This window comes from Burkholderia sp. MSMB1459WGS, from assembly GCF_001534535.1.
Lineage (GTDB): Bacteria > Pseudomonadota > Gammaproteobacteria > Burkholderiales > Burkholderiaceae > Burkholderia.
This window is the reverse complement of record NZ_LPMU01000060.1, coordinates 1-56264: the sequence shown is the minus strand read 5'-3', so window position 1 is coordinate 56264 and position 56264 is coordinate 1. Positions and strand designations below refer to the sequence as shown.

General features: G+C 66.1%; 54 protein-coding genes (1 of these 54 running past the window's edge). 38 read left to right on the top strand and 16 right to left on the bottom strand.

Annotated elements, in window-relative coordinates; genetic code table 11:
- The 6 genes in view from gspL to gspG are tightly spaced (at most 39 nt apart) and all read right to left on the bottom strand, a layout consistent with a single transcriptional unit that may run on beyond the window.
- On the bottom strand, positions 1-1356 hold the 5' portion of the coding sequence (gene gspL, locus WT97_RS22605) for a type II secretion system protein GspL (RefSeq protein WP_059503114.1). Its footprint begins 15 nt before the window's first position; 1356 of the gene's 1371 nt are visible here — the first part of the coding sequence; the start codon lies at positions 1354-1356; its stop codon lies off the left edge, out of view.
- 26 nt (positions 1357-1382) lie between these two features.
- Positions 1383-2492, bottom strand: coding sequence for a type II secretion system minor pseudopilin GspK (gspK, locus tag WT97_RS22600; protein WP_059503380.1), 1110 nt, complete (start codon positions 2490-2492; stop codon positions 1383-1385).
- A 2-nt stretch (positions 2493-2494) separates the two neighbouring features.
- Complete coding sequence (locus WT97_RS22595) at positions 2495-3193, bottom strand: type II secretion system protein J (RefSeq protein WP_095211794.1); 699 nt, start codon at positions 3191-3193, stop codon at positions 2495-2497.
- Positions 3171-3578, bottom strand: a complete 408-nt coding sequence (gspI, locus tag WT97_RS22590) for a type II secretion system minor pseudopilin GspI (protein ID WP_082751473.1) — start codon at positions 3576-3578, stop codon at positions 3171-3173. Before gspI ends, WT97_RS22595 begins: the two co-directional genes overlap by 23 nt.
- Positions 3575-4144 (bottom strand): GspH/FimT family pseudopilin, encoded by a 570-nt coding sequence (locus WT97_RS22585; protein ID WP_034209672.1) that lies wholly within the window; start codon positions 4142-4144, stop codon positions 3575-3577. Before WT97_RS22585 ends, gspI begins: the two co-directional genes overlap by 4 nt.
- A 39-nt stretch (positions 4145-4183) precedes the next feature.
- Positions 4184-4636, bottom strand: coding sequence for a type II secretion system major pseudopilin GspG (gene gspG, locus WT97_RS22580; RefSeq protein ID WP_027783126.1), 453 nt, complete (start codon positions 4634-4636; stop codon positions 4184-4186).
- 176 nt (positions 4637-4812) lie between these two features.
- On the opposite strand from gspG, the gene WT97_RS22575 reads away from it, so the two are divergent.
- Positions 4813-5223 carry a type II secretion system protein N gene (locus WT97_RS22575; protein ID WP_059503123.1) on the top strand — a complete coding sequence of 137 codons (411 nt, stop codon included), beginning with the start codon at positions 4813-4815 and terminating at the stop codon, positions 5221-5223.
- 31 nt (positions 5224-5254) lie between these two features.
- On the opposite strand, the gene gspF is transcribed toward WT97_RS22575, so the two are convergent.
- From gspF to gspD, 3 genes are read right to left on the bottom strand one after another with little or no spacing between them, the layout of a single operon-like run.
- The gene (gene gspF / locus WT97_RS22570) at positions 5255-6472 is read right to left on the bottom strand and encodes a type II secretion system inner membrane protein GspF (protein WP_034209670.1); all 1218 of its coding nucleotides are present in this window, start codon (positions 6470-6472) and stop codon (positions 5255-5257) included.
- A 4-nt stretch (positions 6473-6476) separates the two neighbouring features.
- Complete coding sequence (gene gspE / locus WT97_RS22565) at positions 6477-7967, bottom strand: type II secretion system ATPase GspE (protein ID WP_306453340.1); 1491 nt, start codon at positions 7965-7967, stop codon at positions 6477-6479.
- A gap of 5 nt (positions 7968-7972) precedes the next feature.
- On the bottom strand, positions 7973-10315 hold the full coding sequence (gene gspD / locus WT97_RS22560) for a type II secretion system secretin GspD (RefSeq protein ID WP_060258270.1): 2343 nt from the start codon (positions 10313-10315) through the stop codon (positions 7973-7975).
- Between the two features lie 380 nt (positions 10316-10695).
- On the opposite strand from gspD, the gene WT97_RS22555 reads away from it, so the two are divergent.
- Both WT97_RS22555 and WT97_RS22550 read left to right on the top strand, forming a co-directional pair.
- A complete protein-coding gene (locus WT97_RS22555) occupies positions 10696-11181 on the top strand; it encodes a lytic transglycosylase domain-containing protein (protein ID WP_059503127.1) in 486 nt (161 codons plus the stop codon).
- 158 nt (positions 11182-11339) lie between these two features.
- Positions 11340-12650, top strand: coding sequence for a GTP-binding protein (locus tag WT97_RS22550; RefSeq protein ID WP_059503385.1), 1311 nt, complete (start codon positions 11340-11342; stop codon positions 12648-12650).
- Between the two features lie 131 nt (positions 12651-12781).
- Here WT97_RS22550 and WT97_RS22545 read toward each other — a convergent pair whose 3' ends face one another.
- Complete coding sequence (locus WT97_RS22545; protein WP_006401505.1) at positions 12782-13060, bottom strand: HU family DNA-binding protein; 279 nt, start codon at positions 13058-13060, stop codon at positions 12782-12784.
- A 388-nt stretch (positions 13061-13448) separates the two neighbouring features.
- Here WT97_RS22545 and mnmC point away from each other — a divergent pair, with 388 nt between their 5' ends.
- The 7 genes from mnmC (at position 13449) to WT97_RS22510 (ending at position 22311) form a co-directional block, all read left to right on the top strand.
- Positions 13449-15380 (top strand): bifunctional tRNA (5-methylaminomethyl-2-thiouridine)(34)-methyltransferase MnmD/FAD-dependent 5-carboxymethylaminomethyl-2-thiouridine(34) oxidoreductase MnmC, encoded by a 1932-nt coding sequence (mnmC, locus tag WT97_RS22540; RefSeq protein WP_060354465.1) that lies wholly within the window; start codon positions 13449-13451, stop codon positions 15378-15380.
- Between the two features lie 668 nt (positions 15381-16048).
- On the top strand, positions 16049-17263 hold the full coding sequence (locus WT97_RS22535) for a cation:proton antiporter (protein ID WP_034209665.1): 1215 nt from the start codon (positions 16049-16051) through the stop codon (positions 17261-17263).
- A 14-nt stretch (positions 17264-17277) separates the two neighbouring features.
- Entirely contained in the window at positions 17278-18393 is a 1116-nt protein-coding gene (locus WT97_RS22530) for a YbdK family carboxylate-amine ligase (RefSeq protein ID WP_006490006.1), read from the top strand.
- Between the two features lie 507 nt (positions 18394-18900).
- Positions 18901-19539 carry a MarR family winged helix-turn-helix transcriptional regulator gene (locus tag WT97_RS22525; protein ID WP_059503130.1) on the top strand — a complete coding sequence of 213 codons (639 nt, stop codon included), beginning with the start codon at positions 18901-18903 and terminating at the stop codon, positions 19537-19539.
- 28 nt (positions 19540-19567) lie between these two features.
- Positions 19568-20278: a glutamine amidotransferase gene (locus WT97_RS22520; RefSeq protein WP_060354480.1), complete on the top strand. Its 711-nt coding sequence runs from the start codon at positions 19568-19570 to the stop codon at positions 20276-20278.
- A gap of 212 nt (positions 20279-20490) precedes the next feature.
- A complete protein-coding gene (locus tag WT97_RS22515) occupies positions 20491-21603 on the top strand; it encodes an NADH:flavin oxidoreductase/NADH oxidase (RefSeq protein WP_060032214.1) in 1113 nt (370 codons plus the stop codon).
- Positions 21604-21780: 177 nt separating this feature from the next.
- On the top strand, positions 21781-22311 hold the full coding sequence (locus WT97_RS22510; protein ID WP_060032217.1) for an SET domain-containing protein: 531 nt from the start codon (positions 21781-21783) through the stop codon (positions 22309-22311).
- 137 nt (positions 22312-22448) lie between these two features.
- Here WT97_RS22510 and WT97_RS22505 read toward each other — a convergent pair whose 3' ends face one another.
- Positions 22449-23933 carry a sensor histidine kinase gene (locus WT97_RS22505; protein WP_059503136.1) on the bottom strand — a complete coding sequence of 495 codons (1485 nt, stop codon included), beginning with the start codon at positions 23931-23933 and terminating at the stop codon, positions 22449-22451.
- Positions 23934-24054: 121 nt separating this feature from the next.
- Positions 24055-24747 carry a response regulator transcription factor gene (locus tag WT97_RS22500; protein WP_006401494.1) on the bottom strand — a complete coding sequence of 231 codons (693 nt, stop codon included), beginning with the start codon at positions 24745-24747 and terminating at the stop codon, positions 24055-24057.
- A gap of 122 nt (positions 24748-24869) precedes the next feature.
- Between WT97_RS22500 and WT97_RS22495 the strand changes: the two genes are divergently transcribed.
- Positions 24870-25100: a DUF3717 domain-containing protein gene (locus WT97_RS22495; protein WP_006401493.1), complete on the top strand. Its 231-nt coding sequence runs from the start codon at positions 24870-24872 to the stop codon at positions 25098-25100.
- 93 nt (positions 25101-25193) lie between these two features.
- Here the strand turns inward: WT97_RS22495 and WT97_RS22490 are convergent, their stop codons facing one another.
- Positions 25194-25571 (bottom strand): 4a-hydroxytetrahydrobiopterin dehydratase, encoded by a 378-nt coding sequence (locus WT97_RS22490; protein WP_257128550.1) that lies wholly within the window; start codon positions 25569-25571, stop codon positions 25194-25196.
- Positions 25572-25643: 72 nt separating this feature from the next.
- Positions 25644-26537 (bottom strand): phenylalanine 4-monooxygenase, encoded by an 894-nt coding sequence (phhA, locus tag WT97_RS22485; protein ID WP_059503388.1) that lies wholly within the window; start codon positions 26535-26537, stop codon positions 25644-25646.
- Positions 26538-26675: 138 nt separating this feature from the next.
- Between phhA and WT97_RS22480 the strand changes: the two genes are divergently transcribed.
- Complete coding sequence (locus WT97_RS22480; RefSeq protein ID WP_006408082.1) at positions 26676-27161, top strand: Lrp/AsnC family transcriptional regulator; 486 nt, start codon at positions 26676-26678, stop codon at positions 27159-27161.
- A 64-nt stretch (positions 27162-27225) separates the two neighbouring features.
- On the opposite strand, the gene WT97_RS22475 is transcribed toward WT97_RS22480, so the two are convergent.
- Positions 27226-27759 (bottom strand): class IV adenylate cyclase, encoded by a 534-nt coding sequence (locus WT97_RS22475; protein WP_059503138.1) that lies wholly within the window; start codon positions 27757-27759, stop codon positions 27226-27228.
- 194 nt (positions 27760-27953) lie between these two features.
- The gene (locus WT97_RS22470) at positions 27954-28853 is read right to left on the bottom strand and encodes a LysR family transcriptional regulator (RefSeq protein WP_059503140.1); all 900 of its coding nucleotides are present in this window, start codon (positions 28851-28853) and stop codon (positions 27954-27956) included.
- A gap of 124 nt (positions 28854-28977) precedes the next feature.
- Between WT97_RS22470 and WT97_RS22465 the strand changes: the two genes are divergently transcribed.
- The 26 genes from WT97_RS22465 to WT97_RS22350 all read left to right on the top strand — a co-directional run bounded on the left by WT97_RS22465 (position 28978) and on the right by WT97_RS22350 (position 56145).
- A complete protein-coding gene (locus WT97_RS22465; RefSeq protein ID WP_060354464.1) occupies positions 28978-30663 on the top strand; it encodes a GMC family oxidoreductase in 1686 nt (561 codons plus the stop codon).
- A 437-nt stretch (positions 30664-31100) separates the two neighbouring features.
- Complete coding sequence (locus tag WT97_RS22460; protein WP_027783147.1) at positions 31101-31880, top strand: ABC transporter ATP-binding protein; 780 nt, start codon at positions 31101-31103, stop codon at positions 31878-31880.
- Entirely contained in the window at positions 31877-32632 is a 756-nt protein-coding gene (locus WT97_RS22455; protein WP_059503144.1) for an ABC transporter ATP-binding protein, read from the top strand. The genes WT97_RS22460 and WT97_RS22455 overlap by 4 nt, the downstream gene beginning before the upstream one ends.
- A gap of 77 nt (positions 32633-32709) precedes the next feature.
- Positions 32710-33909 (top strand): ABC transporter substrate-binding protein, encoded by a 1200-nt coding sequence (locus tag WT97_RS22450; RefSeq protein ID WP_059790461.1) that lies wholly within the window; start codon positions 32710-32712, stop codon positions 33907-33909.
- 128 nt (positions 33910-34037) lie between these two features.
- A complete protein-coding gene (locus WT97_RS22445; RefSeq protein ID WP_059503148.1) occupies positions 34038-34922 on the top strand; it encodes a branched-chain amino acid ABC transporter permease in 885 nt (294 codons plus the stop codon).
- Entirely contained in the window at positions 34922-35899 is a 978-nt protein-coding gene (locus WT97_RS22440; RefSeq protein WP_059503390.1) for a branched-chain amino acid ABC transporter permease, read from the top strand. Before WT97_RS22445 ends, WT97_RS22440 begins: the two co-directional genes overlap by 1 nt.
- Before the next feature lie 775 nt (positions 35900-36674).
- A complete protein-coding gene (locus WT97_RS34280; RefSeq protein WP_156440311.1) occupies positions 36675-36815 on the top strand; it encodes a hypothetical protein in 141 nt (46 codons plus the stop codon).
- Positions 36816-36972: 157 nt separating this feature from the next.
- Entirely contained in the window at positions 36973-38130 is a 1158-nt protein-coding gene (locus WT97_RS22435; protein WP_034209654.1) for an ABC transporter substrate-binding protein, read from the top strand.
- Between the two features lie 202 nt (positions 38131-38332).
- Positions 38333-39388 carry a branched-chain amino acid ABC transporter permease gene (locus WT97_RS22430; protein WP_059790463.1) on the top strand — a complete coding sequence of 352 codons (1056 nt, stop codon included), beginning with the start codon at positions 38333-38335 and terminating at the stop codon, positions 39386-39388.
- A gap of 4 nt (positions 39389-39392) precedes the next feature.
- A complete protein-coding gene (locus WT97_RS22425; protein ID WP_060354463.1) occupies positions 39393-41177 on the top strand; it encodes an ATP-binding cassette domain-containing protein in 1785 nt (594 codons plus the stop codon).
- The gene (locus WT97_RS22420; RefSeq protein WP_059503158.1) at positions 41177-41932 is read left to right on the top strand and encodes an ABC transporter ATP-binding protein; all 756 of its coding nucleotides are present in this window, start codon (positions 41177-41179) and stop codon (positions 41930-41932) included. Before WT97_RS22425 ends, WT97_RS22420 begins: the two co-directional genes overlap by 1 nt.
- Before the next feature lie 535 nt (positions 41933-42467).
- Positions 42468-44438 carry a tRNA uridine-5-carboxymethylaminomethyl(34) synthesis enzyme MnmG gene (gene mnmG / locus WT97_RS22415; protein ID WP_060354462.1) on the top strand — a complete coding sequence of 657 codons (1971 nt, stop codon included), beginning with the start codon at positions 42468-42470 and terminating at the stop codon, positions 44436-44438.
- A complete protein-coding gene (gene rsmG, locus WT97_RS22410; RefSeq protein ID WP_060354461.1) occupies positions 44435-45121 on the top strand; it encodes a 16S rRNA (guanine(527)-N(7))-methyltransferase RsmG in 687 nt (228 codons plus the stop codon). The genes mnmG and rsmG overlap by 4 nt, the downstream gene beginning before the upstream one ends.
- Before the next feature lie 51 nt (positions 45122-45172).
- Entirely contained in the window at positions 45173-45952 is a 780-nt protein-coding gene (locus WT97_RS22405; RefSeq protein ID WP_011546804.1) for a ParA family protein, read from the top strand.
- Between the two features lie 31 nt (positions 45953-45983).
- Complete coding sequence (locus tag WT97_RS22400) at positions 45984-46877, top strand: ParB/RepB/Spo0J family partition protein (RefSeq protein ID WP_006482728.1); 894 nt, start codon at positions 45984-45986, stop codon at positions 46875-46877.
- Positions 46878-46887: 10 nt separating this feature from the next.
- The gene (locus WT97_RS22395; RefSeq protein WP_059503162.1) at positions 46888-48018 is read left to right on the top strand and encodes an SLC13 family permease; all 1131 of its coding nucleotides are present in this window, start codon (positions 46888-46890) and stop codon (positions 48016-48018) included.
- A gap of 130 nt (positions 48019-48148) precedes the next feature.
- On the top strand, positions 48149-48469 hold the full coding sequence (locus WT97_RS33345; protein WP_257128549.1) for a hypothetical protein: 321 nt from the start codon (positions 48149-48151) through the stop codon (positions 48467-48469).
- 114 nt (positions 48470-48583) lie between these two features.
- Positions 48584-49108 carry an ATP synthase subunit I gene (locus WT97_RS22390; protein WP_050015828.1) on the top strand — a complete coding sequence of 175 codons (525 nt, stop codon included), beginning with the start codon at positions 48584-48586 and terminating at the stop codon, positions 49106-49108.
- Between the two features lie 109 nt (positions 49109-49217).
- A complete protein-coding gene (gene atpB / locus WT97_RS22385; protein ID WP_034209647.1) occupies positions 49218-50069 on the top strand; it encodes a F0F1 ATP synthase subunit A in 852 nt (283 codons plus the stop codon).
- A gap of 75 nt (positions 50070-50144) precedes the next feature.
- Positions 50145-50414: a F0F1 ATP synthase subunit C gene (atpE, locus tag WT97_RS22380; RefSeq protein ID WP_006482730.1), complete on the top strand. Its 270-nt coding sequence runs from the start codon at positions 50145-50147 to the stop codon at positions 50412-50414.
- 129 nt (positions 50415-50543) lie between these two features.
- A complete protein-coding gene (locus WT97_RS22375; protein WP_006477283.1) occupies positions 50544-51014 on the top strand; it encodes a F0F1 ATP synthase subunit B in 471 nt (156 codons plus the stop codon).
- 2 nt (positions 51015-51016) lie between these two features.
- Entirely contained in the window at positions 51017-51556 is a 540-nt protein-coding gene (locus WT97_RS22370) for a F0F1 ATP synthase subunit delta (protein WP_034188172.1), read from the top strand.
- A gap of 44 nt (positions 51557-51600) precedes the next feature.
- Positions 51601-53142, top strand: coding sequence for a F0F1 ATP synthase subunit alpha (atpA, locus tag WT97_RS22365; RefSeq protein WP_059503166.1), 1542 nt, complete (start codon positions 51601-51603; stop codon positions 53140-53142).
- Positions 53143-53261: 119 nt separating this feature from the next.
- Complete coding sequence (gene atpG / locus WT97_RS22360; RefSeq protein WP_034209645.1) at positions 53262-54137, top strand: F0F1 ATP synthase subunit gamma; 876 nt, start codon at positions 53262-53264, stop codon at positions 54135-54137.
- Positions 54138-54203: 66 nt separating this feature from the next.
- On the top strand, positions 54204-55598 hold the full coding sequence (gene atpD, locus WT97_RS22355) for a F0F1 ATP synthase subunit beta (protein ID WP_011882816.1): 1395 nt from the start codon (positions 54204-54206) through the stop codon (positions 55596-55598).
- Positions 55599-55719: 121 nt separating this feature from the next.
- Positions 55720-56145: a F0F1 ATP synthase subunit epsilon gene (locus tag WT97_RS22350; protein ID WP_006477288.1), complete on the top strand. Its 426-nt coding sequence runs from the start codon at positions 55720-55722 to the stop codon at positions 56143-56145.
- Positions 56146-56264 lie beyond the last annotated feature (119 nt).

Sequence of the window (56264 nt, the reverse complement as noted above, 5' to 3'; positions counted from 1 at the left end):
GATCGTCCATTTGCCCGTGTTGCTGTCGACTTCGCCGGACAGTCCGTTACGCGCGAGGCGCTGCGTGAAATCGGGATCGACCTTGACCTCCGGCTTGAAGCCGACGTCGAGCCGACGGTCGTGATAGTCGAGCGACGCGATGCCGTTCAGCGGCAGCGCGCCCATCGAGCGCGACAAGCCGCTCGACAGCGCGAGGAAATCGTTCGGCGACAGCTCGCCGGCCGCGAGGCGCAGCTGGTCGAGCTGACGCTGCATCTGCGCGGGCGGATCGAGCACGGTGGTCGTCTTCGGGAACGCGGACAGCAGCGTCTCGGTGATCTGCGCGGACAGCGCATCGCGCTCGCGCGACAGCTTCCACCAGTGCAGGTTCATCCCGATCACCGCGACGCCGAGCGTCGCCGCGGCGAGCGCGATCGGCACGCGCAAGCGCTTGAGCGTCGCGCGGTCGAAGCGCCACGGCTGCGATTCGAATTCGAACTGGCACAGATCGAATGGCTCGGTCAGCGCCCGGCGCGCGAACGTGTCGAACGACAGCGGCGCGGCGCCCGGCAGCAGCGGGCCGTCGGTGCGGCCGACCGATGCGAGCCGAGGCTCCGCGCCCGGTTCGCCGAGTTCGTACAGTTCGATGTCGCCGCCGCCGGCGAGCGCGGCCAGCGTGCCGGCCGCACGCGACGCGGGCGCCGCGAAGCCTTCGCCGAGCGCGCCGCGCGCGACGGCCAGCTCGAGGCGCGGCGCACCGGCCGCCGCCGGCAGCGCGCCGGCTTCGACGAGCGCCGGTTCGACCGCCGTCGCGAGCCCGAGCACCGCGGCGACCGTCGTCGGGCGGGCAGGCGGCTCGGCCGCGGCGAGCGGAGCGGTGTCGATGGCCTCGTCGTCGGCCGCCGGCGCGACGGATGCCGCTTCGGCCGGCGCGCGCGGCGCCGGCAGGCAGCGGGTCGCGGGCACCGCGCTCAGGTGCCTGTGGCCGGCCGCCGTGAACGCATCGCAGATCGTGCGGAACCACGCGCGATCGACGACGGCCAGCACGCGGCGCCCGTCCGGCAGCGCGGCCGGGTCGAGCGCGATGTGGCAGCCGAGCGGATCCTGGATCAGCTGATCCTCGACGATGTTGGGCAGCGCCTGGCGCAGCTTCGGCCCCTTCAGCGGCGGCACGGTCGCGGCCAGCAGCAGCACGTCGCGCGCGGCGACGATCAGCACCGTCGCGTTCGCCCGCGGCAGCAGCGCCAGCGCGGCGCGGCCGGCGCGCTGCACCTGGCCGGCCTTGTCGACGAGCATGAACGGCAGCTCGGGCCACTGCCATTCCTGCAACGGCACGGCAGGCTCGCGCGGCGGCAAAGAAACAATCAACGTGCTCACAAGAGCTCCTCTCCCGATTGGCGTCGTTATAGCTGGTCGCGGATGCGCACGACCCGCGTCGAGTGCGTGGTCGGATCACGATACACGAGCGAGGTGCGGTCGACCTCCGCGCGTTCGTGCTGGATCCGGCCGTGCACGATGAAATAGCTCGAATTGACGTCGACGAGGCTCGAGTCGATCGTCACGTTCGGCGGCGCGCCGGCGCCGCGCAGCGCGAGCTGCACGTCGCCGACGTTCCGGAAAAACACCGTCTCGCGGCGCGACACGAGCGCCTGCGCGGACGACACGCTCATGCCCGGCATCAGCGCCGCGATCACTTCGGCCGGCGCGGTGTTCATGTTCACGGGCGTCGTGGTCGGCAGCACGGTGACGAACGGGCGCAGCCGCGCGACCATCTCGGGCGTCACGCCGTCGACGTCGAGCAGGCTGTCCACGCGCGTCATCATCAGCGGCGCGGGCCCGCGGTCCCCGCCGGCCATCCCGGGATCGTCGGTGAAGCCGCTGCCCTGCATGTCGCCGCTCGTCACCGGTGCGGTCGCGGCATTCGCGGCGGTCGCGCCGCCGCCGGGCAGGTTCGGCATCTGGAACCGCGTGGCCGAATGCAGCAGGCCCGCGCGCACCTGGAGCGCGATGCGCTTCGCGAACGCGCTGTCGTAGCCGAGCGTCGTCAGCAGGCGCTGGAACGCCTGCATCTGCGTGACGTTCAACTGCAGCACGCCGGGCGCCGGCGACGACACGAGGTTGCGCAGGTTGAACTTCGCCTGCGCGTCCTCGATCGAGCCGGAGATATAGGTGTCTTCGCCGCCGCCATCGTTGGGCGAGCCGATCCGGCCGAGGAAATCCGACAGTTTCGTCTTCGCGATCGGCACGCCCCAGATCCCGCCGAGATACGTGATGCCGGGCGCCGTATCGCCTTCGGAGCGCAGGATCATCCGGGTCCAGTCGAGCGCGCCGCGCGCGACCCACTGCGCCTGCGCGATCGTGCGCTGGTTCTCGATGCGGCGGATCTGCACCTGCTGGCGCCACAGCATCCCCGACACGAGGATCGCCGACAGCGCGACCACGAGCAGCGCGGTGATGATCGCGGCGCCGCGCTGGCGGCGGGCGGGCATTCGGCGGGCAGGGCGCGCACGCATCGTCATTCCCCGACGAGGAAGATGCGCGTGACCGGCACGCGCAGCGACGTCGCGCCGATGCTGACCTGCAGCCCGGTCACCGCACGCGCGGGCGGTGCGTTGCCGATCTGCGGCACCTTGAGCGCGTCGTTGTTCTGCGCGAGCGCTTCGTCGGCCGTCTGCAGGTTGGTGGTCCAGCCCACGCGCGGCACGTACAGCTTCGCGTCGATCGCGCCGACGCCGCCCATCAGCGCGACCCAGCTCCAGCCTTCGACGCTGCTGTCCTTCAGCAGGGTGCGCAACCGGTTCGTGTCGTCGATCGGCGGCGATGCATAGCGCACGACCCGGCCGCCGGCGATCCGGTAGCGGACCACCTGCAGCCGCGGCGCGACGCCCGGCACGTCGAGTTCGCGCACGATCTGCAGCGTATTGCCGGCGACGCCGATCGCCGGCTGGCCAGCCTCGTCGTCGGTGGCGGCGAGCCGTGCGTCGATGCGCATCTGGTCGAACATCTGCGCGAACACGCGCTCGTCTTCCATCGCGGACGCGACCTTGTCGCGGCCGCGCATGATCTGGTCGAGCCCGCGCCACGCGAGGATCGCGACCACCGCGAGAATCGCGATCGCGATCATCAGCTCGATCAGCGTGAAGCCGCGGGCGGGCCGGGCCGGGGGAGCGGACAGGCGGCGCATCGGCGCGTCAGAGCGGACGGCTGGTTTCATTCGCGACCACCGTCACCATCTGCGCGAGCACGCCGGCGCGACCGGGCATGCTCACCGAAATCCGCACGCGCCGGAACACCGGGTTCGGCGTGGTGCTCACGCGCTGCGTGCAGACGAGCTGCACGTTGCCTTGCGAGCAGTCGAAACTCTGTTCGCCGACCTCCGGCCACGCATGCGTGAGCCGCAACTGCGCGAGCGCGTTGTCGGCGCTCCAGCCGGCGAGCAGCCGGCGATGCAGGTCGGACGCGTTGGTCGCCATCGTGCCGACCGCGCGGATCGACGCGGCGAGCGCGACCGCGATGATCGCGAGCGCGATCAGCACCTCGATCATCGTGAAGCCGCGGGATGAAGCAACGGGGGAGGGCAGGCGACGACGCATCGTCATTGCACCTCGTAGCGGCCGTTGCCGGTGCCGACGATCGTCGCGCTGCCGGCGGCCGAATGCAGCGTCACGCGCACCGGCGTGTCGATGCTCTCGGTGCCGAACACGACGCGATTCGCGTGCGTGTCCGAGCCCGGGTAATCGATGTCGGCGCCGGTGACACCGCCGTCCCAGTCGCGCGGGCGCAGCAGGTCGTCGCGCAGCGTGCGCCAGCCGTCGGGCGAGCTCACGTCGAAACGGAAACCGTGCGCGGTCGGCTGCCACGCGATCGGCCGCGCGCGCACCTGCGCTTCGTCGCCGGCCGTCTCGAACAGCAGCGCGATGCGCTGCGCTTCCTCGCGCAGGTCGGTGCGCGGATTGCGCGTCAGCGACAGCGACGCGAGCGACACGAGCAGCCCCGCGATCACGAGCACGACCAGCATTTCGAGCAGCGTGAAGCCGCGCGCGCGACGCCGCGCCGCGCGGCGCTTCGTCAAGCCGCCATCGGCGCCTGCCGGTACGGACGGCACCGCACCGCGACGCACACGGCGATCGCGGCCGCAGCGGGAGGTCGTGCGAATGGCGAGCATGAAGAGCGGGAATGAAACGTCGGGTCGATCAGCGCCGGCTTATTGCCACGAGCCGATGTCGGAGTCGTTGCTCTCTCCGCCTTCCTTGCCGTCGGCGCCGTAGCTGAACACGTCGATCTCGCCGTGCACGCCCGGGTTCAGGTACTTGTACCCATTGCCCCACGGATCGTTCGGCAGGCGCTCGAGATAGCCGCCGTCCTTCCAGTTGTTCGGGATCGGATCGGTGGTCGGCTTCTGGATCAGCGCGTTCAGGCCCTGCTCCTGGGTCGGATAGCGACCGTTGTCCAGACGGTACAGCTTGAGCGCCTGCATGATCGTGCCGATGTCCTGCTTCGCGGCGATGCGGCGCGCCTCGTCCGGACGGCTCATGATCTTCGGCACGATCAGCGCCGCCAGGATCCCGAGGATCGCGACCACCACCATGATCTCGATCAGCGTGAAACCGCGCTGACGACGCACGGCCGCGTTGCGGCGAGTGATCCACGTTTGCATGACTGACTACCTCTTTCCAAAAAAATGTCGTCGATTGAGTGACGCACCCGGCGCACCGGACGGTCGCCTGACAGCAACCTTCCGGACCGGCGGACGCGGAGCACGCATTGTAAGGCGCGCATCGCCGAGGGCTTTCACCCAACGCAAATTTCATATACATCCGTACAATAGCGCGCATGAACGCGCTCTCGATCCGGATCCTATCCCTCGCCCTCTTCGCGGGTTTGTGCGCGACGGCCACCTACTGGGTCGTCACGCTGTCGGCCCGCGAAGCGCCGCTGCCCGCCGCCGCCGCGCGGCTGCCGATCCGCACCGAGGACGCCGCCGCGCTCTTCGGCGGCCAGCTCGACAAGAATCCCGTCCAGGACATCCACCTGTTCGGCATTCTCGCGCTCGATCACGGCGGCGCGGCGATCGTCGGCATCGGCGGCGAACCGCCGCGCGCCGTGTCGCTCGGCGCGGAAGTCACGCCCGGCGCGAAGCTCGCCGAAGTGCGCCCGCGCTCGATCATCGTCGACCGCAACGGCGCCCGCGCCGAAATCCAGCTCCCGGCCAACACGCCGTCCCCCGCGATCTACATGCGCTGAACGGCGGCGGCCCGGCAAGCGGGCCGCCGCGTCACTGCACCATGTTGTTCAGCTCGATGATCGGCAGCATCACGGCCAGCACGATCACGAGCACGATGCCGCCCATCGCGAGGATCAACAGCGGCTCCAGCAGGCTCGTCAGGAACATCGTGCGGCGCTCCAGCTCGCGCGCTTCGCCTTCGGCCGCGCGATCCAGCATCGTCGTCACGTCGCCCGTCGCTTCGCCCGAACGAATCAGGTGCACGAGCACCGGTGGAAACGTCTTCACGTTGTTCAGCGCGCGCGACAGCGCGGAGCCTTCGCGCACGCGCACGATCGCGTCGTCGATGTTCGCGCGCATCGCGCGATTCGACAGCGTCTCGCCGGCCGCCTGCAACGCGCGCAGGATCGGCACGCCGGCCGCGGTGAGAATGCCGAGCGTGCTCGCGAAGCGCACCGTGTTGTAGCCGCGCACGAGCTTGCCCGCGAGCGGCGCGGTCAGCACCCAGCGATCGAATGCGAGCCGGGGCCCGGCGCGCGACAGCGTCGCCTTCACGAACCACACGACGAGCGCGACCGCGATCAGGATCGCCCACCACCAGTGCCGCACGAATTCCGACAGCGCCATCATCACGACCGTGAGGATCGGCAGCTGCTGCTTCGTGCTCGCGAACACGTTGACGACCTGCGGCACGACGTAGCTCAGCAGGAACGTGACGATGCCGAACGCGATCAGCGTGACGATGCCCGGATACGTGAACGCCAGCAGGATCTTCTGCTTCAGCGCATTGCTCTGCTCGATGTAGTCGGCAAGGCGCGACAGCACGATGCCGAGCTTGCCGGTGTGCTCGCCGGCCGCGACCAGCGCGCGATAGATTTCCGGAAAATCGCGCGGATGCTGACCCAGCGCATTCGCGAGCGAATGGCCGCCGAGCACTTCCGCGCGGATCGCGGCCATCAGTTCGCGGATGTAGTCGCGCTCGGCCTGCTCGGTCAGCACGCCGAGCGCCTCGTCGAGCGGCAGCCCCGCAATCAGCAGGCTCGCGAGCTGGCGCGTGAGGATCGCCTGTTCGCGCTGCGACAGCTTGCGGCCGAACGCGAGCCGCTGCGAGCGCGCGCCGCGCGTCGCGCTCGCGGCCGGCTCGACGACGAGCGGGGTGAGCCCCTGCGTGCGCAACTGGCCGCGCGCGCTGCGCGCACTGTCGGCATCGATGACGCCTTTCTGCGCGCGTCCCGCTGCATCGATCGCTTCGAAACGGAATGCCGGCATCGCGCTATGCGCCTCCCGTCACGCGCAGCACTTCCTCGAGCGACGTCGCGCCGGCCGCGAGCCAGCGCTCCGCGTCGTCGCGCAGCGTGCGCATGCCTTGCGCGCGGCCGGCGGCCAGGATCTCGGCATCGGCCGCGTTGCGGTGAATCAGCGTGCGGATCGACTCGTCGACCAGCAGCAGTTCGTAGACGCCGCGCCGGCCCGCGTAGCCCGAATGCCCGCACTTGTCGCAGCCGACCGGATGCCACACGGTGCGGCCGTCCTCGTGCCGCTCTTCCTTGCAGACCGGGCAGAGCTGGCGCACGAGGCGCTGCGCGAGCACGCCGAGCAGCGACGACGCGAGCAGGTACGGCTCGACACCCATGTCGGTCAGGCGCGTGACGGCGGACGCCGCATCGTTCGTGTGCAGCGTCGCGAGCACGAGGTGGCCCGTCAGCGACGCCTGCACCGCGATCTGCGCGGTTTCGAGGTCGCGGATTTCGCCGATCATGATCACGTCCGGGTCCTGGCGCAGGATCGAGCGCAGCGCGCGGGCAAAGGTCATCCCGATCCGCTCGTTCACCTGCGTCTGGCCGATGCCGGACAGGTCGTATTCGATCGGGTCCTCGACGGTCATGATGTTGGTCGTCGCGGTTTCGAGCCGCGACATCGACGCGTACAGCGTGGTCGTCTTGCCCGAACCGGTCGGGCCGGTGACGAGCACGATGCCGTGCGGGCGCGCGATCAGCTTGTCGAACTGCACGAGCGTGTCGCGGCCCATCCCGAGCGCTTCGAGGTTCAGGCGCTGCGCATCCTTTTCCAGCAGACGCAGCACCGCGCGCTCGCCGTGCCCGGTCGGCAGCGTCGACACGCGCACGTCGACTGGCCGGCCGCCGACGCGCAGCGTGATGCGGCCGTCCTGCGGCAGGCGCTTCTCCGCGATGTCGAGCTGCGCCATGATCTTGATCCGCGAGATCAGCGCGCCGTGCAGCGCCTTCTTCGGGCGCACGACGTCGCGCAGCGTGCCGTCGACGCGAAAGCGCACGACCGACGCGTTCTCGAACGGCTCGATGTGAATGTCCGACGCCTGTTCGCGCGCCGCTTGCGTGAGCAGCGCGTTGATCATCCGGATGATCGGCGCGTCGTCTTCCGATTCGAGCAGATCCTCGACCTCGGGGATGTCCTGCATCAGCCGCGACAGGTCGACTTCGCCTTCGACCTCGCCGACCACCTGCGCGGCGCTGCCGTCCTGGCGCGCATAGGCCTGGTTGATCGCCTGCGCGAGCTCGTCGGCCGGCACGCGATGCACGGCGATCGAGCCGAAGTTGCGCGCGATTTCCGCGAGCGCGGCGTCGCTCGTGCGTTCGCTGATCCACACCTCGAGCGTATCGTCGAGCTGATGCGCGATCAGCACCTGGCCGCTCTTCGCGAAGCCGTACGGCAGCAGGCGCGCGGCGAGCGGCGACGGCGGCTGGCGTTCGCCCGGCGCGCCGTCGTGAGTGGAAGACGCGAGCACGTCGCTCACTGCGAGGCTCCCGGCGCGGTGGTCAGCGGCTGTTGCGGCACCGCCTGCTGCGGCACGCTCTGCGGCTGCGCGGGCGTCGCCTCCGGCAACGGCTGGGCCGGCACCGGCGCCACCTGGCGCTGCAACTGCTGGCGACGCATCTTGTCGAGATCGAACAGGTTCCCCGCGGCCGTGCCGCCTTGGCTCGGGCCAATCGGCATCGGCGGGACGACCGGATCGTCCTTGTCGCGCATCACGTTGTTGTCCGACTTGTATGCGCCCGTCACGCCCTGGATGTAGTCGTAGCGGTTGGCCGTCACTTCCTGCGCGGTACTGCGATCGGAGATGATCACCGGGCGCAGGAATACCATCAGGTTGGTCTTCTGACGCAGCTTCGTTTCGGAGCGGAACAACTGGCCGATCCATGGGATGTCGCCGAGCAGCGGCACCTTGCTGTTCGACACCTGGTAGTTGTCCTGCATCAGGCCGCCGAGCACGATGATCTCGCCGTTGTCGGCCAGGATCGTCGACTGGATCGAGCGCTTCGTGAAGGTCGGGCCGGTCTGCGCGTTCGTGGTGCCGCTGACGACCGCCGAATCCTCCGTGTAGAGCTGCAGCTTCAGGATCCCGCCGTCGGTGATCTGCGGCTTCACGTGCAACGTCAGGCCGACGTCGCGACGGTCATACGTATTGAACGCATTGCTCGTCGTGCCGCTCGTCAGGTTCGAATACGAACCGGTCGCGATCGGCACGTTCTGGCCGACGACGATCTTCGCTTCCTCGTTGTCGAGCGTGATCAGGTTCGGCGTCGACAGCACGTTCGCGTCGCTCACGCCCGCGAAATACTGCAGCAGCGCGCCGAGCCCCTGCACGCCGAACATGTTGTGCAGCCAGCCGATGTTGAGCCCTTGCGACAACTGTCCGAGATTGGCGGCAAGCCCGCCGCCGGTGATCCCGCCAGCGGCATTGGTCAAACCGCCGGCCGTCAGGTTGACGATGCTGTTGCCCAGGCCGCCCGACGGATTCAGGTTCGTGCCGCCGAGGAACTGGCCGCTCGCCACCTGCCACTGGATGCCGAGGTTGCCGGACGTATTCGAATTCAGCTCGACGATCAGCGCTTCGATATAGACCTGCGCACGCCGTGCGTCGAGCTGGTCGATCACCGAGCGCAGGTTCCGGTAAACCGGATCGGACGCGGTGATGATCAGCGAGTTGGTGGCCGAGTCGGCCTGGATCATCCCGCCCGGCTGGTTGTCGTCGCTCTTGTCCTTGTCGCCGCCGAGCAGGCCGCCCGTGCCGAGCCCGCCACCGCCGGACGAGCCGCCGCCGTACGCAGACGAAGACGACGAACCGCCGAGGCCGCCCGACGGCAGCGGCGGGGTGCCCGACGTGCCGGTCGAGAAGTTGCCGCTCGACGACGAGCCGCCGTTCTGGTTGAAGCTGTTCGCATCGTTGGACGAAGCCGACGAGCCGCTGTCGTTGCCGCCCTTGCCGAGCATCCCGCGCAGCGTCTTCGCGAGCTTGACCGCATCGGCGTTGCGCAGCGGCACGACGTGCATGTTGCCGGGCACCGCGCTCGGTGCGTCGAGCTGCTGCACGAGGCGCTTCGCGGCCGCGAGGCGCGATGCGCTCGATGCGCGCAGCATCAGCGAGTTGGTGCGCGGGTCGGCCGTGACCGATACCTTCAGCGTCGCGTCGCTGTTGCCGATCGCGCCCGGGTCGAGCATCTTCTGCAGCTGCGCGGCGAGGTCGATCGCGTTCGCGTTGCGCAGCGGCACGACCTGCACCTGCGCGCCCGCGGCGCTATCGACGCCCGCGATGATCTGCGCGATGCGGCGCACGTTGTCCGCATAGTCGGTCACGACGATCGTGTTGTTCGCCGGGTAGGCCGTCACCGTGTTGTTCGGCGAGATCAGCGGCCGCAGCACGGGCAGCAGGTTGTTCGCCGATTCGTTGTGCAGCTCGAACACCTGCGTGATCACCTGATCGCCGCGTGCCTGCGGCGCATTGCCGACATAGGTCGGCACGCCCTGCAGCTTCGCGTCGGCTTCCGGCACGACCTTCAGCACGCCGTGATCCTGCACGAGCGCGAAGCCCTGCATGCGCAGCGCGGACTGCAGCGTCTTCAACGCCTGGTCTTCCGGCACCGGCCGTTCGGCCACGAGATTGAGCTGCCCCTTCACGCGGGGGTCGACGATGATGGTCTTGCCGGTCGCGGCGCCGATCGCTTTCGCGACCTGGTCGATATCCGCATTCACGAAGTTGAGCGTGACCTGAGCATAGGCGGCCTGCGAGACGATGATGCCGGCCACGAGCAGGGTCGTGGCGATACGCCGCATAACGAAGCGATTTCTTGTCATGGATGAATGGGTCGATGCCGGCTCAGGCCACTTCCGGCGGTAGTGCTGGGATCCAGGTCCGAAAGAGGCGACATTAGCAGTTTTTCATGTCCGAAATATCACATTGATCCGAAGACTGTCTCACATACGACATGTATCCGGCGAACCGTATGCAATATGTAAGGATCGATGTCACACTCCGCATGCCGGCCGTCGCCTCCGCCGTCGCTTCCATTTCGCGATGAACCGACACGGAAATGCGGTATAACCGGCCTGTCGTATTCCTGCCTGACGCAATCCGGCGGTCTGCCGGTATGATACGGGCGGCGCGTTTCTCGTCGCACGAATAACGGCCACGGGTTTTCCCCGAGCTCCGCGCAATTCCTTTTCGTTTCCGCACGATGGACAAACGGTTCGCTTCGATCGCGTTGATCGCCGCCGGCGCATGGTTCGCCAGCGGCAACGCACGCGCGGATTGTTTCGACGAAGCGGCCAAATACCAGCAGGTCAATCCGTTGATCCTGCGCGCGATCGCGTGGCAGGAGTCGCGCAACCGGCCCGATGCGCTGAACAAGAATACGAACGGCTCGGTCGACTACGGCCTGATGCAGATCAATTCGATCCACCTGCCGACACTGTCGCGCTACGGGATCGGCCGCGACACGCTGATGGAACCGTGCAAGAACGTGTACATCGCCGCGTGGCATCTCAGACAGAAGATGAACCGCTACGGCAACACGTGGCAGGCGGTCGGCGCCTATCATTCGGAAACGCCGTCGCTGCGCGACAAATACGCGCGGCAGATCGCCGGCATCCTGACGCAATGGAAGTTGCTGCCGCCCACGCAGACCGCTCAGGCCACTCAGGCTGCTCCGGCCGCGCAGTGATGCCGCGCGGCATCGCCGGCTGACGCCGCGCCGGCCGGCCAGCGCGCGTTTGATGCACAATGCGGGCTGACGCCGCCGTTTCGTCCGCGTGCGGGCCGATCGCGCCCCGGCAGGGCGCTGCGGCCGCTTTTTCATCTTTTCCGTTGGTGCATATCATCATGAATCCGGCAATGAAACAGCCGTTGCCCGTCACCGTGCTGTCCGGCTTCCTCGGCGCCGGCAAGACCACGCTGCTCAACCACGTCCTCGCGAACCGCGCGGGCCTGAAAGTCGCGGTGATCGTCAACGATCTCGCGGCGGTCAACATCGACGCGTCGCTCGTGCGCGATGCGCAGGCGCTGTCGCACGTCGAGGAACGCCTCGTCGAAATGTCGAACGGCTGCATCTGTTGCACGCTGCGCGACGACCTGCTCGTCGAGATCCGCAACCTCGCGTCCGAAGGCCGCTTCGACGCGATCATGATCGAATCGACCGGTATCGCGGAGCCGATGCCGATCGCCGAAACGTTCACGTTCGTCGACGACGACGGCACGTCGCTGTCGGCCATCGCGCGGCTCGACACGCTCGTCACCGTGGTCGACGCGTACAACTTCCTGCGCGACTACGGCTCCGACGACGCGCTCGCGACGCGCGGCATCGCCGCGTCGGAAGACGACGACCGCACGCTCGTCGAGCTGCTGATCGAGCAGATCGAATTCTGCGACGTGCTGGTGATCAACAAGGCCGACCTGGTCGGCGCGGACGATCTCGCGCGCCTGCAGCACATCCTCGCGCGCCTCAATCCGCGCGCGCACCAGGTCGTGTCGACGTTCGGCAACGTGCCGCTCGACGAAGTGCTGAACACCGGCCGCTTCGATTTCGACGAAGCCGCGAATGCGCCGGGCTGGCTCGCGTCGCTCGACCGCGATCACGCGCATTGCGACGATCCCGACTGCCAGGACGACCATCATGCGCACGTGCACGGCGAAGCCGACGAATTCGGGATCGGCAATTTCGTTTACCGCGCGCGCCGGCCGTTTCACCCGGCACGGCTCTGGGCGCTGCTGCATCAGGAGTGGCCGGGCGTGCTGCGCAGCAAGGGTTTCTTCTGGCTCGCGACGCGCAACGACATCGCGGGTTCGCTGTCGCAGGCGGGCGGCGTATGCCGGCACGGGCCGGCCGGTTCGTGGTGGGCGGCGCAGGATCGCGCGGAATGGCCGGACGACGACGAGCTGCTCGCCGAAATCCGCGCCGAATGGCTGGGCGATCTCGACGATCGCACGGTCGGCGATCGCCGACAGGAACTCGTGCTGATCGGCATCGCACTCGACGCCGACGCGTGGCGCGCGAAACTCGACGCGTGCCTGCTGACCGATGCGGAGTTCGCGCTCGGCGCGACGGGATGGGCGGCGTTCGACGATCCGTTCCCGGCGTGGGACGTCGATTCGCACGACGACGATCACGGCGACACACAAATCGTGCACGCGTGAAGCGCGTGGTAACAGCTCGTAAAAATAACCGTTAATTTTTGCAAGAGCGACGCAGACTGTGGCGAAAATGCCGCGCGCGCCCAACAAAAAACCCGCCGAGAGGCGGGTTTTTTTCTGGAACAGGCGCGGGTTTAACGCTTGTTGACGGCGTCCTTGAACGCCTTGCCGGCCGTGAACTTGACCGTCTTGGCTGCCGGGATCTTGATGGTTTCGCCCGTCTTCGGGTTGCGGCCCGTACGTGCTGCGCGCTTGCCCGAACCGAAGCTGCCGAAGCCGATCAGCTGAACCGCATCACCCTTCGACACGGCCTTCTTGATGACTTCGAGCAGCGTGTCCAGCGTTTCGCCGGTTTGAGCCTTGCTGGCGCCCGTTTGGGCGGCGACGGCGTCGATCAGTTCCTGTTTGTTCATTAAGGTTCCTTTATCAGGTTAGGTTGACACGAACAGCGCGAACGCGCCGATTATACGTGCGCGAACCGTGCCGTCGAGAGTCAGACTCCGACGACACAGCGCCGAATCCTGGCCCGCGCGACGCGCCCTCCGGCTTGCCGGCGGCCACCCCGCGGTACGGCGTTGCTATGATAGCGCAGCGCAAACCCAATAACGACAAGGGTTTCAAAGATTTTCATCGGTATTTCGCCGAATGAATCGTCGATTGCCCGTTTTTTGACCTGCGCCAACCGGACAGGATACGCAGCGTGGTCCGCCCGTTCGTCGCCCCGTTGCCCTTTTCCAACGGCCGGTCGGACGGCCTCCCGCAATCCCTTGCCAGGCTTGGCTGCCACGTTTTTTGTTTCGCATGCCCGACCGACTTGTTTACGCCACGCTCGCGCTTCGCGACGACGGCACGCTCGTCTCGCCCGAGTTCGGCGAGCTTCATCGCGGCGCATCCGGCACGCTCGCGCACGCGCATCGCGCATTCGTCGCGGGCAACGGGCTGCCCGCGCGCTGGCAGCGCCGTCGAACGTTCACGATCGTCACGACCGAATTCGGCGCGGGCGCCGGCTTCCTTGCGGCCTGGGCCGCGTGGCGCGACGATCCTGCGCGCTGCGAACGGCTGCATGTCGTCGCGCTCGAGCCGCACCCGTTCTCGCGCGACGACCTGCGTCGAGCGGTTTCGCATATGGTTGCAGACACAACCATATCGGCGGACGCCGATGCATTGATCGATGCATGGCCGATCCTCGTGCCGGGCCTGCACCGGCTCGAATTCGACGAAGGACGCGTGGTGCTCACGCTCGCGTTCGGCGATGCGATCGACCTGTCGAAGAAGCTCGTCGCGCGCGCCGATGCGTTTTTTCTCGACGGCGCCGCGGCATCGGCCGACGGAATCCGCGCACTCGCGAAAATCGCCGGCGAACACGCGACGTTTGCGACCCATGCAAAGTCCGCCGACGTGAAACACGCGCTCGGCGAAACAGGTTTCACGTTCCGCGAAGTCGACGATCGTCTCGTCGGCGAATATGCGCCGCGCTGGCGCGCGCGCCGACACGAGCCGCCGCGGGCACTGACCGTTGCAGCGCGCCGGGCGATCGTGATCGGTGCGGGCCTCGCCGGCTGCGCAGTGGTCGAACGCCTGGCTGCACGCGGCTGGGACGTCACGCTGATCGAGCGGCACGAACGGATCGCCAGCGAAGCGTCAGGCAACCCAGCCGGGGTTTTTCATCCGTTGATGACGCGCGACGACAACGTCGCGAGCCGGCTCACGCGCGGCGGCTTCCTGCACGCGATTGCACGCTGGCACGCCCTCGAACGCGCAGGGCATGCGTTCGCGCGCAGCACGCACGGGATGATCCATCTCGCCGAATCGGCCGACGATTTCGCGCGGATGCGCGACGCGTTCGATGCGTTCGGCGCGCCGTCGGACTACGCAGCCCTGCTCGATGCCGATGCCGCGCGCGCGCACCTGAATCTGCCGGTCGAGCATGGCGGCCTGCTGTTTCCGCACGGCGGCGCCGTCTGGCCGGCCGGGCTGTGCGCCGCGCAATATGCGGCGGCGGGCGAGCGCGTGCGCCTGCTTGCGTCCACCTGCGTCGCGCGGCTCGAACGACGGGGCGACACCTGGCATGCGCTCGACGATACCGGCGCCACGCTAGCCGATGCGCCCGTCGTCGTGCTCGCGAACGCGGGCGACGCCGCGCGTCTTGCCGGGCTGCGGCATGTCGCGCTGCAGCCGGTGCGCGGCCAGCTCACGCTGCTGCCACCGGGCACGACGGCGCCGCTGCCGTGCCCGACGATCGGCGACGGTTACGCGGTCCCGCTCGCCGACGGCACGCTGCTGATCGGCGCAACGTTCGAGCCCGACGACACCGATCCCGCGATGCGTACGGCCGGCCACGTCGAAAACCTCGAGCGCGTGCGGCACCTGCTGCCGGGCCTGATCGGCGACCTGCCGGACCCCGCCACGCTGCGCGGGCGCGTGGCGTTGCGCTGGGTGGTCGGCGACCGCCTGCCGCTCCTCGGCCCGCTCGCCGACGAAGCGCAGGCCACCGCGAACGCACGCGCGCTCGGCGGTGCGCAGGCGCGCGACCTGCCGCGCCTGCCCGGCCTCTACGGCGCATTCGGCTTCGGTTCGCGCGGCCTCGTGTGGGCTGCGCTCGGCGCCGAGCTGATCGCCTCGCAACTCGAAGGCGAGCCGTGGCCGCTCGAGCGCGAACTCGCCGACGCGGTCGATCCCGCCCGTTTCCTGATCCGCGCGCTGCGCGCACGCCGCGTCGGCTCGACGGGCTGATCGGCCGCGCCTTTCTCACAGTTTCCCGATTTTCCCGCGCAAGGTTATCCACGCAATGCTGTGGATAACCACGCGGAATCCGCGCGTACTTCGTGTGCAATCACAGTGGACGTAAACTGGGCAACTCCGCACAGCTGTGAAGCGGCCCGAAAGTTGCTCAACTCAAACGTCTGTGCACGAACAGCCTGTGCAACCGGTTATGGTTTCGCCAACGCCTTGATCCGGCAGCGTAAACCGGAGTTATCCACAGAACTGTGCGTCCTTTGTTAACTTCTACTACGTATATATACAAGTAAACCTTTGAAACCAAAGACCTGTGGTGCCGCACAGCGCCGCGAGTCGATTCGGTCGGTTCCGGAGCGAAAAAGCTGTGGCACAATCGGTTTCCTTCGCGTTCGTTCGGCCAGGCGCCGGACATGCTTCAATGGAACGGTCGGCATGATTTCGAATCTGAATCTTCGAGTCCGCCAGTCCGTTCACACACCAGGCCGACAATCCAGATCGGCAACCTGAACGACGTTCCACCCTGTGGCGGAACAGGCGGATCCCATGTACCGCCGTCGTCGAGCACAACAATCACATTCGGGGCAATACCCAGCCGGCGCGCATCCATTCCTGTCGCTTGACCCGTGTCGCTGGCGGTTGCTTCCAAAGGAGAAGTCACCACGATGAAGTCGGCGTTCTCATTCCTGCCCAACTGGCCACTCGCGCCGGATGCCGTGTTCTGGGCCGGGCTCGCGCTGTTCGCCGCCGGCCTGTGCGGCGAGCTGTGCTATCGCGCTTGGCGTCTGCCGCGCATCACCGGCTATGCCGTAATCGGCCTGATCGCCGGTTCGTTCGGATTCGGCGTGATCGACGCGAGCACCGACGAAACCTCGCGGCTGCTGATGGACGTCGCGCTCGGCCTGCTGCTGTTCGAACTCGGCAGCCGCCTCGACCTGCGCTGGATTCGGCGCAATCCGTGGCTCGTCGCGTCGAGCCTCGCGGAAGCCACGCTCACGTTCGTGCTCGTACTGTTCGTGATGCTCGCGCTCGGCGTATCGGGGATGGTCGCGCTGGTGCTGTCGGCGATCGCGATCGCGACGTCGCCGTCGATGGTGATCCAGCTCAAGACCGAACTGCGCGCGGAAGGGCAGGTGTCGCAACGCCTCATCACGCTCACCGCGCTGAACAGCGTGTACGCGATCGTGCTGACCAAGCTCGTGACGAGCTGGCTGCACCAGGAAGCGTACGGCAACGTTTTCGCGACGATCCTGCAACCGCTTTACCTGCTCGCCGGTTCTTTCATCGTCGCGTATCTCGTCGCGCGTTCGTGCAATTACCTGTTCCGTCACATGACCGCGACGATGCGCGACGAGCATTCGTTCGTCGCGCTGTTCGGGCTCGTGATGCTCGCGATTGCCGTCGCGCAGGCGTTGAAGCTGTCGACGCTGCTCACGCTGCTGCTCGCCGGCATCATCGTGAAGAACCTCGAAGCGCGGCCGCAACTGTGGCCCGAGCATTTCGGCACGGCCGGCTGGCTGCTGACGGTGGTGCTGTTCGTGCTGACGCTCACGTCGTTCACGTGGGGCGACATCGCGCTCGGCGGGTTGCTCGCGATCGTGCTGATCGTCACGCGGCTCGCCGCGAAGCTGGCCGGCGTCGTCGCGTTCGCGAAGCCGAGCGGTCTCGGGATGAAGCAGGGCGTCGCACTCGGCATCGCGCTCACGCCGATGTCCGCGCTGTCGTACCTGCTCGTCGACGACACCTACCAGCTCTACCCGAATTTCGACCCGCACCTGCGCGCGATCGTGATGTGCTCGATCGTGATCCTGCAGCTCGTCAGCCCGTTCGTCGTCTACCGCTGCCTGTCGGCGGTCGGCGAACGCAGCGACGGCAACTGATTCCGGAACCTGCCATGGCACTCGAAACCTTCGTCAATTCCGAACCGTTCACGTTCGGCGTCGAACTGGAGATCCAGGTCGTCAATACGCACAATTACGACCTGACCAAAGCGGCATCCGACCTGATGCGCCTGATCCAGGGCGAGACCTTTCCGGGCAACATCACGCCGGAAATCACCGAAAGCATGATCGAGCTGTCGACCGGCATCTGCCATTCGCACGAGCAGGCCGTCAGCGAGCTGCATGCGATCCGCGACGTGCTCGTGAAGGCAGCCGACCAGCTCAACGTCGGGCTGGCCGGCGGCGGCACGCATGCGTTCCAGCAATGGAGCGACCGGCAGATCTACGATGCGCCGCGCTTCCAGTACATCTCCGAGCTGTACGGCTATCTCGCGAAGCAGTTCACCGTGTTCGGCCAGCACGTGCACATCGGTTGCCCCGATCCCGACAGCGCGCTGTTCCTGCTGCACTCGATGTCGCGCTTCATTCCGCACTTCATCGCGCTGTCCGCGTCGTCGCCATTCGTGCAGAACGTCGATACGGGCTTCCATTCGGCACGCCTGAATTCGGTGTTCGCGTTCCCGCTGTCGGGTCGCGCACCGTTCGTGCTGACCTGGGACAGCTTCGAGGAGTACTTCACGAAGATGGTGAACACGGGCGTCGTCAATTCGATGAAGGACTTCTACTGGGATATCCGGCCGAAGCCCGGCTACGGCACGATCGAGGTGCGCGTGATGGACACGCCGCTGTCGGTCGACCGCGCGGCGGCGATCGCCTGCTACATCCAGACGCTCGCACGCTACCTGCTGACCGACCGGCCGCTGAAGCTGTCGGAGGACGATTACCTCGTCTACACGTTCAACCGTTTCGAAGCGTGCCGTTTCGGGCTCGAAGGCACCTGCGTGAATCCTCAGACGGGCGAGCGCCGCACGATCGCGGAAGACATCCTCGACACGCTCGACCGAATCGCGCCGCATGCGGCTGCGCTCGGTTCGCGCGCGGCGCTCGACGAGATCGGTGCGCTCGCGAAGGCGCGCGTGAACGACGCATCGTGGTTGAGAACCGTTTTCAAACAGGAAAAATCGCTGAACGAGACGGTCCGGCAGCAGTGCTTACGTTGGCGCGAGTGAAAAAATGTTTTGCAGATTGCGGGATCGACCGCGGCGCGATTCGCTGAATGGCGCTCGCCGCCGCGTCCGGCCGAACGCGTCGCCAGTCGTCCTGAAAATCTGTGGATAACCTGATATTCCACTGCAAAGTCAACGCTCTGCGGGCGGGATAACCCGGTGGATCATCAACGTGCGGCCGGTGGCCGATCCGAACAGGAAAATACCGGCGCGCCCCGCTTCGCGGGCTCGTGACATTGCGCGCACAACGAAAAATTGCGGTTATCCAGCGATTTTCCACAGAGTGCAGGGGATAACTTAGCTGTGCGATTTTCCGCTCTCGCTTAGAATGTCGGCTTTGCGGACACCGGAAACGATGCGTGTCTCTCCGGTCGCCGCGAACGCGACCGCCGCGTGTGCCTCGCGACGGCCGTGCTGACGCACTCGAAAGAGTGCGTCTGTTTTGAGACGGGATTCGATCTCCACACTACGGCCGCTCGGCCAACCGGGCGGCGGCAAAGCGAAAAGACTATGAGCGAAGGCGTTTACGGGAACCAGGCTGCGGGACGTGTGACCCACAGCCTGCTGCGGTTGAGCACGGCCATGCGGAGCGAGGCATGGGATTGGGCGGAAGGCGCTGGCCTCACGCCGACGCAGGGCGAGATTCTCGTGCTGCTGTTGCAGCGCAAGGGCCCGATGCGGCTCGGCGAGATCGCGCGCGAGACGCAGCTCACCGCGGCCACGACGAGCGATGCGGTCAGCACGCTCGAGACGAAGGGGCTCGTCGAGAAGCGCCGTGCGCTGGACGACGGCCGGGCACTGGCCGTGCGCCTGTCGGCGCGTGGCCGCACGGCCGCGAAGAAGGCGCTGCAATGGCCTGAATTCCTGACGAAAGCGGTGGGCAAGCTCGGCGCGGACGAGCAGGGCACGCTGTATCGCGCGCTGCTGAAGACGCTGCGCGAGCTGCAGGTGGCCGGCGCGACGCCGCCGCAACGCATGTGCCTCACGTGCACGCATTTCCAGCCGGGCAAGCTGTCGAAGAAGACCGTGCATCACTGCGCGGCGCTCGACATCTCGATGTCCGACAGCGATCTGCGTCTCGACTGCCCGGTGCAGGAAGAAGCCGACGCGGCGACGCAGAAGAAGACCTGGAAGATTTTCGCTGGCTGACGTCCGTCGATCGACCGGGAGGCCGATGATGAACGCTGAAGTCGTGGCGATCCGCCACGTGCATTTCGAGGATCTCGGGAGCTTCGAGCAGGTGCTCGGCGAACGCGGTCGACGGGTGCGCTATGTCGATGTCGGATCGTCGCGGGTCGAGGTGCTCGACGTGCTCGAGCCGTCGCTGCTCGTCGTGCTCGGCGGGCCGCTCAGCGTGTACGACGATGCGCAGTATCCGACGATCGCGCCGCTGCTGGCGCTCGTGCGCCAGCGCATCGACGCGGGGCTGCCGATCCTCGGCATCTGCCTCGGCGCGCAGTTCATCGCGCGGGCGCTCGGGGCGCGCGTCTATCCGGCCGCCCGGCACGAACTCGGCTGGGCGCCGCTGACGCTCACCGATGCCGGCCGCGCGTCGCCGTTGCGCCATCTCGACGGCGCGACGACGTCGATGCTGCACTGGCATGGCGATACGTTCGACCTGCCGGGCGGTGCGATCCATCTCGCGTCGACGCCGGCCTGCCGCCACCAGGCATTCGCATGGGGGCAGCACGTGCTGGCGTTGCAATGTCATCCCGAGATCCGTGCCGATCGCTTCGAACCGTGGCTGATCGCAAACGCCGGCGAAATCGCCGCGACGCCCGGCGTCGACGCGCGCCAGTTGCGTGCCGATACCGCGCAGCACGGCCCCGCGCTCGAGACGGCTGCACGGCGCATGTTCGCGGAGTGGCTCGGCAGCGTCGGGCTCTGACGTCGCGGGCAGTCCCGTCCGCTGCAACGGTCGGAGCCGGCCTGCATCCGTTGTGGGGCCGGCGCATCGCCGTACACCGCACATTCCGCGCACCGCCGGCATCCCGGCCGGCCGTACCTGACCATCCGCTTACTGTCGTTCGCGCCGTCTGCACGCTTCGGGCGTGCGTGCTACGCTCGTCCGCTCTTTCCCTTTCCTGGCGAGCGGCTTCCATGACTGCGCTGTTTTCCCCGTTCACGCTGCGCGGCGTGACCCTTCCGAACCGGATCGTGATTTCCCCGATGTGCCAGTACTCGGCCGAACGCGGCGAAGCGACCGACTGGCACATGATTCACCTCGGCCATCTCGCGCTGTCGGGCGCGGGGCTGCTGTGCATCGAAGCGACCGCCGTGGAACCCGACGGGCGCATCACGCATGGCGACCTCGGCCTGTGGGACGACGTGACCGAAGCCGCGCTGAAGCCGGTGCTGGCCGCGATCCGCAAGCATTCGCCGGTTCGCGTCGCGATGCAGTTGTCGCATGCGGGGCGCAAGGCGTCGAGCGCGGCGCCGTGGGAAGGCGGCCAGCTCGTGCCGGTCGCCGACGGCGGCTGGTTGCCGCACGGGCCGTCGGCCGTGCCGCACAAGGACGGCGAGACGCCGCCGCTCGCACTCGATGCCGCGGGCCTGAACCGTATCCGGGAAGCCTTCGCGGCGTCGGCCAGGCGGGCTGCTCGGCTCGGCATCGATGCGATCGAAGTGCATGCCGCGCACGGCTACTTGCTGCATCAGTTCCTGTCTCCGCTCGCGAACCGGCGCACCGACGAATACGGCGGCTCGCGCGAAAACCGGATGCGGTTTCCGCTCGAGATCTTCGAGATCGTGCGCGCCGCGTTTCCGGAAGACCGGCCGGTCGGCGTGCGCGTGTCCGCGACCGACTGGGTCGAAGGCGGCTGGGAGCTCGACGATACGATCGCGTTTGCGCACGAACTGAAGCGCCGCGGCTGCGACTGGATCGACGTGTCGTCCGGCGGCGTGTCGCCGCTCCAGAAGATTCCGCTGTCGCCCGGTTACCAGGTGCCGTTCGCGCAGGCCGTGAAGCGGGCGGTCGGCATGCCGACGATCGCGGTCGGCCTGATCAACGAACCCGGGCATGCGGACCGGCTGATCGAGGCCGGCGATGCCGATCTCGTCGCGATGGCGCGTGCGATGCTGTACGACCCGCGCTGGCCGTGGCACGCGGCGGCCGAACTCGGCGCGCAGGTGACGGCGCCGCCGCAATACTGGCGCTCGCAACCGCGCGAGCACAAGGCGCTGTTCGGCGACGTCGCATTCGGCCAGCGCTGAGCCCATCGCGCAATATTGCGCGCGATGTTGAACGAAGCAATCGTGAACGTGTAGGATGCGGGTGATTCGCCGCATGCCCCGACGCGGCACCGACCGGTGCCGCGTTTTCGTTTGGCGCGGCGCCCGGCCGCGTTCGCGGTCGCTTCCATTCAAGTCGTCTTCACAAGGATTCGTTCGATGAGTTCACGCAGGATCGCGGTGCGCCGCTCGGGAGTACACGGCAAGGGCGTGTTCGCCGTGGCGCCGATCAAGGCCGGCGAGCGCGTAGTGGAATACAAGGGCGAGCGAATCTCGTGGAAGGAAGCGCTGCGCCGTCATCCGCACGACCCGAGCGAGCCGAATCATACGTTCTACTTCGCACTCGACGAAGGCGGCGTGATCGACGGCAAGATCGACGGCAACAGCGCGCGCTGGATCAACCATTCGTGCGCGCCGAACTGCGAAGCCGAGGAGGTCAAGGGCCGCGTATTCATCCACGCGCTGCGCGACATCGGCCCGGAAGAGGAACTGTTCTACGACTACGGCCTCGTGATCGACGCGAAGCTGACGAAGAAGCTCAAGCGCGAATACGCGTGCCACTGCGGTGCGGAGTCGTGCCGCGGCACGTTGCTCGCGACGTCCGACGAAAGCGGGAAGAAGAAAAAGAAGAAGGACAAGAAGGACGGCAAATCCGCGTCCGGTTCGAAGGACAAGAAGAACCGGAAGTGATGCAGGCGGCAGCGCATTTCGCGCTGCCGCTGTCGTTTCGGCCGACGGGTGGCGCGTCGTAGCGGGCCGTCGTTCGATTTCCTTCTCCGGCGGGCCGCCCGGTCGAAACGGGCCGACGGCCGCCCGCCGCGAATCGCTCAGTGCGTCGGCGCCGCAGCCGGCATTTCGCCGGCCGGCTTCTCCGTGCGCGCGGCGAGCGGCACCCTCACCACGAAGCGCGAGCCGCCTTCCGGGGCATCCTCGTACGATACGGTGCCGCCGTGCATCGCAATGATGTCGTGCACGATCGCGAGCCCCAGCCCGGCGCCCGTTTCGACGCCGTTGCCGCTTTGCGCGTCGCCGCGGAAGAAGCGCTTGAACAGGTCGGCCTGCTGGTTCGCGGGCACGCCGGGGCCGTTGTCCTCGACGACGATCTCGGCGGCAGGCTGGCTGTCCTCGAGCGCGGCGCGCGCGACGTTCACCGTGATCCGCGCGCCGTCCGGCCGCGCGAGCGGCACGTACTTCAGCGCATTGTCGAGCAGGTTCGCGATCACCTCGCGCAGCAGCACGGGGTTGCCGCGCACGATCAGCGTCTCATCGTCGCCCGCGTCGTCGCTGCGCTGGAAGCCGAGGTCGACATGCGACGCGAGCGCGCGCGGCACCCATTCGGCGCCCGTCTCGAACGCCATCGCCGCGAGATCGACATCGACGAAGCGCGCGGCCTGTTCGCCCGGCTCGGCACGCGCGAGCGACAGCAACTGGTTGGACAGCCGCACCGCGCGATCCGCGGCCGCGCGCAGCTCGCGCACCGCGGCGAAGGTCTGGTGCGGGTCGCGCGCGACGGCCGCCTGCTCGGCATGCAGCTTCACCGCGGTGAGCGGCGTGCGCAACTGGTGGGCGGCATCGGCGATGAACTTGCGCTGCGCGTCGAGCGCGGTCTTCAGACGGCCGAGCAGCGCGTTCATCGCGCTCGTCAGCGGCCGGATCTCCAGCGGCACGTCGGTTTCGTCGACCGGTTCCAGCGACGTGTGGGTCTGCCGGTTCAGCGAATCGGCCAGATGCGTGAGCGGGCCCAGTTGCTGGTTCACGACGCGCCACACGATACCCCAGCCCGCGAGCAGCAGTAGCAGCAGCGGCATCATGATCGCGACGAGGAATTCGGCCGCGATCCGGTAGCGGTGCCGCACCGGCTGCGCGACTTCGACGACCATCGGCCGGCCGCCTTCGACGTTGTCGACGCGCACCTGCGCGACCCGCACCGCGCGGTTGTCGTACTCGGCCTCGAACACGTACGCGTGATGCATGCGGCGCACGTTGATGCCCTGCAGCGGCAGCTTCGGATCGCCGGCGAGTTCCTGCTCGCCGTCGCTGATCCGGTAGATCAGCGCTTCGGCCGGATCGGAGAACATCGCCTGCGCGAGCGGCGGCACCGTGAACGGCGCGTCGGGGCCGGCGATCTGGATCTGTTTGGAGATGGCGGTCGCGAGATCGGCGAGCGAGCGGTCGATCACGTGCTGCGTGTATTGCCACGCGAGCCAGTAGGCGATCAGGCCGCTCATCAGCGCGAGCATCGACAGCGGAGCGGCGAGGCGCCGGAGCAGCGAGCGGCGCAGGCTGGTGGTCACAGCCGGATCAGAAGACATTTCGACGGGCAAATGGATGGGCGCCGCTCACGGGGAGCGGCGCGGTCGTGCGCCGGGAGCGGCGACGCGGAGCAGCACGCATGCGCCGGCGGCACGCGGCCCGGCCGGCGCGCGGCGTCGCTCAGACGCTCGCCGTCTGGCGGATTTCCTGCAGCAGGTAGCCGAAACCGCGCACCGTGACGATTTCGACCCGGCACTGTTCGAGCTTCTTGCGTACGCGGTGCACGTAGACTTCGATCGCGGTGTCGCCGAGATCGCCGCCGAAGTGCGTGAGGTGATCCTGCAACTGGGCCTTGCTGACGACGCGGCCGTGACGCAGCAGCAGCATCTCGAGCACCGCGAATTCGCGCGGCGACAGTTCGAGCGGCTTGTCGTCGTTGAAGATGCGGCGGTCGACGCCCGACAGCCGGACGCCGCCGAGCGACACTTCCGGACGCGGCATGTCGCTGTGCGGGCCGCTGCGGCGCATCACCGCGCGGATGCGCGCTTCGAGCTCGGCCGGCTCGAACGGCTTGAGCATGTAGTCGTCGGCGCCGGAGTTCAGGCCCTGGATCCGGTCGTTCAGCTCGTCGCGCGCGGTCAGCACGATCACGGGCGTGTGGCGGTTGGTCTGGCGGAAGCGCGTGAGCAGGGTCATCCCGTCGATGCCCGGCAGGCCGAGGTCGAGGATCACGAGTTCGTGGCGGTTCTGTGCCAGCGCCTGTTCGGCAAAAATGCCGTCATGCACCATGTCGACGGTGAAGCCAGCCTGCTCGAGGCTGCTCTGGATACCGCGTGCGATGGGGCGGTCGTCTTCGATCAGAAGGAGTCGCATGAAGTTCGCTCAAGTACAATGGGTTGGCGGTTCAGGCACGCGGACAGCACGAAGCCGTTTCCACAGGGACGCCGCATCGCCTGACATCAAGCATGGCGGCCAGCGAACGATTAGATCCAATCATGTCCGATATTTCGATCCACGACCTAGAAGCCGCGATCAATTTCTGGCGCGCCCGCTCGCCGTCGAGCGGCGACGAACTCAAACTCTGCGAAGAGGCCAGCGCGCTCTCCAAGCCGTATGCGCTGCTGATTGTACAGCGCGAAAGCGCGCTGCAACTGGAAGGATTGGACCCCAAGGCGCGGAAAGCGTACGAGACTTACGTGCGCCTTAAGGATGGCTTGGAAAGCTGAAGGCTTTCGCTGAGTACATCCTAGAAAACGTTTAGCGAAATGAAAAGTTGACGCGCCGCGCATCGAAAGGAGGCGCGGCGGTGGAGGCGATACTCAGGCGCCCGGTTGCGCGTGTGCGGCGGCGCCGTCGATGAACCGCGCGAGTTCGATGTCGCGTTCGGTCAGCCCGTCGGCATCGTGGGTCGACAGCGTGACGTCGACGCGGTTGTACACGTTGAACCATTCCGGATGGTGATTCATCTCCTGCGCCTTGATCGCGACACGCGTCATGAAGCCGAATGCCTCGTTGAAATCGGCGAAGCGCAGGCGGCGCTGGATCGCGTCGCGGCCCGGCACGGCCGTCCAGAGCGGCAGGCCTTCGAGCCGGGTCTTGCGTTTTTCGGATGTGAGCTTGTGGATCATCTTGCACCTCTCGTTCGGTAACGGTGTCCGCCCGCGGCTGCGCCGCGCGGCGAAGCCGGCATCGTTCATTGTTTCATAGTTGCGGGAAGGGCGACGGGCAGCCGGCGACGGGCAACCGGCGGGTGCCGCGCGCCCAGCGCATCACGCGTCGTCGTCGTCGGGCCAGCCCTCGCCCGTGCCGCGATGCAGCACGCGGTCGGTCTCGAGCACCGCGCCGGCCGCGAATTCGGGCAATGCCGCGAGCCGGCCAGCCAGTGCGCGGCCGTCGACGTCGGCGAGCGCGAACAGTTGCGCGAAATCGTCGATCACGAAGTAAGTCTTCTGGAACGTGTCGATCCGGTACTTCGTGCGCATCACGCGCTCGAGGTCGAACCCGAGCCGGTTCGGCGCCGCGCTTTCGAGGCTGTACAGGCTTTCGCCCTTGCTCGATACGATCCCGGCGCCGTAGATCGACAGTCCGTTGACCGCGCGCGGGTCGCGGATCAGCCCGAATTCGACCGTATACCAATAGAGGCGCGCGAGCCGCGCCAGCGCCGCTTCGTCGTCGGCAACCGCGAGCGCGGTGCGGCCATACGCCTGCATGTAGTCGGCGAACACCGGATCGATCAGCAGCGGCACGTGGCCGAACAGGTCGTGGAAGCAGTCGGGTTCCTGCAGGTAGTCGAGCTGGTCGGGACGGCGCATCCACCAGGTGACGGGAAAACGCCGGTTCGCGAGGTGCTCGAAGAACACGCGGTCGGGCACGAGGCCCGGCACCGCCACGATTTCCCAGCCGGTCACGGGCTTCAACTGGCGGTTCACGTCGGCGAACGACGGCACGCGATCGGCCGGCAGCTCGATCTTGCCGAGCCCGGCGACGAATGCATCGCACGCGCGGCCGCGCAGCAGCGCTGACTGGCGCGCATAGAGCTGCTTCCACACCGCGTGGTCGACCCGGCCGTAGCGCTGAAGCGGCTGGTCGATGGTGAAATCGGCGCGGGTTTCGAGGCCCGCGTCGAACTGCTCCTGCAGTTTCGCGGTGACGACGGTGGACATGATCAGGCTCTGCACGCTGTGGTTGGGATCATGCAAGTGTAGAGCGGGCTGCGCGCGGATTGGGCGCATAGTTGGCGTTGAATTGCTTGATAATGCGATAATCGCGCATCAAATCACGAATCGATGCGGAGAATGCTCATGCTGGAACTCGATCACTTCGATCTCGCGCTGCTGGACGTGCTGCAGCGCTTCGGTCGCGCGACCCATCAGCAGCTGGGCGAGGAGGTGCCGCTGTCGCCGTCGCAGATCGGCCGGCGGTTGCAGCGGCTCGAGGCGGCCGGCGTGATCGAAGGCTACCGCGTGATGCTGCGGCCCGAAAAGCTCGGCCTCGGCGTGACCGCGTTCACGAGCCTGAAGCTCAAGCATCACGGCGATTCGATCATCGAGCAGTTCCAGCAGCAGATCGACGTGCTGCCGGAAGTGCTCGAATGCCATGCGGTGGTCGGCGATGCCGACTACCTGCTGCGGATCGTCGCGCCGGATCTCAACGCGCTGTCGCAGTTCGTGATGAAGAAGCTGATGCGCGTACCGGGCGTCGACAGCGTGCGCTCGAACATCGTGCTGACGACCTTCAAGCGCAACGGCGCGCTGCCGCTCGCGCATCTGGCGCCTGGCGCCGCGTGACGGGGAGGAGCCGCGGCGCCGGCGCCGAGGGCGGCCCGCGCGGGGCGCCCTCGGTGGGGCCGGATCAGGCCGTTTCGGGGCGGGTGTCGGCGTTCAGCAGATCGACGTACGCGACCGCGACGAGATCGTCCTGCGCCACGCCGAGCTTCGCGAACACCTCGTGCGCTTCGGCTTCGCCGCCGGCTTCGTCGTCGTCCGGGCCGAGCACGACTTCGAGCTCGATGAAATCGCCGAGCCCGTCGACGCGGTCGAGGTGGATGCGCGTGCGGCCCGCGAGGTACACGTGCCGCTCCTTCGTCACGATCCCGCGCGTGGTCAGCGCGGTCGCGAGCAGCGAATGCATCGCATCGGGGTTCGTCACCGGGCTGCGCGTGTAGTACGACGCCTTCGGGCCGTCGCGGTCGTCGCGCTGATAGAAGATCAGCTCGGCCGGCGTGCCGTCCTCGAAGCGGCGCAGCTTCAGTCGGCCGCGCGGTACGTCGTAGAAGAAATCCTGCTGGCGGTAGAACAACGGCGCTTCGGTCGCGAGCTGAGCCGCCTGTTCGCGCAGCCGGTCGAATTCACGGGCGCGGGCTTTGATCTCGATGTTGCGGGCCATGCGGGTCTCCTTCAATCGGGGTCTCGCGGTGTGCGAACGCACAATCTAGCAAAAAGCCTGCGATGGCGGCGTGACGAGCGGACGGCACGCGGCGACACGACGCGGGGCGGGCGATCGATCCGTAACGGCGACCCGCGGAATGCGTCGGGCACCGAAACCCGCTGCGCGAGCGGCCGCGTCGACATCAGCAACGCTCATATCGCCCACTGTGCTTCGATCAGCCGCAGCGCGGCCGCGATCGCGGGTTCGTCGCGCCGCTCGGCGAGCGTCACGAACGTCAGTTCGGTCGGCACCGTCACGCGCTCGACGATCGTCAGCGCATGCGCGTGCGCTTCGGCCAGCGCAGTCGAATCGCGCGCGAGCGTCAACCCGATCCCCGATTTGACGAGGTCGAGCATCGATTGCTCCTGGTCGACCTCGGCGACCTTCACCGGCTGCGCACCGGCGTCCGCGAAACGCCGCGACAGCAGCCGGTGGTGCGCGGACGCCGGCGGCGTCCAGATCCACGGCAGCGCGGCGAGCGCGCGCCAGTCGTGCGCGCGCTGCACGCGCTCCTTCCAGCCGGCCGGCGCGAGCACGCGGTACTGGAAATGGGTGAGCGCGAGGGTGTGGAACAGCGCGCCGTCGAGCGGATCGTCCTCGCCCGGCCGGCCGATGTAGTAGCCGACGTCGAGCGCCTGCGCGCGCACCTGTTCGATCACCCAGCCGGACATTCCGTGCCGCAGCGCGGTCTCGATTTGCGGATGTGTCTCGACCAGCGCGCGGAGAAAGCCGCCGAGCCGCAGGAACTCCGGGTCGAGAATCGTGCCGATCCGCAGCCGGCCGCGCACCTCGTGCCGCAGCGCGGCGGCGGCGCGCTGCACGTCGGCGGCCGCGGCGAGCGCGCGTTCCGCATGCGGCAGCAGCGTCTGGCCGTCGCGCGTGAGCGCGAGCCCGCGCGACGTACGCGTGAACAGCGCGACGCCGAGCGTTTCCTGCAGATGCTTGATCTGCAGGCTGACGGCCGGCTGCGTCAGGTGCAGTTGCGCGGCCGCGCGCGTCAGGTTGCCTTCGCGCGCGACCGTCGCGAACGCGCGGAGCAGGGTGAGATCCATCGTCGTGATATGAGCGCGGCTTATAACGCAGTTCAGCATAACTCATTGGATCGACGGCTGGCGCCCGGAGTACGCTACATCGATCGCGTCGCCCGCGACGCATAAAAAAGGAAGGAGACACGCCGTGAGTACTCAACGCACGCTGGAGGGCGAATACGACTACGTGATCGTCGGCGCGGGCACCGCGGGCTGCGTGCTCGCGAACCGCCTGACCGAGGATCCCGACATCAGCGTGCTGCTGCTCGAAGCGGGCGGCAAGGACGACTATCACTGGATTCATATCCCGGTCGGCTATCTGTACTGCATCGGCAACCCGCGCACCGACTGGCTGTACAAGACGCAGCCCGAAGCGGCGCTCAACGGCCGCGCGCTGTCGTATCCGCGCGGCCGCGTACTGGGCGGCTGCTCGTCGATCAACGGGATGATCTACATGCGCGGCCAGCGCGAGGACTACGACAACTGGGCGCAGGAAACCGGCGACGCCGGCTGGTCGTGGGACAGCGTGCTGCCGATCTTCAAGCGCAGCGAGGATCACCATGCGGGCGCGAGCGACGCGCACGGCGCGGGCGGCTACTGGCGCGTCGAGAAGCAGCGGCTGCGCTGGGAGATCCTCGAATCGTTCGCACAGGCCGCGCAGCAGACGGGCATCCCCGCCACCGACGATTTCAACCGCGGCGACAATGCCGGGGTCGGTTACTTCGAAGTGAACCAGAAGCGCGGCGTGCGCTGGAATACGTCGAAGGCGTTCCTGCGGCCCGCGATGGCGCGCCCGAACCTGACCGTGATCACCGGCGCGCACGCGCAGCGCGTGATCTTCGACGGGCGGCGCGCAGTCGGCGTCGAGTACCGCGGCGGCGGCACCGATTACGTCGCGCGGGCGCGGGCGGAAGTGCTGCTGACGTCGGGCGCGGTGAATTCGCCGCAACTGCTCGAACTGTCGGGCATCGGCGACGGCCGGCGGCTGCAGGCGCTCGGCATCGACGTCGTGCAGGATCTGCCGGGCGTCGGCGAAAACCTGCAGGACCACCTGCAATTGCGGATGGCGTTTCGCGTCGACGGCGTGCGCACGCTCAACACGCTGTCCGCGCACTGGTGGGGCAAGCTGATGATCGGCGCCGAATACGCGCTGCTGCAGCGCGGGCCGATGTCGATGGCGCCGTCGCAACTGGGCGCATTCGCGAAATCGGACCCGGACGATCCCGCACTCACGCGGCCCGATCTCCAGTACCACGTGCAGCCGCTGTCGCTCGAACGTTTCGGCGAGCCGCTGCACGGCTTCAACGCCTTTACGGCGTCGGTCTGCCATTTGCGGCCGACGTCGCGCGGCAGCGTGCACGTCACGAGCGCCGATCCGGGCAGCGCACCGGCGATCGCGCCGAACTATCTGTCGACCGATCACGATCGGCACGTCGCCGCGAACGCACTGCGCCTCACGCGCCGGATCGCGTCCGCGCCGGCGCTCGCGCGCTATCGTCCCGAGGAAGTCCTGCCGGGCCCGCAGTACCGGACCGAGGCCGAACTGATCGATGCGGCCGGCGCCGTCGGCACGACGATCTTCCACCCGGTCGGCACCTGCCGGATGGGGCGCGCCGACGACGCGCGCGCGGTAGTCGACAGCCGGCTGCGCGTGCGCGGCATCGCCGGGTTGCGGATCGTCGATGCGTCGGTGATGCCGTTCATCACGTCGGGCAACACCAATTCGCCGACGCTGATGATCGCCGAGCGCGCGAGCGACATGATTCGCGCCGACCGCCGTGCGGCGCGCGAAACGGCGCCGGTGCTCACCGAGGCCGCGGTGACGGCTGCATGACGGCCCGCTGAGACGCGCGCCAGCGGGCCGTCATGCGAATACCCGCTCGCTGATTCGATATGCGAAACAAGCTGCCGTCGCTTTCGCTCGAACGGCAAGATCCGTGCAAGCCGCGCCGTCGCGCGGTTTTTTTCGGCGCGTGCGTGCCACGTCCTGCAACAGGTCAACGCGTGATGATGCACGTATCAAAAAAACGCGGTGAAAAACCGTGCGCAGCCGCGTCCGACAAGGCGGCCACCCCTATAAGTGCAAATCCCGATGATTGCACTGCACCAACGGCGCGACAATGTTGCGCAATGTGCATACGCGTCGGCGCGGGAGACCAACCCTCGAGGCGTACCACGGCGCCCGGGGGCAGCCCGCTGATCCGCTGACCCGTTCGCGGCCGCTCGCGCCAGGCTTCCCGGTGCTTCGCCTGACTTCGTACGGAAGGGAACATGATTCTCGGCGACACGATTCTGGAAACACGCGGACTGACGAAGGAATTCAGGGGCTTCACCGCCGTGAATGGCGTCAACCTGCGTGTGCGGCGCGGTGCGATCCACGCATTGATCGGGCCGAACGGCGCGGGCAAGACCACCTGTTTCAACCTCCTCACCAAATTTCTGACGCCGACAGCCGGCCAGATCGTCTTCAACGGCATCGACATCACCGACGAGCGGCCCGCGCAGGTCGCGCGGCGCGGCATCATCCGCTCGTTCCAGATCTCGGCCGTGTTTCCGCACCTGAGCGCGCTGCAGAACGTGCGCATCGGTCTGCAGCGGGCACTCGGCACCGAATTCCATTTCTGGCGCAGCGAACGCACGCTGAAGCGGCTCGACGATCGCGCGATGGATCTGCTCACGCAGGTCGGCCTCACCGATTTCGCGCACGTGCCGACCGTCGAGCTCGCCTACGGCCGCAAGCGCGCGCTCGAGATCGCGACGACGCTGGCGATGGAGCCCGAACTGATGCTGCTCGACGAGCCCACGCAGGGGATGGGCCACGAGGACGTCGACCGCGTGACCGCGCTGATCAAGAAGGTCGCGAGCGGCCGCACGATCCTGATGGTGGAACACAACATGAACGTGATCGCGGGGATCTCCGACACGATCACCGTCCTGCAACGCGGCGAGGTGCTGGCCGAAGGCTCGTATGCGGAAGTGTCGAAGAATCCGCTCGTCATCGAGGCCTACATGGGCAGCGCCGATGCAGCGCTCGCGGGGGCGCACGCATGAAGCACAGCGAACGGGAGGAACGCGAATTGAGCGGCGTCGAGAGCGGTACGCCTGCGCTGGAGATCACGGGCCTGGAGGCCTGGTACGGGGAATCCCACATCTTGCACGGCGTCGATCTGACCGTGCATCGCGGCGAGGTCGTCACGCTGCTCGGCCGCAACGGCGCGGGCCGCACGACGACGTTGCGCGCGATCATGGGCCTCACGGGCCGCCGCGCCGGATCGATCAAGGTCGCGGGCCACGAGACGATCGGCCTCGCGACGCACCGCATCGCGCATTACGGCATCGGCTACTGCCCGGAGGAGCGCGGGATCTTCTCGAGCCTGTCGTGCGAGGAGAACCTGATGCTGCCGCCGCTGATCGGGCCGCACGAGCACGCGATGTCGCTCGACGAGATCTACGCGATGTTCCCGAACCTCGCGTCGCGCCGGCAGAGTCAGGGCACGCGGCTGTCGGGCGGCGAGCAGCAGATGCTCGCGGTCGCGCGGATCCTGCGCACCGGCGCGAACCTGCTGCTGCTCGACGAGATCTCCGAAGGCCTGGCGCCGGTGATCGTGCAGGCGCTCGCACGGATGATCGTCGCTCTGAAGGCGCGCGGCTACACGATCGTGATGGTCGAACAGAATTTCCGCTTCGCCGCACCGCTCGCCGACCGCTTCTACGTGATGGAGCACGGCCGCATCGTCGAGCATTTCCGTGCATCCGAACTGGAAGGCAAGATGCCGATCCTGCACGACCTGCTCGGCGTGTGACGGCGCTCCGTTTCCGTTGCCGCTAGCCGTGGCGGCTCTCGAACAACCACAACGCATCAGAACAACAGGAGACGTCAATGAAAATGAAGACCCTCGCACAGGCCTGTCTCGCGCTCGCGGCCGCCGCGTTCACCGCCGGCGCCGCCCACGCGGCGGATACCGTGAAGATCGGCTTCATCACCGACATGTCGGGGCTTTACGCGGATATCGACGGGCAGGGCGGTCTCGAGGCGATCCGCATGGCGGTCGCGGACTTCGGCGGCAAGGTGCTCGGCAAGCCGATCGAGGTCGTCTACGCCGATCACCAGAACAAGGCCGACATCGCCGCGTCGAAGGCGCGCGAATGGATGGACCGCGGCGGGCTCGACCTGCTGGTCGGCGGCACGAACTCGGCCACCGCGCTGTCGATGAACCAGGTCGCGGCCGAGAAGAAGAAGGTCTACATCAACATCGGCGCAGGCGCCGACACGCTGACCAACGAGCAGTGCACGCCGTACACGGTCCACTACGCGTACGACACGATGGCACTCGCGAAGGGCACCGGTTCGGCGGTGGTGAAGCAGGGCGGCAAGAGCTGGTTCTTCCTGACGGCCGACTACGCGTTCGGCAAGGCGCTCGAGAAGAACACGTCGGACGTCGTGAAGGCGAACGGCGGCCAGGTGCTCGGCGCGGTGCGTCACCCGCTGTCCGCGTCGGATTTCTCGTCGTTCCTGCTGCAGGCGCAGGCGTCGAAGGCGCAGATCCTCGGCCTCGCGAACGCGGGCGGCGACACGATCAACTCGATCAAGGCCGCGAAGGAGTTCGGCATCACGAAGACGATGAAGCTCGCCGCGCTGCTGATGTTCATCGACGACGTGCACAGCCTCGGCCTCGAAACGACGCAGGGCCTCGTGCTGACCGACAGCTGGTACTGGAATCGCGACGCGGCGTCGCGCCAGTGGGCGCAGCGCTACTTCGGCAAGATGAAGAAGATGCCGTCGAGCCTTCAGGCGGCCGACTACTCGTCGGTGACGACGTACCTGAAGGCCGTGCAGGCCGCCGGTACGACCGACTCCGACAAGGTGATGGCCGAGCTGAAGAAGATCAAGATCAGCGACTTCTACGCGAAGGGCTATATCCGCCAGGACGGCAGCATGATCCACGACATGTACCTGATGGAAGTCAAGAAGCCGTCGGAATCGAAGGAGCCGTGGGACTACTACAAGGTGCTCGCGACGATTCCGGGCGAGCAGGCGTTCGGCACCAAGCAGGAAACGCGCTGCGCGTTGTGGAAGTAAGCATCGCGTAGCGGCGCGCCCGGGCGCGCCGCACGGTGGCGGCTGCGGCGAGGTGCCCGCTGCGCCGCCCGCGTGCGCGACGCATGAAGGTTGCGCACGCAACGACACTCATTCTGACGGCTAAGTCGATGGAAATCTTTGGCATTCCGTTGCCGGCGATGCTGAGCCAGTTGCTGCTCGGGCTCGTCAACGGCTCGTTCTACGCGATCCTGAGCCTCGGGCTCGCGGTGATCTTCGGGCTGCTCAACGTGATCAACTTCGCGCACGGCGCACTGTTCATGCTGGGCGCGATGCTCGCGTGGATGGGCCTGTCGTATTTCGGGCTGCCGTACTGGGCGATGCTCGTGCTCGCGCCGGTGCTCGTCGGCGCGTTCGGGATCGCGATCGAGCGCTCGATGCTGCGCTGGCTGTACAAGCTCGATCACCTGTACGGGCTGCTGCTCACGTTCGGCCTCACGCTGGTCGTCGAAGGCGTGTTCCGGTCGATCTACGGATCGTCCGGCCAGCCGTACGACGTGCCGTCGCAGTTGTCCGGCGCGACCAACCTCGGCTTCATGTTCCTGCCGAACTATCGCGCGTGGGTCGTCGTCGCGTCGCTCGCGGTGTGCCTCGCGACGTGGTTCGTGATCGAGAAGACGCGGCTCGGCGCGTACCTGCGCGCGGGCACCGAGAACCCGAAGCTCGTCGAGGCGTTCGGTGTGAACGTGCCGATGATGATCACGCTCACCTACGGCTTCGGCGTCGCGCTCGCCGCGTTCGCGGGCGTGCTGGCCGCGCCGGTGATCCAGGTGTCGCCGCTGATGGGCCAGCCGATGATCATCACCGTGTTCGCGGTGGTCGTGATCGGCGGGATGGGCTCGATCCTCGGCTCGATCGTCACGGGCCTGATGCTCGGCGTGATCGAGGGCTTCACGCGCGTGTTCTATCCCGAAGCGTCGGCCACCGTCGTGTTCGTGATCATGGCGATCGTGCTGCTGTTCCGCCCGGCGGGCCTCTTCGGCAAGGAAAAATGATGCAGAGAAAAGTGCTCTACGGCGTGCTGCTCGCCGCACTGCTCGCCGCGCCATTCATCGGCGCGTATCCGGTGTTCGTGATGAAGGTGCTCGCCTTCGCGCTGTTCGCGGCCGCGTTCAACCTGCTGATCGGCTATACGGGGCTGCTGTCGTTCGGCCATGCGATGTTCCTCGCGACGGCCGGTTATGTGACCGGCTATTCGATGCAGACGTTCGGTTTCACGCCGGAGCTCGGCGTGCTGGCCGGCACCGTCGTCGCGACGCTGCTCGGGCTCGTCGTCGGGCTGTTCGCGATCCGCCGGCAGGGCATCTACTTCGCGATGATCACGCTCGCGTTCGCGCAGATGGTCTACTTCATCTATCTGCAGGCGCCGTTCACGCACGGCGAGGACGGCCTGCAGGGCGTGCCGCGCGGCCGCCTGTTCGGGCTGCTCGACCTGTCGAACGACGTCGCGCTGTACTACGTCGTGCTGGCGGTGGTCGTCGCCGCGTGCGCGTTCATCGTGCGAGTCGTCCATTCTCCATTCGGCCAGGTGCTCGTCGCCATCAAGGAGAACGAAGCGCGCGCGATCTCGCTCGGCTACGACACCGACCGCTTCAAGCTGCTCGCGTTCATCCTGTCGGCCGCGCTCGCGGGGCTGGCCGGCTCGCTGAAGGTGCTCGTGCTCGGCTTCGAGACGCTGTCGGACGCGTACTGGACGATGTCGGGCCTCGTCGTGCTGATGACGCTCGTCGGCGGGATGGGCACGCTGTTCGGGCCGCTGCTGGGCGCCGCGCTGATCGTGGCGCTGGAGGACCGGCTCGGCGACATCGGCGAATGGCTCGCGTCGACGACGGGCGTCGCGTGGTTCCATTCGCTCGGCGAATCGGCGACGATCGTCACCGGGCTGATCTTCATCGCATGCGTGCTGGCCTTCCGGCGCGGTATCGTCGGCGAGATGGTCGCGCGGATCAAGCCGTTGAGAGCCTCGTCGTGAGCAGGCCGTGCGCAACGCCGCGCGTTGATGCGAAGCACCATCCGGCGCGTCCGGCAAGGGCGTTGCGGCGGGTTCGGGCAGGCGCCGCGCGGCAGGCTGGTGCCCCATTTTCGTGCGGCGATGCACCATAGGGGTAAATGCTAAGTTGTCGTGGTGCTTAAGCCTCTTTAAGATTCACCTTAGTTCTGATGCACCGCGAAACGAATTTGCAGGTGGAGAACGAGGAGACAATCGAGGCACAAAGTGCCCGGACCCCAAAGCGCTGTTGGACGGAATCCAACAGCGCTTTTTCATTTCCGTGCACGGATTCCATCGATGGTGCATCGGCCTGCGTGACGGCCATCTTCCGCGTTTGCATTCGCACCGCGTCTTTTCCGCGCTTCGCCGCGTCCCCCCGTTTTTTCCCTTTCCGCGATCGTTAACACACGATGCGCAATCCTGCACAGGCGCTTCGGGCTTACCCGGTTGGCGTGCGCGAAAGGCGTCCGTTACACTCGGCTTTCGCCGACCGTGCGGTCGGGAAAATCGGTCGGCAGTTCTCCTACACGCACAATGCAGAAGAGGGAGTACGGTTGGATGAGCAGCGCAGCGCGGTGGATCGGGGGCAGGAGAGGCGGCGGGCGCCGCTCGTTCGTCATCGGGTGCGCGATGGGTCGTCGCGGCATTCCCGAGCCGTCCTGCGGCCTGTATGCGCGCCCCGGCGCCAGCGCGGGTCGTTGTGCTCGCATCCGTATCCGCATCGTCATGAGCCGCCGGTTTTCCGACGTTTCATCGCGTGCGTACCGGGCCGCATCGGGCCGGTACGGCGGCCGTTTCCGCCATCGTTGCGCACGCACCGATTTTCCGCGCGATCCCGCCTTTATTCGCTTTCTTCATCCTGACGACATTGCTGCTGCGCATCGTGATGGCCGAATGACCGTTTCGGCCGGCATGCGGCCCATGGGGGCGGCGTCACGGGAAAACGAGCATGGGCGCGGATGGACTAGATAATTAAGATATTAACTTGTTTATGGGGACCGGGAGCCGCCCGAGCGACCCGTGGTTTTTTCGAGCAGCGTTTGGAGACAACGTAAATGAAGATGAATCGATGGATGGAGGCCATGCTTGCCGCGGGCCTCGTGTGTGCGGCGGCCACGGCGTCGGCGCAGGTCAAGATCGGCGTGACGCTGTCGGCTACGGGCCCGGCCGCCTCGCTCGGGATTCCGGAAAAGAACACGATCGCGCTGCTGCCGAAGGAAATCGCGGGCAAGAGCGTGCAGTACATCGTGCTCGACGACGCCTCCGACACGAGCCGCGCGGTGCAGAACGTGCGCAAGCTGATCGACGAGGACCACGTCGACGCGATCATCGGCTCCTCCGTCACGCCGAACTCGCTTGCGATGCTCGATCCCGTGTCGCAGGGCAAGACGCCGGCGATTTCGCTCGCGGCGAGCGCGCAGATCATCGCGCCGATGGACGCGAAGCGCGCGTGGATGTTCAAGGTGCCGCAGAACGATCAGCTGATGGCCGACGCGATCGCCGGCTACATGGCGAAGCACGGCGTGAAGACGGTCGGTTTCATCGGCTTCGCCGATGCCTATGGCGACAGCTGGTACAAGACGTTCGACGCGGCGGCCGCGAAGAACGGGCTGAAGCTGGTGTCGAACGAGCGCTACAACCGGACCGATGCATCGGTGATGGGGCAGGTGCTGAAGCTGCTGGGCTCGAACCCGGATGCGGTGCTGATCGCGGGCTCGGGCACGCCGGCGGCGCTGCCGGCCAAGACGCTGAAGGAGCGCGGCTACAAGGGTAAGGTGTATCAGACGCACGGCGTCGCGAACAACGATTTCCTGCGCGTGTGCGGCAAGGATTGCGAAGGCGAGATCCTGCCGGCCGGCCCCGTGCTCGTGACCGACCAATTGCCCGATTCGAATCCGGTGAAGAAGCCGGCGCTCGGCTACAAGGCCGCGTACGAGAAGGCCTACGGCGCGGGTTCGCTGTCGACGTTCGGCGGCCATGCGTGGGATGCGGGCTTGCTGCTGCAGCGGGCGATCCCGGAAGCGCTGAAGAAGGGCCAGCCGGGCACCGAGGCGTTCCGCGAAGCGCTGCGCGCGTCGCTCGAAAGCGTGAAGGATCTGCCCGTCTCGCACGGCGTGATCAACATGACGGCGACCGATCACAACGGCTTCGACACGCGTGCGCGCGTGATGGTGCAGATCGTCGACGGCAAGTGGAAGTTGCAGGCCGAGTAAGCATCACGTGAAACCGGCACACGCGGCGCGAACGGCGCCGCGCGTGCCGTCGGCGGGGTGGCGCGCCTGAGACGGCCGCACCCGTGCCGCCTGGAACTGCCGGGGCTCGCCGCATGGCGCGCGAGGTGCCGATCGCTTCGCGCGCGCCCCGAGCGTTTTCGCCTTTCGTTTCTCCGCAGCATTCTCTCGATACACGAAACGTATGGATCTCTCGATTGCGGCGATCCTCGCGCAAGACGGCATCACGACCGGCGCCATTTATGCATTGTTGTCGCTGGCGCTCGTGCTGGTGTTTTCCGTCACGCGGGTGATCTTCATTCCCCAGGGCGAATTCGTCGCCTACGGTGCGCTGACGCTGGCCGCGTTGCAGGCGCAGAAATTCCCCGCCACCTGCTGGCTGCTGTTCGTGATGGGCATTGCGTGCTTCCTGCTGGAAGTCGGCGGCCTGATCCGCCATCGCGAACGTCGTCACCCGCTCGGCCGCACGCTCGCGACGCTGGCGAGCCGCTACGTGCTGCTGCCGCTCGCGGTGTTCGCGCTCACGCGCAGCTTTGCCGCGCAGCCGTTGCCGATGCTCGCGCAGATCGCGCTGACGCTCGCGATCGTCGTGCCGATGGGGCCGTTCGTCTACCGGCTCGTGTACCAGCCGATCGCCGAAGGTACGACGCTGCTGCTGCTGATCGTGTCGGTCGCCGTCCATTTCGCGATGGTCGGCCTCGGCCTCGTGATGTTCGGTGCGGAGGGCTCGCGCACCGCCGGATTTTCGGACGCGTCGCTCGCGATCGGCAGCATGACGGTATCGGTGCAGAGCATCCTGGTCGTCGTCACGGCGCTCGTGCTGATCGGCGCGCTCTACGTGTACTTCGGCCGCACGATCGCCGGCAAGGCGCTGCGCGCGACGTCGGTGAACCGGCTCGGTGCGCGGCTCGTCGGCATCGGCACGACCGAAGCCGGGCGGCTCGCGTTCACGTTCGCGGCAGGGCTCGGCGTGCTGTCGGGGATCCTCGTCGGCCCGCTGACGACGATCTACTACGACTCGGGCTTCCTGATCGGCTTGAAGGGCTTCGTCGGCGCGATCATCGGCGGGCTCGTCAGCTACCCGCTCGCGGCCGCCGGCTCGCTGCTCGTCGGCGTGCTCGAATCGTATTCGTCGTTCTGGGCGAGCGCATACAAGGAGGTGATCGTGTTCACGCTGATCATTCCGGTGCTGCTGTGGCGGAGCTTCGTGACGCCGCATGCGGAAGAGGAAGAGGAGTGACGCGATGAAGACGATGGTACGCAACAAGACCTTCTGGCTGTTTCTCGTCGTGCTGTTCGCGCTGCCGGTGCTGCCCGGTGCGCTACAGGTGCCCGAGTACTGGATCACGCTGCTGAACTACATCGGCCTGTATGCGATCGTCGCGATCGGGCTCGTGCTGCTGACGGGCGTCGGCGGGATGACGAGCTTCGGGCAGGCCGCGTTCGTCGGCATCGGCGCGTATGCGACCGCGTTCCTGACGACGCGGTACGGCGTGTCGCCGTGGCTCGCACTGATCGTCGGCGTCGTGCTGACGGCGCTCGTCGCGCTCATGCTCGGCGCCGTGACGATGCGGCTGTCCGGGCACTTCCTGCCGCTCGGCACGATCGCGTGGGGCCTCGCGCTGTTCTATCTGTTCGGCAACCTCGAACTGCTCGGCAAGTACGACGGGATCAACGGGATTCCGGCGCTGAACCTGTTCGGCATCCGGCTCGACAGCGGCCGCAGCTTGTATTTCCTCATCTGGGCCGTGGTGCTGGCCGCAATCGTGTCGGTGCAGAACCTGCTCAACAGCCGACCCGGCCGCGCGATCCGCGCGCTGCGCGGCGGCGGCGTGATGGCCGAGGCGATGGGCGTGAACACCGCGTGGATGCGCGTGGTGATCTTCGTCTACGCCGCCGTGCTCGCGGCGGTATCGGGCTTCCTGTACGCGCACCTGCAGCGCGCGGTGAACCCGACGCCGTTCGGCCTGAACCACGGGATCGAATTCCTGTTCATGGCGGTGGTGGGCGGCGTGTCGCACGTATGGGGCGCGGTGCTGGGCGCGGCGATCCTCACCGTGCTGCAGGACTACCTGCAGACGCTGCTGCCGAAGCTGCTCGGTTCGGAAGGCAACTTCGAGATCATCGTGTTCGGCGTACTGATGGTGCTGCTGCTGCAGTACGCGCGCCAGGGCGTATGGCCGTTCGTCGCGAGGCTGTTCCCGCGCGGGCCGCGCGCGCATGTGCCGGAGCAGACCGACCCGCTGCCGCAGCGCGCGAAGCCCGTGCCCGGCGAGCCGCTGCTCGTCGTCGACGGCGCACGCAAGCAGTTCGGCGGGCTCGTGGCCGTCAACGACGTCAGCTTCGACGTGAAAGCGGGGCAGATCGTCGGGCTGATCGGCCCGAACGGCGCGGGCAAATCGACCACGTTCAATCTCGTGACCGGCGTGCTGAAGCCGACCGGCGGTGCGATCACGTTTCGCGGCGAGCGCATCGACGGGCTGACGTCGCGTCAGGTGGTCCGCCGCGGCATCGGTCGCACGTTCCAGCACGTGAAGCTGTTGCCGGCGATGACGGTGCTCGAGAACGTCGCGATCGGCGCCCATCTGCGCGGTCATACGGGCGTGTGGCGCAGCATCGCGCGGCTCAATGCGCACGAGGAAGCGCAGTTGCTGGCCGAAGCCGCACGCCAGATCCGCCGCGTCGGGCTCGAGAAGCACATGTACGACGAAGCGGGCAGCCTCGCGCTCGGCCAGCAGCGGATTCTCGAAATCGCACGGGCGCTGTGCTGCGATCCGACATTGCTGCTGCTCGACGAGCCCGCTGCCGGCCTGCGTTACCAGGAGAAGCAGCAACTCGCCGACCTGCTGCGGCGGCTGAAGGCCGAAGGCATGAGCGTGTTGCTCGTGGAACATGACATGGATTTCGTGATGAACCTCACCGACCGGCTGGTGGTGATGGAGTTCGGTACGCGGATCGCGGAAGGGCTGCCGCAGGATGTGCAGCAGGATCCGGCCGTGCTCGAAGCGTACTTGGGCGGGGTGGAGTGATGACGGACACGACGATGCCGATTCTCGAAGTACGCGGCCTGGCGGTGCGGTACGGGAAGGTGGAGGCGCTGCATGGTGCTGCCATCAAGGTCGGAGCGGGGCAGATCGTCAGCGTGATCGGTCCGAACGGGGCCGGTAAATCGACACTGCTGAACGCGATCATGGGCGCGCTGCCGATAACGGGGCACGCGTCGGGCGCGGTCGTGTATCGCGGCAGCGATGTCGGTGCGCTGCCGGTCGAGCAGCGCGTCGCGCGCGGGATGTGTCTCGTACCGGAGAAGCGCGAACTGTTCGGCACGATGACGGTCGAGGACAACCTCATATTGGGTGCATATCGGCGCAAGCAGGCAGGGGAAGCGAACTTCCTCGACCAGCTCGATCACGTGTTCGCGCTGTTTCCGCGGCTGAAGGAGCGCCGCAGGCAGGCGGCCGGTACGCTGTCGGGCGGCGAGCGGCAAATGTTGGCGGTCGGACGTGCGCTGATGGGCAAGCCCGACCTGCTGATGCTCGACGAGCCGAGCCTTGGGCTGGCGCCGCTGATCGTGAAGGAGATCTTTCATATCATCAGCGCGTTGCGCGGTACCGGCGTGGCGACGCTGCTGATCGAGCAGAATGCACGGGCTGCGCTGCAGATTTCCGATTACGGCTACGTGCTGGAGACGGGCGAATTTGCACTGGAAGGGCCTGCGGCCGAGCTCGCCCGGAATCCGCGTGTGATCGAGACATATCTCGGGCTGGCGAAAAAGACGGCTTGATCGTCGAGGGGGCGGAAGGGAAACGAGCGGCGTGTTTCACGTGAAACACGCCGTTTTTGTTTTGCGAGATCGCGAGGTTTCGATGCATCGCTGGTTCGGAACCGGAGGATAAGTCAAGCAGGAATAGTCGGAAGCTCTGTGCAGATGCCGCGCAGGTTTGCTCCACAGGTCGACGACGCGTTGCGCTTCAGCGGACAAGTCACCGGACAACCTTCAGAAATGCTGTGTGGAAGAGGGCACAGGACGTCGCGACCGATGGATTGCGCTTGGCACAGACATCGGTGAGGTCAGGGGTTCCACGCATGCTGGTGGTGATTAACCGGGTTTGGCACAGGCACGATGACGTGCGTTTAACCGGTTGTGAGCACCGCTGAAGCCGGCCCGGTACACCAAATTCGCCTTCCCACAGCAAAAATCGCCGAAATGCACAGACCCTACCATTCGGACGGCCTTCGAGTGAAAAGCGAACCCGCTATAATTCGATCCATACATTTCTCAGATAGGTTCGTGCGCTGCTCTGCGTACGGAATCCACCATGCTTTTTCCCACAGAATTTGACGTCATCGTCGTCGGTGGCGGTCATGCCGGCACGGAAGCCGCGCTGGCGTCCGCCCGTATGGGCGCAAAGACACTGCTGCTGACCCACAACATCGAAACGCTCGGGCAGATGAGCTGCAATCCGTCGATCGGCGGCATTGGCAAGGGCCATCTGGTCAAGGAAGTCGACGCGTTGGGCGGCGCAATGGCCGCCGCGACGGACGAAAGCGGTATTCAGTTCCGGATCCTCAATTCGTCGAAGGGCCCGGCCGTGCGCGCGACACGTGCGCAGGCCGATCGTATCTTGTACAAGGCCGCGATCCGCCATCGGCTCGAAAATCAGCCGAACCTGTGGCTGTTCCAGCAGGCCGTCGACGACCTGATGGTCGAAGGCGACCGCGTGGTGGGCGCCGTCACGCAGATCGGCATCCGCTTCCGCGCTCGCGCAGTCGTGCTGACGGCCGGTACATTCCTCGACGGCAAGATCCACGTTGGCCTGAACAACTACACGGGCGGCCGCGCGGGCGATCCGGCGGCCGTGTCGCTGTCGTCGCGCCTGAAGGAGCTGAAGCTGCCGCAGGGCCGGCTGAAGACCGGTACGCCGCCGCGTATCGACGGTCGCACGATCGATTTCTCGAAGCTCGATGAGCAGCCGGGCGACCTCGATCCGATCCCCGTATTCTCGTTCCTGGGCCGCGCGGAGCAGCATCCGCAACAGCTGCCATGTTGGGTGACGCATACGAACGAGCGCACGCACGACATCATTCGCGGCGGTCTCGATCGTTCGCCTATGTATACGGGCGTGATCGAAGGGGTGGGGCCGCGCTATTGCCCGTCGATCGAGGACAAGATCCACCGGTTCGCGTCGAAGGAATCGCACCAGATCTTCCTGGAGCCGGAAGGGCTGACGACCAACGAGTTCTATCCGAACGGGATCTCGACCAGCCTGCCGTTCGATGTCCAGCTCGAGCTCGTGCATTCGATGCGCGGCCTCGAGAACGCGCATATCCTGCGCCCCGGTTACGCGATCGAATACGACTATTTCGACCCGCGCGCGCTGAAGGCGTCGCTCGAGACGAAGGCGATCAACGGGCTGTTCTTTGCGGGCCAGATCAACGGTACGACCGGCTACGAGGAAGCGGCTGCGCAGGGTCTGCTGGCCGGCCTCAATGCGGGCCGCTACGTGCAGGAAAAGGACGCGTGGTGCCCGCGCCGCGATCAAGCCTATCTGGGTGTGCTGGTCGACGATCTCGTCACGCGTGGCGTGGCCGAGCCGTACCGGATGTTCACGAGCCGGGCCGAGTATCGTCTGAGCCTGCGCGAAGACAACGCCGACATGCGCCTGACCGAGATCGGCCGCGAGCTTGGACTGGTCGATGACGCACGCTGGGACGCCTTCAGCCGGAAGCGTGACGCTGTTTCACGTGAAACCGAACGCCTGAAATCGACGTGGGTGACGCCGAAGACGTTGCCGGCGGAAGAGGCGACCGCGCTCCTCGGCAAGGCGATCGATCACGAATACAGCCTCGCCGAGCTACTGCGCCGGCCGGGCGTGAGTTACGACGGTGTGTGCGGGCTGAAGGGCGGCGAGTGCAGCCCTGTGGAGCCGTTGACCGACGATCCGGTGCTGCTCGAGCAGATCAAGGAGCAGGTCGAAATCGGCATCAAGTATCAGGGCTATATCGAGCGGCAGGCATCCGAGATCGAGCGCAACGACGCGAACGAGAACACGCGCCTGCCGGACGGTATCGATTACCGCGACGTTCGCGGCTTGTCGTTCGAGGTGAGCCAGAAGCTCAACGAGTTCCGGCCGGAAACGATCGGGCAGGCGTCGCGTATTTCCGGCGTCACGCCGGCGGCAATCTCGCTGCTGATGGTGCATCTGAAGCGTCGCGGCCTGGGCCGCCGTAACGGCACGGTCGCGGAAGCCGCGGAGCAGGGGGGCGGCAGCGTCCCGACGCAACAATGACGGCGCGTCGCGCGCCGGCGGTTAATCGGGACGTACTGGAACAGATGCTCGTCGAAGGTACGGCAGCACTCGACCTCACGCTGACGGATACACAACGCAACCAGCTGCTCGACTATGTCGCGCTGCTCGGCAAGTGGAACGCGGTCTACAACCTGACCGCGATCCGCGACCCGAAGCAGATGCTGATTCAGCACATCCTCGATTCGCTTTCCATCGTCCCGCATCTGCGCAGTCGTACGTCGGCACGCGTGCTCGACGTCGGCTCGGGCGGCGGGCTGCCCGGTATCGTGCTGGCGATCGTCGAGCCGGGCTGGCAGGTCACGCTGAACGATATCGTGCAGAAGAAGTCTGCGTTCCAGACGCAGATGCGCGCGGAGCTGAAGCTCGCGAACCTGTCGGTCGTCACCGGGCGGGTCGAGTCGTTGCAGCCGGGTGTCGAAGTGCCGGAAAAATTCGACATGATCGTATCCCGCGCCTTCGCGGACCTGTCCGACTTCGTTAAACTTGCTCGACATCTGGTCGCGCCGGGCGGGGCGATCTGGGCGATGAAGGGCGTTCATCCGGATGACGAGATTGCGCGGTTGCCGGAAGGCAGCCGCGTGAAGCAGACGATCCGGCTGGCGGTGCCGATGCTCGATGCGGAGCGGCATCTGTTCGAAGTGGCCGTCGACGACGCGAATTGAAGGCGCGCGGTAGCGCGCCGTTTGTTTGAAGGTAAAGGGAACACACCAACGATGGCAAAGATCTTCTGCGTTGCGAACCAGAAGGGGGGCGTCGGCAAGACGACGACATCGGTCAATCTCGCCGCAAGCCTTGCAGCGCAGGAGCAACGAGTCCTGTTGATCGATCTCGACCCGCAGGGCAACGCGACGATGGGCAGCGGGATCGACAAGGCTGCCTGCGAAGCGACCGTGTACGAAGTGCTGGTCGACGGCGTGTCGGTGGCCGATGCGCGTGTGCGTCCGGAAGGCGTCACTTACGACGTGCTTCCCGCGAACCGCGAGCTGTCCGGTGCCGAGATCGAACTGATCAGCATCGACAACCGCGAGCGCCGCCTGAAGGCCGCGCTCGAGCGCGTGGCCGACGACTACGATTTCGTGCTGATCGATTGCCCGCCGACGCTGTCGCTGCTGACGCTGAACGGGCTGTGCGCGGCGCATGGCGTCGTGATCCCGATGCAGTGCGAGTACTTCGCACTGGAAGGGCTGTCGGACCTCGTCAACACGATCAAGCAGGTTCACGCGAACATGAACCGCGACCTGAAGATCATCGGCCTGCTGCGCGTGATGTTCGATCCGCGCATCACACTGCAGCAGCAAGTCTCCGATCAACTGAAGGCGCACTTCGGCGACAAGGTGTTCGACGCGGTGATTCCGCGCAACGTGCGCCTGGCCGAAGCGCCGAGCTACGGGTTGCCGGGCGTCGTGTTCGACCGCAGTTCGCGCGGCGCGCAGGCGTATATCCAGTTCGGTGCCGAGATGATCGAGCGCGTGCGCGCGTTCGAGGTGTCGTGATCCGGACATGAGCGAAGCGAGGAAGAAAGACATGAACGCGGTACCAAAGAAGAAGGGCTTGGGACGTGGCCTCGAAGCGCTGCTCGGCGGCAGTGCCGATATCACCGAAGCGGTGAAGATCGAAGGGGCGCCGAACACGCTCGCGCTCGGCAAGCTGCAAGCCGGCAAGTACCAGCCGCGCACGCGGATGGACGAGGGCAGCCTGCAGGAGCTCGCGGCAAGCATTCGCGCGCAGGGCGTGATGCAGCCGATCCTGGTACGGCCCATTTCATCAGACAAATACGAGATCATCGCGGGCGAGCGGCGTTTCCGTGCCGCGCGTTTGGCCGGCCTCGATGAAGTGCCGGTGCTCGTGAAGGACGTATCCGATCAGGCTGCCGCCGCGATGGCGCTGATCGAAAACATCCAGCGCGAGGATCTGAATCCGCTCGAAGAGGCGCATGGTATCCAGCGCCTGCTCGACGAGTTCGGTTTCACGCACGAGCAGGCCGCCGAATCGGTCGGCCGTTCGCGCAGCGCGGTGTCGAACCTGCTGCGCCTGCTGAACCTCGCGTCGCCGGTGCAGACGATGCTGCTGGCCGGCGATCTCGACATGGGGCACGCACGCGCGCTGCTCGCGGTCGATGCGGCCACGCAGATCACGCTCGCGCATCAGGTGGTCAACAAGCGCATGTCGGTGCGCGAGACCGAGAAGCTCGTCGCGCACACGACGAAGGAAGCGCCGGCCGTGAAGGCGCGTGCGAAGGACGATGGCGGCCGCGATACGCGTCGCCTCGAAGAGGAGTTGTCCGACCTGCTCGCATCGACGGTGAAGATCAAGCTCGGCCGCCGCGGGCGAGGGCAGGTGCTGATCGACTTCGGCAACCTCGACGCGCTCGAGGGCATTCTCGCGCGACTGCGCGGCAACGTCGCGACCGAAGAGTAACGGGCAATCCATGGAACAGATGGGCACACCGGCGCCGCGCCGGTGGCTCGGCTGGCTTGCGCAGGAACCGGTACTGTCGGTGCTCGCGCTTGGCCTGATCGTGCTGCAATGGGTGCGTCCGCAACCATTTTGGGTGCTCGCCGATCGCGTCGACTGGCAGACGGTCGCGACGCTCGCTGGCCTGCTGATGCTGACCAAGGCGCTCGAGCTGTCCGGCTGCCTGATGTGGCTCGCACATCGCATCGTGCATCACGTGCACTCCGAGCGCGGGCTCGCGATGTTGCTCGTCGGCTTCGCCGCGGTGTTGTCGATGTGGCTCACCAACGACGTCGCGCTGTTCGTCGTCGTGCCGTTGATGGTGTCGCTGCGCGCGCTGACACCGCTGCCGTTCCGGCGGCTCGTGATCGTCGTCGCGCTGGCTGTCAACGCGGGGTCCGTTGCGACACCGCTCGGCAATCCGCAGAATCTTTTCCTGTGGCAATTGAGCGGCGTGTCGTTCGGCCGCTTCGTGGTCACGCTCGGGCCGCTCGCCGTCGCGACGATGGCGCTGCTGCTCGTGCTGACCGCACTGATGTTTCGCGCGAAGCCGCTCGACCTGTCCGGCGATGCTGCCGCCTTCCCCGTACAACGCATGCACGCGCTGATCGCGGCGGTGCTGTTCGCCGCGTTCGTGCTGCTCGCCGATGCGCATCATCCGCTGCCGGGCCTCGTCGGCGTCGCGATCGTGCTGCTGGCCGTCAAACGCGATGCAGTCCTGAAGATCGACTGGCTGCTCCTGCTGATCTTCGTGCTGATGTTCGTCGTATTGCGCAGCGCGGCTGCGCTGCCCGTCGTGCACGATGCGATTGCGCACGCGCAGCTCGATTCGCCGCTGCGCGTCTATGTCGCCGGCGCCGTGCTGTCACAGGCGATCAGCAACGTGCCGGCCGCGATCCTGCTGTCGGAATTCACGCATGACTGGCGCGCGCTTGCATTTGGCGTATCGGTCGGTGGCTTCGGCTTCGCGATCGGCTCGCTCGCGAACCTGATCGCGGTGCGTCTCGCGAAGGAGCCACGCATGTGGCTGCCGTTCCACCTCGTTTCGATTCCGTTCGCGCTGGTGAGCGCGGCGCTCGGCGCATGGCTGCTCATGCACGGTTGAGCGAGGCCGGTGTGTGCGGCACAGGCGTATCGTTCGGGCAGTGGCGGGGCGCACAGCGTTCGAGGTGATCGACGGCTGTTGATAAGTGCTGCAACCTACAATCGAACCTCTGTGGCGGCGCGACAACTGATTGGATGAATCGAGGCGCGAACATCCGGTCGAATTTCGCGCATCGGTGCGGCGGTTCGGTCATGATGTCGTGCTCCTTCCGCAGCGTCGCACCGAGCTGTTCCCGACGGCTGCATTGCAGCGCATTCGCGGCGGCGATCGCGCCGCTTCCTCCCGGCCTGCGTCGGGCATCGCTTCCCGTCATTTCCGCCGTCGCCGGACTTTTTCGCGCAAGAAATACCGGTGCAAAAAATCGACCTTACAACTGTCATCGTACGTCGTCGAATCGGGTGTTTTTTCACATCATGAGGCGTCGTTTTATGCAGGTTTTTGTCGCGTCTAAAGCCTTGAATCACTTGCAACTATCGCTTACAATCGCCCGGATTTGTTAGCTAGGCACCCCTGAAAGCTTTCAGAAAGCTTGGGGTCGGGTTCAGGGATTCTGCGGAAGATTGCGATGGCGGGTCAGGCGCCGGACGACAGGCACGATGATCAGCGCACGCAACGCACCGCTTCGGCGGCCGGCGAGCGGCGTGAATCCGACGATGACTGGGATGTCGAGCAACAAGATAACAACATCGTTCCGCTGACGCGGGCCGAGGCCGAAAGGCTGTTCGGCCCGAACGTGAGCAAGCCCTCGCGCGTGACCCCCTACAAGGTGGTGTTCGCGCAAGTGGTCCTGTCCCTGGTTGCAACGCTGGCGTGGTGGCTGTTTTCGAAGTCGCCGGGCGCCGCTGCGCAATCCGCGTTTCTGGGCGGAGCGATCGGCTGGGTGCCAAGTGCGGTATTCGTGGCGCGACTGAAGGCCGGTGGCTCGGCCACCGTGATGAGCTGGGTGATGGGCGAAGCCCTGAAGCTAGCCCTGACGATCGGGATGTTCACCGCAGTGGCGTTCGGCTGGGCCGGCGTGCACTGGGTGCCGTTCCTCGTCACGTACCTCGTCGTGCTGAAGACGTACTGGATCGCGCTGGCCTGGCGGTAAGGAACAAGCAGCGTGCGGTTTCGACAACGAACCGCACCGGCTCGTTCCCGCAATAGCGTGTTGCGGAACGGGCAAAACGATTTTCGACAATTTGGGTGGCATTAACGATATGGCAGCTAGCGAAGGCACGCGCGGTCCGGATCCGTCCGAGTACATTGCGCACCACTTGCAGAATTTCTCCACCTCGCATCAGACGTCGATTTTCGACATCCACGTCTGGAATCTCGACACGCTGTTCTGGTCGATCGTTTGCGGCATCGTGACGATCATCCTGCTGCGTCTGGCCGCCCGCAAGGCGACGTCGGGCGTGCCGGGCCGTTTCCAATGCGCGATCGAGATGCTCGTCGAAATGGTCGAAGACCAGTCGAAGGCCATCGTCCACGGCAATCGTACCTTCATCGCGCCGCTCGCCCTCACGGTGTTCGTGTGGGTCGCGCTGATGAACTCCCTCGACTTCCTCCCGGTCGACCTGCCGGGCCGCGTGATCGGCCTGCTCGGTCTGTCGGACGTGATTTCCCACCATCGCATCGTCCCGACGGCCGACCTGAACGGCACGCTCGGCATCGCGCTCGGCGTGTTCGTCCTGATGATCTACTACAGCATCAAGATCAAGGGCGCGGGCGGTTTTGCGCATGAGCTGCTGTCGGCCCCGTTCGGCGGCCACCCGCTGCTGTGGATCCCGAACCTCGCGCTCAACATCGTCGAATACGTTGCAAAGACCGTTTCGCTCGGCATGCGGCTGTTCGGCAACATGTACGCGGGTGAGCTGTTGTTCCTGTTGATCGCCCTGCTCGGCAGCATGTGGAGCTTCGGTGGCGACGCAACGTTCCTCGGCTTCGTTGGTCATGTGATCGCGGGTAGCGTCTGGGCAATCTTCCACATTCTGATTGTTCTGTTGCAGGCATTCATTTTCATGATGCTGACGCTGGTGTATCTCGGCCAGGCGCACGACAAGCACTAAGCGCGGCGTGCAAGAAAGAGTCTTCGTTTTAGTTTTTTAAATCTCAGTTCCAAGTCTTTTCACAAAGGAGTGATCATGCAAGCTTACATCGCCAACATCCAGGGTCTGACCGCCATCGGTATCGGCATCATCATCGGCCTGGGTGCAATCGGCGCCTGTATCGGTATCGCGCTGATGGGTGGCAAGTACATCGAAGCCTGCGCACGTCAGCCGGAACTCATCAACCCGCTGCAAACGAAGATGTTCCTGCTGGCTGGTCTGATCGACGCTGCATTCCTGATCGGCGTTGGTGTCGCAATGCTGTTCGCGTTCGCGAACCCGCTCCTGTCGAAGCTCGCAGGCTAAGGTTCCTCGGAAATATGCGTCCGGCGCGAGCCGGCGCAGGGCGGAACGGAGACTTGGGGCGCTGATCGAATGCAACTCGATGAGCGCCTTACCGTTTCATTTTTCCGGAATAGCAGATAAGGAAACACCGTGAATCTCAACGCAACTCTGTTTGCGCAAATGGTCGTGTTCCTGGTCCTCGCGTGGTTCACGATGAAATTCGTGTGGCCGCCGTTGATCAACGCCCTCGACGAACGTTCGAAGAAGATCGCCGACGGCCTCGCCGCCGCCGAGAAGGGCAAGGCGGAACTCGACGCAGCGCACAAGCGCGTGGACCAGGAACTCGCGCAGGCCCGCAACGACGGCCAGCAGCGCATCGCCGACGCCGAAAAGCGTGCACAGGCGGTCGCCGAGGAAATCAAGGCCAACGCCCAGGCTGAAGCCGCCCGCATCGTCGCCCAGGCGAAGGCGGAAGCAGAACAGCAAATCGTGAAGGCGCGCGAAGCGCTGCGTGGCGAAGTCGCCGCGCTGGCCGTGAAGGGCGCCGAGCAGATCCTGAAGCGCGAAGTCGATCAAACGGCCCACGCCCAACTGCTGAATCAACTGAAAGCCGAGCTCTGATCATGGCCGAACTTGCAACCATCGCCCGCCCTTACGCAGAAGCGCTGTTCCGCGTGGCCGAGGGCGGTGACATCGCCGCCTGGTCCACGCTCGTGCAAGAGCTGGCCCAGGTTGCGCGTCTGCCGGAAGTGCTGTCGGTCGCGTCGAGCCCGAAGGTGACGCGCACGCAAGTAGCCGAGTTGCTGCTTGCTGCCGTGAAGTCGCCGCTCGCGGCCGGCGCCGAAGCGAAGAACTTCGTGCAGATGCTGGTCGACAATCATCGCATCGCGCTGCTGCCGGAAATCGCCGAGCAGTTCGAGGCGCTCAAGAACGAACGTGAAGGCGCAGCCGACGCCGAGATCGTGAGCGCGTTCCCGCTGAACGGCGCGGATCTCGACAGTCTCGTCTCGGGCCTCGAACGCAAGTTCAAGCGCAAGCTGAAACCGACGGTCGAAGTCGATTCGTCGCTGATCGGCGGCGTGCGCGTGACGGTCGGCGACGAAGTGCTCGACACCTCGGTTCGCGCGCGCCTCGCATCGATGCAGGCTGCCTTGACCGCCTGAGCGCCACGCCGGCACGCAACAGAATTGACTATCAGGAGCGAATAATGCAACTCAATCCCTCTGAGATCAGCGAGCTGATCAAGAGCCGGATCCAGGGCCTTGAAGCGAGCGCAGACGTTCGCAACCAGGGCACCGTGATCTCCGTGACCGACGGTATCGTGCGTATCCACGGCCTGTCGGACGTGATGCAGGGCGAAATGCTCGAGTTTCCGGGCAACACGTTCGGTCTCGCGCTGAACCTCGAGCGCGACTCGGTCGGCGCGGTGATTCTCGGCGAATACGAACACATCTCGGAAGGCGACGTCGTCAAGACGACGGGCCGCATTCTCGAAGTCCCGGTTGGCCCGGAACTCGTCGGCCGCGTGGTCGACGCGCTCGGCAACCCGATCGACGGCAAGGGCCCGGTCAACGCGAAGCTGACCGACGCGATCGAAAAGATCGCCCCGGGCGTGATCTGGCGCAAGTCGGTGTCGCAGCCGGTGCAGACGGGCATCAAGTCGATCGACGCGATGGTGCCGATCGGCCGTGGCCAGCGTGAGCTGATCATCGGCGACCGTCAGTGCGGCAAGACCGCGGTGGCGCTCGACGCGATCATCAACCAGAAGGGCAAGGACCTGATCTGTATCTACGTCGCGATCGGCCAGAAGGCTTCGTCGATCATGAACGTGGTGCGCAAGCTCGAAGAAACGGGCGCACTGGAATACACGATCGTCGTCGCCGCTTCGGCATCGGATTCCGCCGCGATGCAGTACCTGGCGCCGTACGCCGGCTGCACGATGGGCGAGTACTTCCGCGACCGCGGCCAAGACGCGCTGATCATCTATGACGACTTGACCAAGCAGGCTTGGGCATACCGTCAGATCTCGCTGCTGCTGCGCCGCCCGCCGGGCCGCGAAGCGTACCCGGGCGACGTGTTCTATCTGCACTCGCGTCTGCTCGAGCGTGCGGCTCGCGTGTCGGAAGAGTACGTCGAGAAGTTCACGAACGGCGAAGTGAAGGGCAAGAGCGGCTCGCTGACGGCACTGCCGGTCATCGAAACGCAGGCTGGCGACGTGACCGCGTTCGTTCCGACGAACGTGATCTCGATTACCGACGGCCAGATCTTCCTGGAAACCGACCTGTTCAACGCAGGCATCCGCCCGGCAATCAACGCCGGCGTGTCGGTGTCGCGCGTCGGCGGCGCCGCTCAGACGAAGGTCGTGAAGAAGCTGTCGGGCGGTATCCGTACCGACCTCGCGCAGTACCGTGAACTGGCCGCATTCGCGCAGTTCGCATCGGATCTCGACGAAGCGACCCGCAAGCAGCTCGAGCGCGGCCGCCGCGTGACGGAACTGCTGAAGCAGCCGCAGTACCAGCCGCTGCAGGTGTGGGAACTGGCCGTGTCGCTGTACGCCGCGAACAACGGCTACCTCGACGATCTCGACGTCAAGCAAGTGCTGCCGTTCGAGAAGGGTCTGCGCGACAACCTGAAGACCAGCCACGCTGACCTCATCAAGCGCATCGAAGACACCAAGGATCTCTCGAAGGACGACGAAGGCGCGCTGCGCGCGGCGATCGAATCCTTCAAGAAGTCCGGTGCCTATTGATCCGCGAGTGACACACCGAGGCCGCGCGGGTGCCGATGCGCCCGCGCCGCTTCGGTGAGCGATGCATGAGCCCCGAGTAAAGCGCTGAAGCGCTCACTCGGGGCGCAAAGGAGCAAGCTATGGCTGGAATGAAGGAAATTCGCGGCAAGATCAAGAGCGTGCAGAACACGCGCAAGATCACGAAGGCGATGGAGATGGTGGCTGCATCGAAGATGCGTCGCGCGCAGGAACGCATGCGCGCCGCTCGTCCGTATGCAGACAAGGTCCGTGCCATCGCCGCGCACATGAGCCGTGCGAACCCGGAGTACCGCCACCCGTTCATGGTGGCGAACGACGGCGCGCAGACGGCCGGCATCATCCTCGTCACGACGGACAAGGGGCTGTGCGGCGGTCTGAACACCAACGTGCTGCGTGCGACGGTGCAGAAGTTCAAGGAGCTGGAAGAGAAGGGCCAGAAGGTCGAAGCCACCGCGATCGGCGGCAAGGGCCTCGGGTTCCTGAACCGCTTCGGCGCGAAGGTGATGTCGCAGGTCGTGCACCTCGGCGACACCCCGCACCTGGACAAGCTGATCGGCGCCGTGAAGACGCAGCTCGATCTGTACTCGGAAGGCAAGCTGTCGGCGGTTTATATCGCTTACACGCGCTTCGTCAACACGATGAAGCAGGAAGCCGTGATCGAGCAGCTGCTGCCGCTGTCGTCGGAACACTTCGAAGCCGATGACGGTACGCCGGCGACGTCGTGGGACTACATCTACGAGCCGGACGCGCAGGCAGTGGTCGACGAACTGCTCGTGCGTTACGTCGAGGCGCTGGTGTACCAGGCCGTCGCGGAAAACATGGCGTCCGAGCAATCGGCGCGCATGGTCGCGATGAAGGCCGCGTCCGACAACGCGAAGACGGTGATCAGCGAACTGCAGCTCGTATACAACAAGAGCCGTCAGGCCGCGATCACGAAAGAACTGTCGGAGATCGTCGGCGGCGCAGCCGCTGTTTAAGCGCGCGCCCGGGACGACAACTGCGCCTTTGCGCGAGTAAAGAATCAGGTATTTAAAGGAAAAGCGATGAGTACTGCTGCTTTGGTAGAAGGCAAGATCGTACAGTGCATCGGCGCCGTTATCGACGTGGAATTCCCGCGCGACAGCATGCCGAAGATCTACGACGCGCTCATTCTCGATGGCTCGGAACTGACGCTCGAAGTCCAGCAGCAGCTGGGCGACGGCGTGGTCCGTACCATCTGTCTGGGTGCATCCGACGGCCTGCGCCGCGGCCTGACCGTGAAGAACACGGCGAAGCCGATCTCGGTGCCGGTCGGCAAGCCGACCCTCGGCCGAATCATGGACGTGCTCGGCCGTCCGATCGACGAAGCCGGCCCGATCGAAAGCGAGCATACGCGTTCGATCCACCAGAAGGCACCGGCGTTCGACGAACTGTCGCCGTCGACCGAACTGCTCGAAACGGGTATCAAGGTCATCGACCTGATCTGCCCGTTCGCGAAGGGCGGCAAGGTTGGCCTGTTCGGTGGTGCAGGCGTGGGCAAGACCGTCAACATGATGGAGCTCATCAACAACATCGCGAAGGAGCACGGCGGTTATTCCGTGTTCGCGGGCGTGGGCGAGCGTACCCGTGAAGGGAACGACTTCTACCACGAAATGAAGGACTCGAACGTTCTCGACAAGGTCGCGCTGGTGTACGGCCAGATGAACGAGCCGCCGGGCAACCGTCTGCGCGTCGCGCTGACCGGCCTGACGATGGCCGAGCACTTCCGTGACGAAGGCCTCGACGTGCTGTTCTTCGTCGACAACATCTACCGTTTCACGCTGGCCGGTACCGAAGTGTCGGCGCTGCTCGGCCGTATGCCGTCGGCAGTGGGCTATCAGCCGACGCTGGCTGAAGAAATGGGCAAGCTGCAAGAGCGCATCACGTCGACCAAGAAGGGCTCGATTACGTCGGTTCAGGCCGTGTACGTCCCTGCGGACGACTTGACCGACCCGTCGCCGGCGACCACCTTCGGCCACCTGGACGCAACCGTCGTTCTGTCGCGTGACATCGCTTCGCTGGGTATCTACCCGGCGGTCGACCCGCTCGACTCGACGTCGCGCCAGATCGACCCGAACGTGATCGGCGAAGAGCACTACACGATCACCCGCCGCGTGCAGCAGACGCTGCAGCGCTACAAGGAACTGCGCGACATCATCGCGATTCTGGGCATGGACGAACTGTCGCCGGAAGACAAGCTGTCGGTCGCGCGTGCGCGTAAGATCCAGCGTTTCCTGTCGCAGCCGTTCCACGTCGCTGAAGTGTTCACGGGCTCGCCGGGCAAGTACGTGCCGCTGAAGGAAACGATCCGCGGCTTCAAGATGATCGTCGACGGCGAGTGCGACCACCTGCCGGAACAGGCGTTCTACATGGTCGGCACGATCGACGAAGCCTTCGAAAAGGCCAAGAAGATCCAGTAACGGCTTGAGTGAGTCGCAAGCCGGCGTGTGCCGGCCGGAGCAATAAGTCAGCGATGACTTACATACCGGCCGCCACCGTCGGCCGCAATACGCTCAACCCGTGGATGAGATTGGAGTCGATATGGCAACCATCAAAGTAGACGTCGTCAGCGCGGAAGAGCAGATCTTCTCGGGCGAGGCGAAATTCGTCGCGCTGCCGGGCGAAACGGGTGAGCTGGGCATTCTGCCGGGCCACACGCCGCTCATCACCCGGATTCGTCCGGGTGCGGTGCGCATCGAAGTCGAGGGCGGCAACGACGAATTCGTGTTCGTCGCGGGCGGCATTCTCGAAGTGCAGCCGGGCGCCGTGACGGTGCTCGCCGATACCGCGATCCGCGGCAAGGACCTCGATGCGGCGAAAGCCGAGGAAGCGCGCAAGCGTGCCGAGGAAACGCTGCAGAACGCGAAGTCGGATCTCGACCTCGCGAAAGCGCAATCCGAGCTCGCGACCGCGATGGCGCAGCTCGAGGCGATCCAGCGTCTGGCGAAGATCCGCAGCCGGCACTGAGCCGCGCCGCGTATCCCGCGAAAGAAAGCAGCCTTCGGGCTGCTTTTTTTTCGTGTGCGCCCAGCATGGGCGCATTCCTGCGGGTGGAAGTCCCGCCATAAGCTGATCACGGCAAATGA

What these genes read in the sequence shown, in the direction of transcription:
- gspK (WP_059503380.1), bottom strand. Translation starts at nt 2,492, where the DNA reads ATGCGTGCGCGCCCTGCCCGCCGAATGCCCGCCCGCCGCCAGCGCGGC.
- WT97_RS22595 (WP_095211794.1), bottom strand. Translation starts at nt 3,193, where the DNA reads ATGAAACCAGCCGTCCGCTCTGACGCGCCGATGCGCCGCCTGTCCGCT.
- gspI (WP_082751473.1), bottom strand. Translation starts at nt 3,578, where the DNA reads ATGACGATGCGTCGTCGCCTGCCCTCCCCCGTTGCTTCATCCCGCGGC.
- WT97_RS22585 (WP_034209672.1), bottom strand. Translation starts at nt 4,144, where the DNA reads ATGCTCGCCATTCGCACGACCTCCCGCTGCGGCCGCGATCGCCGTGTG.
- gspG (WP_027783126.1), bottom strand. Translation starts at nt 4,636, where the DNA reads ATGCAAACGTGGATCACTCGCCGCAACGCGGCCGTGCGTCGTCAGCGC.
- WT97_RS22575 (WP_059503123.1), top strand. Translation starts at nt 4,813, where the DNA reads ATGAACGCGCTCTCGATCCGGATCCTATCCCTCGCCCTCTTCGCGGGT.
- gspF (WP_034209670.1), bottom strand. Translation starts at nt 6,472, where the DNA reads ATGCCGGCATTCCGTTTCGAAGCGATCGATGCAGCGGGACGCGCGCAG.
- gspD (WP_060258270.1), bottom strand. Translation starts at nt 10,315, where the DNA reads ATGACAAGAAATCGCTTCGTTATGCGGCGTATCGCCACGACCCTGCTC.
- WT97_RS22555 (WP_059503127.1), top strand. Translation starts at nt 10,696, where the DNA reads ATGGACAAACGGTTCGCTTCGATCGCGTTGATCGCCGCCGGCGCATGG.
- WT97_RS22550 (WP_059503385.1), top strand. Translation starts at nt 11,340, where the DNA reads ATGAATCCGGCAATGAAACAGCCGTTGCCCGTCACCGTGCTGTCCGGC.
- WT97_RS22545 (WP_006401505.1), bottom strand. Translation starts at nt 13,060, where the DNA reads ATGAACAAACAGGAACTGATCGACGCCGTCGCCGCCCAAACGGGCGCC.
- mnmC (WP_060354465.1), top strand. Translation starts at nt 13,449, where the DNA reads ATGCCCGACCGACTTGTTTACGCCACGCTCGCGCTTCGCGACGACGGC.
- WT97_RS22535 (WP_034209665.1), top strand. Translation starts at nt 16,049, where the DNA reads ATGAAGTCGGCGTTCTCATTCCTGCCCAACTGGCCACTCGCGCCGGAT.
- WT97_RS22530 (WP_006490006.1), top strand. Translation starts at nt 17,278, where the DNA reads ATGGCACTCGAAACCTTCGTCAATTCCGAACCGTTCACGTTCGGCGTC.
- WT97_RS22525 (WP_059503130.1), top strand. Translation starts at nt 18,901, where the DNA reads ATGAGCGAAGGCGTTTACGGGAACCAGGCTGCGGGACGTGTGACCCAC.
- WT97_RS22520 (WP_060354480.1), top strand. Translation starts at nt 19,568, where the DNA reads ATGAACGCTGAAGTCGTGGCGATCCGCCACGTGCATTTCGAGGATCTC.
- WT97_RS22515 (WP_060032214.1), top strand. Translation starts at nt 20,491, where the DNA reads ATGACTGCGCTGTTTTCCCCGTTCACGCTGCGCGGCGTGACCCTTCCG.
- WT97_RS22510 (WP_060032217.1), top strand. Translation starts at nt 21,781, where the DNA reads ATGAGTTCACGCAGGATCGCGGTGCGCCGCTCGGGAGTACACGGCAAG.
- WT97_RS22505 (WP_059503136.1), bottom strand. Translation starts at nt 23,933, where the DNA reads ATGTCTTCTGATCCGGCTGTGACCACCAGCCTGCGCCGCTCGCTGCTC.
- WT97_RS22500 (WP_006401494.1), bottom strand. Translation starts at nt 24,747, where the DNA reads ATGCGACTCCTTCTGATCGAAGACGACCGCCCCATCGCACGCGGTATC.
- WT97_RS22495 (WP_006401493.1), top strand. Translation starts at nt 24,870, where the DNA reads ATGTCCGATATTTCGATCCACGACCTAGAAGCCGCGATCAATTTCTGG.
- WT97_RS22490 (WP_257128550.1), bottom strand. Translation starts at nt 25,571, where the DNA reads ATGAACGATGCCGGCTTCGCCGCGCGGCGCAGCCGCGGGCGGACACCG.
- phhA (WP_059503388.1), bottom strand. Translation starts at nt 26,537, where the DNA reads ATGTCCACCGTCGTCACCGCGAAACTGCAGGAGCAGTTCGACGCGGGC.
- WT97_RS22480 (WP_006408082.1), top strand. Translation starts at nt 26,676, where the DNA reads ATGCTGGAACTCGATCACTTCGATCTCGCGCTGCTGGACGTGCTGCAG.
- WT97_RS22475 (WP_059503138.1), bottom strand. Translation starts at nt 27,759, where the DNA reads ATGGCCCGCAACATCGAGATCAAAGCCCGCGCCCGTGAATTCGACCGG.
- WT97_RS22470 (WP_059503140.1), bottom strand. Translation starts at nt 28,853, where the DNA reads ATGGATCTCACCCTGCTCCGCGCGTTCGCGACGGTCGCGCGCGAAGGC.
- WT97_RS22460 (WP_027783147.1), top strand. Translation starts at nt 31,101, where the DNA reads ATGATTCTCGGCGACACGATTCTGGAAACACGCGGACTGACGAAGGAA.
- WT97_RS22455 (WP_059503144.1), top strand. Translation starts at nt 31,877, where the DNA reads ATGAAGCACAGCGAACGGGAGGAACGCGAATTGAGCGGCGTCGAGAGC.
- WT97_RS22450 (WP_059790461.1), top strand. Translation starts at nt 32,710, where the DNA reads ATGAAAATGAAGACCCTCGCACAGGCCTGTCTCGCGCTCGCGGCCGCC.
- WT97_RS22445 (WP_059503148.1), top strand. Translation starts at nt 34,038, where the DNA reads ATGGAAATCTTTGGCATTCCGTTGCCGGCGATGCTGAGCCAGTTGCTG.
- WT97_RS22440 (WP_059503390.1), top strand. Translation starts at nt 34,922, where the DNA reads ATGCAGAGAAAAGTGCTCTACGGCGTGCTGCTCGCCGCACTGCTCGCC.
- WT97_RS22435 (WP_034209654.1), top strand. Translation starts at nt 36,973, where the DNA reads ATGAAGATGAATCGATGGATGGAGGCCATGCTTGCCGCGGGCCTCGTG.
- WT97_RS22430 (WP_059790463.1), top strand. Translation starts at nt 38,333, where the DNA reads ATGGATCTCTCGATTGCGGCGATCCTCGCGCAAGACGGCATCACGACC.
- WT97_RS22425 (WP_060354463.1), top strand. Translation starts at nt 39,393, where the DNA reads ATGAAGACGATGGTACGCAACAAGACCTTCTGGCTGTTTCTCGTCGTG.
- WT97_RS22420 (WP_059503158.1), top strand. Translation starts at nt 41,177, where the DNA reads ATGACGGACACGACGATGCCGATTCTCGAAGTACGCGGCCTGGCGGTG.
- mnmG (WP_060354462.1), top strand. Translation starts at nt 42,468, where the DNA reads ATGCTTTTTCCCACAGAATTTGACGTCATCGTCGTCGGTGGCGGTCAT.
- rsmG (WP_060354461.1), top strand. Translation starts at nt 44,435, where the DNA reads ATGACGGCGCGTCGCGCGCCGGCGGTTAATCGGGACGTACTGGAACAG.
- WT97_RS22405 (WP_011546804.1), top strand. Translation starts at nt 45,173, where the DNA reads ATGGCAAAGATCTTCTGCGTTGCGAACCAGAAGGGGGGCGTCGGCAAG.
- WT97_RS22400 (WP_006482728.1), top strand. Translation starts at nt 45,984, where the DNA reads ATGAACGCGGTACCAAAGAAGAAGGGCTTGGGACGTGGCCTCGAAGCG.
- WT97_RS22395 (WP_059503162.1), top strand. Translation starts at nt 46,888, where the DNA reads ATGGAACAGATGGGCACACCGGCGCCGCGCCGGTGGCTCGGCTGGCTT.
- WT97_RS22390 (WP_050015828.1), top strand. Translation starts at nt 48,584, where the DNA reads ATGGCGGGTCAGGCGCCGGACGACAGGCACGATGATCAGCGCACGCAA.
- atpB (WP_034209647.1), top strand. Translation starts at nt 49,218, where the DNA reads ATGGCAGCTAGCGAAGGCACGCGCGGTCCGGATCCGTCCGAGTACATT.
- atpE (WP_006482730.1), top strand. Translation starts at nt 50,145, where the DNA reads ATGCAAGCTTACATCGCCAACATCCAGGGTCTGACCGCCATCGGTATC.
- WT97_RS22370 (WP_034188172.1), top strand. Translation starts at nt 51,017, where the DNA reads ATGGCCGAACTTGCAACCATCGCCCGCCCTTACGCAGAAGCGCTGTTC.
- atpA (WP_059503166.1), top strand. Translation starts at nt 51,601, where the DNA reads ATGCAACTCAATCCCTCTGAGATCAGCGAGCTGATCAAGAGCCGGATC.
- atpG (WP_034209645.1), top strand. Translation starts at nt 53,262, where the DNA reads ATGGCTGGAATGAAGGAAATTCGCGGCAAGATCAAGAGCGTGCAGAAC.
- atpD (WP_011882816.1), top strand. Translation starts at nt 54,204, where the DNA reads ATGAGTACTGCTGCTTTGGTAGAAGGCAAGATCGTACAGTGCATCGGC.
- WT97_RS22350 (WP_006477288.1), top strand. Translation starts at nt 55,720, where the DNA reads ATGGCAACCATCAAAGTAGACGTCGTCAGCGCGGAAGAGCAGATCTTC.